31 protein-coding genes and 1 pseudogene are annotated in these 42,605 nt (G+C 67.4%); 18 read left to right on the forward strand and 14 right to left on the reverse strand.

Annotated features, from left to right (window positions below; all coding sequences use genetic code 11):
• Both JLDANKMP_RS22045 and ggt read right to left on the reverse strand, forming a co-directional pair.
• Positions 1-235, reverse strand: a 235-nt coding sequence (locus tag JLDANKMP_RS22045) for a transposase (protein ID WP_206620770.1), incomplete at its 3' end; no start/stop codon positions are given.
• Between the two features lie 196 nt (positions 236-431).
• Positions 432-2,150, reverse strand: coding sequence for a gamma-glutamyltransferase (gene ggt / locus JLDANKMP_RS22050; protein ID WP_212562109.1), 1,719 nt, complete (start codon positions 2,148-2,150; stop codon positions 432-434).
• Between the two features lie 657 nt (positions 2,151-2,807).
• Here ggt and ilvC point away from each other — a divergent pair.
• From ilvC to leuB, 9 genes are all read left to right on the forward strand, one after another.
• Positions 2,808-3,782 carry a ketol-acid reductoisomerase gene (gene ilvC, locus JLDANKMP_RS22055; RefSeq protein WP_005410945.1) on the forward strand — a complete coding sequence of 325 codons (975 nt, stop codon included), beginning with the start codon at positions 2,808-2,810 and terminating at the stop codon, positions 3,780-3,782.
• Positions 3,783-3,821: 39 nt separating this feature from the next.
• Positions 3,822-5,558, forward strand: coding sequence for an acetolactate synthase 2 catalytic subunit (gene ilvG / locus JLDANKMP_RS22060; RefSeq protein ID WP_005414404.1), 1,737 nt, complete (start codon positions 3,822-3,824; stop codon positions 5,556-5,558).
• Entirely contained in the window at positions 5,542-5,793 is a 252-nt protein-coding gene (locus JLDANKMP_RS22065) for an ACT domain-containing protein (RefSeq protein WP_005410947.1), read from the forward strand. Before ilvG ends, JLDANKMP_RS22065 begins: the two co-directional genes overlap by 17 nt.
• 96 nt (positions 5,794-5,889) lie before the next feature.
• Entirely contained in the window at positions 5,890-6,981 is a 1,092-nt protein-coding gene (locus tag JLDANKMP_RS22070; protein ID WP_033835631.1) for a threonine dehydratase, read from the forward strand.
• On the forward strand, positions 6,978-8,564 hold the full coding sequence (locus JLDANKMP_RS22075; RefSeq protein ID WP_212562110.1) for a 2-isopropylmalate synthase: 1,587 nt from the start codon (positions 6,978-6,980) through the stop codon (positions 8,562-8,564). Before JLDANKMP_RS22070 ends, JLDANKMP_RS22075 begins: the two co-directional genes overlap by 4 nt.
• Positions 8,565-8,574: 10 nt before the next feature.
• A complete protein-coding gene (locus JLDANKMP_RS22080) occupies positions 8,575-9,354 on the forward strand; it encodes a class I SAM-dependent methyltransferase (RefSeq protein ID WP_212562111.1) in 780 nt (259 codons plus the stop codon).
• A gap of 60 nt (positions 9,355-9,414) precedes the next feature.
• Entirely contained in the window at positions 9,415-10,833 is a 1,419-nt protein-coding gene (leuC, locus tag JLDANKMP_RS22085) for a 3-isopropylmalate dehydratase large subunit (protein WP_005414408.1), read from the forward strand.
• Positions 10,833-11,411, forward strand: a complete 579-nt coding sequence (gene leuD / locus JLDANKMP_RS22090) for a 3-isopropylmalate dehydratase small subunit (protein WP_005410953.1) — start codon at positions 10,833-10,835, stop codon at positions 11,409-11,411. Before leuC ends, leuD begins: the two co-directional genes overlap by 1 nt.
• On the forward strand, positions 11,401-12,462 hold the full coding sequence (gene leuB, locus JLDANKMP_RS22095) for a 3-isopropylmalate dehydrogenase (protein WP_212562112.1): 1,062 nt from the start codon (positions 11,401-11,403) through the stop codon (positions 12,460-12,462). The genes leuD and leuB overlap by 11 nt, the downstream gene beginning before the upstream one ends.
• A gap of 101 nt (positions 12,463-12,563) precedes the next feature.
• Here leuB and JLDANKMP_RS22100 read toward each other — a convergent pair whose 3' ends face one another.
• Positions 12,564-13,337, reverse strand: a complete 774-nt coding sequence (locus JLDANKMP_RS22100; RefSeq protein ID WP_005414410.1) for an SDR family oxidoreductase — start codon at positions 13,335-13,337, stop codon at positions 12,564-12,566.
• Positions 13,338-13,454: 117 nt separating this feature from the next.
• On the opposite strand from JLDANKMP_RS22100, the gene JLDANKMP_RS22105 reads away from it, so the two are divergent.
• Positions 13,455-14,360: a LysR family transcriptional regulator gene (locus tag JLDANKMP_RS22105; RefSeq protein WP_212562113.1), complete on the forward strand. Its 906-nt coding sequence runs from the start codon at positions 13,455-13,457 to the stop codon at positions 14,358-14,360.
• A gap of 158 nt (positions 14,361-14,518) precedes the next feature.
• On the opposite strand, the gene JLDANKMP_RS22110 is transcribed toward JLDANKMP_RS22105, so the two are convergent.
• Entirely contained in the window at positions 14,519-17,680 is a 3,162-nt protein-coding gene (locus tag JLDANKMP_RS22110) for an efflux RND transporter permease subunit (RefSeq protein ID WP_212562114.1), read from the reverse strand.
• 4 nt (positions 17,681-17,684) lie between these two features.
• Positions 17,685-18,815 carry an efflux RND transporter periplasmic adaptor subunit gene (locus tag JLDANKMP_RS22115; protein WP_005410958.1) on the reverse strand — a complete coding sequence of 377 codons (1,131 nt, stop codon included), beginning with the start codon at positions 18,813-18,815 and terminating at the stop codon, positions 17,685-17,687.
• Between the two features lie 117 nt (positions 18,816-18,932).
• Between JLDANKMP_RS22115 and JLDANKMP_RS22120 the strand changes: the two genes are divergently transcribed.
• From JLDANKMP_RS22120 to JLDANKMP_RS22130, 3 genes are all read left to right on the forward strand, one after another.
• Entirely contained in the window at positions 18,933-19,613 is a 681-nt protein-coding gene (locus JLDANKMP_RS22120; protein WP_005410959.1) for a TetR/AcrR family transcriptional regulator, read from the forward strand.
• Positions 19,614-19,749: 136 nt separating this feature from the next.
• A complete protein-coding gene (locus JLDANKMP_RS22125) occupies positions 19,750-20,397 on the forward strand; it encodes a protein-L-isoaspartate O-methyltransferase (RefSeq protein WP_005414414.1) in 648 nt (215 codons plus the stop codon).
• A gap of 16 nt (positions 20,398-20,413) precedes the next feature.
• Entirely contained in the window at positions 20,414-21,772 is a 1,359-nt protein-coding gene (locus JLDANKMP_RS22130) for a TolC family outer membrane protein (protein ID WP_005410961.1), read from the forward strand.
• 87 nt (positions 21,773-21,859) lie between these two features.
• Here JLDANKMP_RS22130 and JLDANKMP_RS22135 read toward each other — a convergent pair whose 3' ends face one another.
• Complete coding sequence (locus JLDANKMP_RS22135; protein WP_024958464.1) at positions 21,860-23,077, reverse strand: hypothetical protein; 1,218 nt, start codon at positions 23,075-23,077, stop codon at positions 21,860-21,862.
• A 216-nt stretch (positions 23,078-23,293) separates the two neighbouring features.
• Entirely contained in the window at positions 23,294-24,592 is a 1,299-nt protein-coding gene (waaA, locus tag JLDANKMP_RS22140; RefSeq protein ID WP_212562115.1) for a lipid IV(A) 3-deoxy-D-manno-octulosonic acid transferase, read from the reverse strand.
• Positions 24,593-24,652: 60 nt separating this feature from the next.
• On the opposite strand from waaA, the gene JLDANKMP_RS22145 reads away from it, so the two are divergent.
• Positions 24,653-25,570: an LpxL/LpxP family Kdo(2)-lipid IV(A) lauroyl/palmitoleoyl acyltransferase gene (locus JLDANKMP_RS22145; protein ID WP_005410964.1), complete on the forward strand. Its 918-nt coding sequence runs from the start codon at positions 24,653-24,655 to the stop codon at positions 25,568-25,570.
• A gap of 42 nt (positions 25,571-25,612) precedes the next feature.
• Here JLDANKMP_RS22145 and JLDANKMP_RS22385 read toward each other — a convergent pair.
• The 4 genes and pseudogenes from JLDANKMP_RS22385 to JLDANKMP_RS22160 all read right to left on the reverse strand — a co-directional run bounded on the left by JLDANKMP_RS22385 (position 25,613) and on the right by JLDANKMP_RS22160 (position 28,764).
• Positions 25,613-25,974, reverse strand: a pseudogene (locus JLDANKMP_RS22385) (transposase).
• 149 nt (positions 25,975-26,123) lie between these two features.
• On the reverse strand, positions 26,124-27,455 hold the full coding sequence (locus JLDANKMP_RS22150) for an O-antigen ligase (RefSeq protein WP_212562116.1): 1,332 nt from the start codon (positions 27,453-27,455) through the stop codon (positions 26,124-26,126).
• Complete coding sequence (locus JLDANKMP_RS22155) at positions 27,436-28,551, reverse strand: glycosyltransferase (protein ID WP_212562117.1); 1,116 nt, start codon at positions 28,549-28,551, stop codon at positions 27,436-27,438. Before JLDANKMP_RS22155 ends, JLDANKMP_RS22150 begins: the two co-directional genes overlap by 20 nt.
• A 15-nt stretch (positions 28,552-28,566) precedes the next feature.
• A complete protein-coding gene (locus tag JLDANKMP_RS22160) occupies positions 28,567-28,764 on the reverse strand; it encodes a zinc-finger domain-containing protein (protein WP_005410967.1) in 198 nt (65 codons plus the stop codon).
• A gap of 421 nt (positions 28,765-29,185) precedes the next feature.
• Between JLDANKMP_RS22160 and JLDANKMP_RS22165 the strand changes: the two genes are divergently transcribed.
• Both JLDANKMP_RS22165 and JLDANKMP_RS22170 read left to right on the forward strand, forming a co-directional pair.
• Positions 29,186-32,530 (forward strand): GH92 family glycosyl hydrolase, encoded by a 3,345-nt coding sequence (locus JLDANKMP_RS22165; RefSeq protein ID WP_212562118.1) that lies wholly within the window; start codon positions 29,186-29,188, stop codon positions 32,528-32,530.
• Positions 32,527-33,270, forward strand: coding sequence for a basic secretory protein-like protein (locus JLDANKMP_RS22170; RefSeq protein WP_032966989.1), 744 nt, complete (start codon positions 32,527-32,529; stop codon positions 33,268-33,270). The genes JLDANKMP_RS22165 and JLDANKMP_RS22170 overlap by 4 nt, the downstream gene beginning before the upstream one ends.
• Positions 33,271-33,800: 530 nt before the next feature.
• Here JLDANKMP_RS22170 and JLDANKMP_RS22175 read toward each other — a convergent pair.
• Complete coding sequence (locus tag JLDANKMP_RS22175; protein WP_012481213.1) at positions 33,801-36,092, reverse strand: NADP-dependent malic enzyme; 2,292 nt, start codon at positions 36,090-36,092, stop codon at positions 33,801-33,803.
• A 231-nt stretch (positions 36,093-36,323) separates the two neighbouring features.
• On the reverse strand, positions 36,324-37,667 hold the full coding sequence (locus JLDANKMP_RS22180) for a dicarboxylate/amino acid:cation symporter (RefSeq protein ID WP_005410972.1): 1,344 nt from the start codon (positions 37,665-37,667) through the stop codon (positions 36,324-36,326).
• Positions 37,668-37,999: 332 nt separating this feature from the next.
• Between JLDANKMP_RS22180 and JLDANKMP_RS22185 the strand changes: the two genes are divergently transcribed.
• Together JLDANKMP_RS22185 and JLDANKMP_RS22190 are read left to right on the forward strand one after the other, a co-directional pair.
• On the forward strand, positions 38,000-39,169 hold the full coding sequence (locus JLDANKMP_RS22185) for a porin (protein WP_005414426.1): 1,170 nt from the start codon (positions 38,000-38,002) through the stop codon (positions 39,167-39,169).
• A 66-nt stretch (positions 39,170-39,235) separates the two neighbouring features.
• On the forward strand, positions 39,236-41,878 hold the full coding sequence (locus JLDANKMP_RS22190; RefSeq protein WP_212562119.1) for a PAS-domain containing protein: 2,643 nt from the start codon (positions 39,236-39,238) through the stop codon (positions 41,876-41,878).
• A 467-nt stretch (positions 41,879-42,345) separates the two neighbouring features.
• Here JLDANKMP_RS22190 and JLDANKMP_RS22195 read toward each other — a convergent pair.
• Positions 42,346-42,605, reverse strand: a 260-nt coding sequence (locus tag JLDANKMP_RS22195; protein WP_206621901.1) for an integrase core domain-containing protein, incomplete at its 5' end; no start/stop codon positions are given.

A 42,605-nucleotide genomic window follows, 5' to 3' on the forward strand; every position in this document is an offset into this window, starting at 1 on the left:
AAAGATTGGCGTTCTCGGCCCGAAGGCGGCTGATCTCGCTTTCCAGGTCGGTGGCTGGCCTGCGAGCCTCAGAGGTCAACGACCGGCCAGCACGGACCGCGTCAAGCCAGTTTGCCAGCGTCTTGACCGACATCTCCAACTGACGGGCCGCTGCGGCAGGCCCGAGCGACTCGGCCAACTCGACGGCTTGGTGCTTGAACTCATCGGTGTAGCTACGACGGGTGATACGGGACATAAGGGACCTCCAAGTGCGATCAAAGTATCGCTTCTTGGCGTCCGCTGACGGGGGGCCAGATCAGTGAGCCGCATGGATGCGGCGACCGAGCTTACATGGACGTACTTGCAGCGGCCCCCAGACAATCCACCCGCCCGGCCAAGCCCCGTATCACTGCCACCACCGCAGAGGGGGCTCAGCCCGTTGGCCGGGAAACTCAGTACCCCGCCGCCTGCCCATCCTTGCGACTCTCCGAAGCTCCGTAATAAACCCCGCTCTCGGGATCGCGCATGATCGCCTGGTACCCGCCATAAGGCCCATCGGCGAACACGATGCGATGCCCCTTGCGCATCAGCGCACGCACCGTCTCGTAGGGGAAGCCGGTCTCCAGATTCACTTCGCCGCCGTCGGTCATCGCCGTGGCCTGGCCGGTCGGCTCGGTGGAACCTTCATGCTGGATGCGCGGCGCATCGCCGGCTTCCTGCAGGTTCATCCCGAAATCCACCAGGTTCATCACGATCTGCGCATGGCCCTGCGGCTGCATCGCGCCGCCCATCACGCCGAAGCTGGCATACGGCTTGCCGCCCTTGGTGATGAACCCCGGAATGATGGTCTGGAATGGACGCTTGCCCGGCGCGTAGCCGTTGGGATGGTTCTTCTGCAGCACGAACATCTCGCCACGGTCCTGCAGGATGAAACCCAGACCGGGCGGTGCCATGCCGCTGCCCATGCCACGGTAGTTGGACTGGATCAGCGACACCATCATGCCGTCGGCGTCGGCCACGGTCATGTAGATCGTGTCGCCCTCCTCCAGCTGCTTCGGCGTGCCCGGCTGCACTTCCTTCAACGCCTTGTCCATCGAGATCAGCGCACGACGCTGCGCGGCGTACTCCTTGGAGATGAGCTTCTGCACCGGTGCCGGCTGGAACGCCATGTCGGCGTAGAAACGCGCACGGTCGGCAAAGGCCAGCTTCTTCGCTTCGACAAACAGGTGCACGTGTTCCGGTGAACCGAACGGGATCTTCGAGAAGTCGTAGCCTTCCAGCACGTTGAGGATCTGCAGTGCGGCGATGCCCTGGCTGTTCGGCGGCAGTTCCCACACGTCGTAGCCACGGTAGTTGCTGCTGACCGGTTCGACCCACTCGCCATGATGGTCAGCCATGTCCTGGTAGCTCAGGTAGCCACCGTTGGCCTTGAAGTAGTCACCGATGGTGTGGGCGATCTCGCCCTTGTAGAAGGCGTCGCGGCCACCGTCGGCGATCTTCTGCAGGGTGCTGGCCAGGTTCGGGTTCTTCCACATCTCGCCCTTGCGCGGGGCGTGGCCGTTGATCGTGAACTGCTCCTTGAAGCCCGGGTACTGCGACAACTTGGGCACCGAGCGGTCCCAGTAGTAGGCGATCACCTCGGCCACCGGGTGACCCTCGCGGGCGTAGCGGATGGCCGGCGCCAGGTTGTCGGACATCGGCTTGCGACCGAAGCGGTCGTGCAGCGCGAACCAGCCGTCGACGGCACCCGGCACCGACACCGGCAGTGGACCGGTGGCCGGGATGTCCTTCAGGCCACGGCGCTGGAACTCGGCCAGGGTGAGCGCCTTCGGCGAGCGGCCCGAGCCGTTGTAGCCGTAGAGCTTCTGGGTCTTCGGGTCCCACACGATGGCGAACAGGTCGCCGCCGATGCCGTTGCCGGTCGGCTCCATCAGGCCGAGCGCGGCGTTGGCGGCAATCGCCGCGTCCACTGCCGAACCGCCGCCCTTCATCACGTCCAGCGCGATCTGGGTGGCCAGTGGTTGCGAGGTCGCGGCCATCGCATGCGGGGCGATCACCTCCGAACGGGTGGCGAAGGTGTGGCCGGTGATGCGGTCGGCGGCGAAGGACAGCGCGGGTACGGCAGCCAGTACGGCGGCAGCGAGCAGGGAACGGGCAAGGCGTCGGGACACGGTCGGGTTCCGATGGACGGGTGGTTCCCCGATCTTCGCCGCTGCGGCCTTCACGCGGTATCGGACAGACGTCATGGACGTTGATCCTTGGGCGGAAAAATCCACCGGATTCCGCGCAAAAACCGCCCTGAAAGGAGTGAATTCGGGTTCACCGAAACACTTTCAGCAGCAACCATCCTTGTGCAGCAAGCGATTGCGCTGGATGCAGCGGAAACCGATAGAAAATCCGTCGCGAGGGTTGACACCGTCGAAATGGCTGTGTTTCTCTCGATCACATGTTGCATCACAACACGCCACCGCGAACCCACATCGAAGCCGCCGACACCGGCGCCGCCTCGCTGCGTTCGATTCTTGTGCTCGTACTTATTACCCAACCAACAGGTGCGGGACGAGCCAGCGTGTAAGCAACACACACACCGGAACTCTTCAAAAACCCGCACCCGCCCCGGTGCGGGTTTTTTCATTTCAGAACCTGGTTTCAGACGCAACCACCATGACCAACGCTCATCGCACAACCCGGACCTGCACCACCACGCCTCGTGGTGGCTGCGCCTGTGCGATGCACGGCGCCTCCTCCACCGCTTTCCCCTGACCGGCCGGCACGTCACCTCGACGACCGGCCGTTCTTTTTTCTTCCCACCGCAAGGAACCTCCCCCATGAGCACCAACGACCTGCCCCAGACCAAGATCGCCGTCATCGGCTACGGCAGCCAGGGCCGCGCCCACGCACTGAACCTGCGCGAATCCGGCTTCGACGTGGTGGTAGGCCTGCGTCCGGGTGGGCCGACCGAAGCCAAGGCGCAGGCCGATGGCTTCACCGTGATCGCGCCCGCCGAGGCCGTGAAGGACGCCGACCTGGTTGCCGTGCTGACCCCGGACATGGTGCAGAAGAAGCTCTACAACGACGTGCTGGCGCCGAACATGAAACAGGGTGCATGCCTGCTGTTCGCGCATGGTCTGAACGTGCATTACGGGATGATCGAGCCGCGTGCCGACCTGGACGTGGTGCTGGTCGCGCCGAAGGGCCCCGGCGCGCTGGTGCGCCGTGAGTACGAGATCGGCCGTGGCGTGCCGTGCATCTGGGCGGTCTACCAGGACATCAGCGGCAAGGCCGCGCAGCATGCGCAGGCCTATGCGGCCGGCCTCGGCGGTGCGCGCGCCAACCTGATCCAGACCACCTTCAAGGAAGAGACCGAGACCGATCTGTTCGGTGAGCAGGCGGTGCTGTGCGGCGGTGCCTCGGCGCTGGTGCAGGCCGGATTCGAGACCCTGGTCGAAGCCGGCTACCAGCCGGAGATCGCCTATTACGAAGTGCTGCACGAACTGAAGCTGATCGTGGACCTGTTCTATGAAGGCGGTATCTCGCGCATGTTGGAGTTCATCTCCGAGACCGCGCAGTACGGCGACTACGTCAGCGGCCCGCGGGTGATCGATGCCGGCACCAAGGAACGCATGAAGGAGGTGCTGAAGGACATCCAGGACGGCACCTTCACCAAGAACTGGGTGGCCGAGTACGAAGCGGGCCTGCCGAACTACAACAGGTTCAAGCAGGCCGACCTGGAGCACCCGATCGAGAAGGTGGGCAAGGAACTGCGCGCCAAGATGGTCTGGTTGCAAGGACAGGCCGCGTAACCACGCGGCCCTCCCCCACCCGCTTTGCAAGGTTCCCCCATGAACTCTTCGACACATCGCAGCGCGCCGCCCAACGGCGCGCGCTGGCTGACCCAGGCGCTGGAGGCCGAAGGCGTCCGCACGCTGTTCGGCTATCCCGGTGGCACCATCATGCCGTTCTACGACGCGCTGGTGGATTCGTCGCTGAAGCACATCCTGGTACGCCATGAGCAGGGCGCGGCGCTGGCCGCCAACGGCTTCGCCCGCGCCAGCAACCAGGTGGGCGTCTGCGTGGCCACCTCCGGCCCGGGCGCCTCGAACCTGGTGACCGGCATTGCCGATGCGATGCTGGATTCGGTACCGATGGTCTGCATCACCGGCCAGGTCGGCACGCCGCTGCTGGGCACCGACGCCTTCCAGGAACTGGATGTGTTCGGCCTGACGATGCCGATCGTCAAGCACAGCTGGCTGGTGCGCAGCGTCGATGACCTGCCGCGCGTGGTGGCCGATGCGTTCCGCATTGCCCGTGAGGGTCGCCCCGGCCCGGTGCTGATCGACCTGCCCAAGGATGTGCAGCTGGCCGATGCCAGCCATCTGCCGGCGCATGTGCCCAGCAGCGTCGAACCGCCGCCGGCGCCGGCCGAGGCCGCCATCGCCGAGGCCATCGCCGCGCTGGCGGCGGCCGAGAAGCCGGTGGTCTACGCAGGTGGCGGCATCGCCCTGGGTGATGCCGTGCAGGACCTGCGCGACTTCGTCGAGGCCAGTGCCATCCCCACCGTGATGACCCTGCGCGGCCTGGGTGCACTGCCAGCCCACCATCCGCAGTCGCTGGGCATGCTGGGCATGCACGGCACCCGCGCGGCCAACATGGCGGTGCAGGAAAGCGACCTGTTGCTGGTGCTGGGCGCGCGCTTCGACGACCGCGCGACCGGCAAGCTGGCCGAGTTCGCGCCATTCGCCCGCGTCGTCCACATCGATGCGGACGCCTACGAGATCTCCAAGCTGCGCACTGCCGACATCGCCGTGCCTGGCAACGTCGGTCACGCCATCCGTGCCCTGCGTGCGGCCTTCCCCTCCCCCAGGGCCCACCAGGACGCGTGGCGCAAGCGCTGTGCGCAGCACCGCGACCGCTTCGCTGCACGCTACGACGCACCGGGCCAGCACATCTACGCACCGGCGCTGCTGAAGCGCCTGAGCGAGCTGGCACCGACCGATGCGGTGATCGCCTGCGATGTCGGCCAGCACCAGATGTGGGTGGCCCAGCACTGCCGCTTCAACCACCCCCGCAACCACCTGACCAGTGGCGCACTGGGCACGATGGGCTTCGGCCTGCCAGCGGCGATGGGTGCGCAGTTCGCCTGCCCGGAGCGCACCGTGGTACTGGTGTCCGGCGACGGCAGCTTCATGATGAACGTGCAGGAGCTGGCGACCATCGCCCGCTGCCGCCTGCCGGTGAAGATCGTGCTGCTGGACAACAGTTCGCTGGGCATGGTGCGGCAGTGGCAGGAACTGTTCTTCGCCGAGCGTTACAGCGAGATCGACCTGTCCGACAACCCGGACTTCGTAGCCCTGGCGCAGGTGTTCGGCATTGCCGCCACCCGCATCGACAACCGCGACGACGTGGAAGGCGGCCTGGCCGCGCTGCTGGCCGAGCCCGGCCCGGCGCTGCTGCACGTGGCCATCGATGCACGCGCCAACGTGTGGCCGCTGGTGCCGCCGAACACCGCCAACAGCACGATGCTGGAAAGCAATCCCGCCCACGCCCGCCAGGAGACCCCCAATGCAATACCGGCTTGACCTGGTGCTGCACCCGGCCGAAGGCGCGCTGCTGCGCGTGATCGGCATGGCCGAACGCCGCGGCTTTGCGCCGCGTGCGATCAGCGGTGCGCCGGTGGCCGCCGACGATGGCCGCTGGCACCTGCAGCTGGTCGTCGATGGCCAGCGCCCGGCGGAAACGCTGTGCCGGCAGATCGAGAAGATCTACGACTGCGTGTCCGTGCAGGTCACCGCCGTGGAAGGAGTATCGCCATGAACACCCGTACCGTAGCGACCACGGTGCCGGTACGGAGGCGTCTTCTTCGCCGCCCGTGCCCGCATGCGGCGGTCTTCCGCACCGCGCTGGTGGCCCATGCCGGCCGCTGACACCAGCCAGGAAAGCGATGTCGGCGACGTAAGCGTCGCCGACGTCCTGGCAGCGCAGGCCCGCCTGCGCCGCTTCCTGCCGCCCACCCCGCTGCACCACGCCGAACGCTTCGGTACCTGGCTGAAGCTGGAGAACCTGCAGCGCACCGGTTCCTACAAGGTGCGCGGCGCATTGAATGCACTGCTGGCCGGCCGCGAACGCGGCGACACCCGGCCGGTGATCTGCGCCTCGGCCGGCAACCACGCCCAGGGCGTGGCCTGGGCCGCCTATCGCCTGGATGTGCCGGCCATCACTGTGATGCCGCATGGTGCACCCGCCACCAAGATCGCCGGCGTCGCCCACTGGGGCGCGACCGTGCGCCAGCACGGCAACAGCTATGACGAAGCCTACGCCTTCGCGGTCGAACTGGCACAACGCCACGGCTACCGCTTCCTGTCCGCGTTCGACGATGCCGACGTGATCGCCGGCCAGGGCACGGTCGGCATCGAGCTGGCCGCGCACGCGCCGGACGTGGTGATCGTGCCGATCGGTGGCGGTGGCCTGGCTTCCGGCGTGGCCCTGGCGCTGAAATCACAGGGCGTGCGCGTGGTCGGCGCGCAGGTGGAAGGCGTTGATTCGATGGCACGCGCGATCCGCGGCGACGTGCGCGAGATCGCACCCGTCGCCTCGCTGGCCGACGGCGTGCGGGTGAAGATCCCCGGCTTCCTGACCCGTCGCCTGTGCACCTCGCTGCTGGACGATGTGGTGATCGTGCGCGAAGCCGAACTGCGCGAAACCCTGGTCCGGCTGGCACTGGAGGAACACATCATTGCCGAGGGTGCCGGCGCGCTGGCGCTGGCCGCTGGCCGCCGCGTCGCGGGCCGCCGCAAGTGCGCGGTGGTCTCCGGCGGGAACATCGATGCCGGTGTGCTGGCCGGCCTGCTAACCGACATCCGACCGCGCCCGCCGCGCAAGCCACGGCGACGGCGCAGCGAAACACCCCGCTCGCCCGCCAAGGCCAGCGCGCCGCCCTCCCCCATGCCTTCCCCTTCCCACCTGCAAGCCGCAACGCCCGCTGTCGAGGAGATTTCCCTGTGACCACTATCGAACGAATTACCACCCCGCGCATCCGCATCTTCGACACCACCCTGCGTGACGGCGAGCAGTCCCCTGGCTGCAGCATGAGCCCGCCGCAGAAGCTGGTGATGGCGCGTGCGCTGGACGAACTGGGCGTGGACATCATCGAGACCGGCTTCCCGGCCAGCTCGCAGTCCGACCGCGAAGCGATGGCACTGATCGGCCGCGAACTGCGCCGCCCGAGCCTGACCCTGGCGGTGCTGTCCCGCTGCCTGCAGGCCGATATCGAGACCTCGGCACGCGCACTGGAAGCCGCGGCCAGCCCGCGCCTGCATGTGTTCCTGTCGACCAGCCCGCTGCACCGCGAGCATAAGCTGCGCATGACCCGCGAACAGGTACTGGAGTCGGTACGCAAGCACGTATCGCTGGCCCGCTCCTACATCGACGATGTCGAATTCTCGGCCGAGGATGCCACCCGTACCGAGCTGGACTACCTGATCGAAGTCGCGCGCGTGGCGATCGCCGCCGGCGCCACCACCATCAACCTGCCCGACACCGTCGGCTTCACTACGCCCGAAGAGATCCGCGCGATGTTCCAACAGGTCATCGCCGGCGTCGCCGACGTTCCGAACGCCGCCAATGTGATCTTCAGCGCGCACTGCCACAATGATCTGGGCCTGGCCGTGGCCAACTCGCTGGCCGCCATCGAAGGCGGCGCGCGCCAGGTCGAGTGCACCATCAACGGCATCGGCGAACGCGCCGGCAACTGTTCGCTTGAAGAGATCGCGATGGTGCTGAAGGTGCGCCAGGCCTTCTACGAGCAGGACAGTTCGATCAACACCCCGCGCATCGTCGGCACCTCGCAGTTGCTGCAGCGCCTGGTCGGCATGCCGGTACAGCGCAACAAGGCCATCGTCGGCGCCAACGCGTTCGCCCACGAATCGGGCATCCACCAGCACGGCATGCTGCGCCATCGCGGTACCTACGAAATCATGCGCCCGGAGGACGTGGGCTGGGAGGATTCGCAGATGGTGCTGGGCCGCCACAGTGGCCGTGCCGCCGTTGAAGCGCGCCTGCGTGCGCTGGGCTTCTGGCTGGACGAAGACGAACTGAAGCTGGTGTTCGAGCAGTTCAAGGGCCTGTGCGAACAGCAGCGCGTGGTCACCGATGCCGATCTGCAGACGCTGATGCAGGGCGGTTCCAACGCACAGGGCTACCGCCTGGCCTCGATGACCATCAGCGACGTCGGCAGCCGCGCCAACGCACTGGTCGAACTGTCCGACCCGGACGGCAACCGCGTGGCCGAGACCGCGCAGGGCGATGGCCCGGTCGATGCGCTGTTCGGCGCGCTGTCGGCCGCTACCGGCGTGCAGCTGATGCTCGACAGCTACCACGTGCACAGCGTCGGCATCGGCGCCGATGCGCGCGGTGAGGCCAACCTGAGCGTGCGCCACGAAGGCGTGGAGTACGACGGCACCGGCACCAGCAAGGACATCATCGAAGCCTCCGCGCTGGCCTGGCTGGATGTGGCCAACCGCCTGCTGCGCCAGCGCCAGGCTGCCGCCCACAGCAACACCGACGTTGCCACCCCCGCCACCGCCTGAGGACCCCGCCATGAGCGCCTTCGACACCCCCACCCCGGCCAGCGCCGCTGGCCAGCAGTGGAACGCCCAGGACTATGCGATCGACGCCGGCTTCGTGCCGCTGCTCGGCGGTGCGGTATCGCGCCTGCTCGCCCCGCGCGCCGGTGAGCGCATCCTCGACCTGGGCTGTGGCGATGGCGTACTCAGTACCGAGCTGGCGCTGAGCGGCGCACGCATCCACGGCGTGGATGCTTCGCCGGAACTGGTGGTCGCCGCCCGCGCACGCGGTGTCGACGCGCAGGTGATGGACGGCCACGCGCTGTCGTTCGACAGCGAGTTCGATGCAGTGTTCAGCAATGCCGCACTGCATTGGATGACGACTCCGGACCGCGTGCTGGAAGGCGTGCGCCGCGCCCTGCGCCCCGGCGGCCGCTTTGTCGCCGAATTCGGTGGCCACGGCAACGTGGCCACGATCATCGCGGCGGTACAGGCCGCGCGCGTGGCCCACGGCCATGGCGCCAGCACCTTCCAGTGGTATTTCCCGACGGCCGATGCCTACGCCGACCGCCTGCGCCAGCATGGCTTCCAGGTGCAACTGATCGAGTGCACGCCGCGCCCGACCGCACTGCCGACCGGCGTGGCCGGCTGGCTGCGGGTCTTCGCCGCACCACTGCTGGACGACCTGCCGGCCGAGGCCCGCGCTACCGTGCGCGAGGCCGCCACCGCGTTGCTGGCCGAGCTGCCGCGCAATGCCGCCGGCCAGCCGCTGGCCGACTACGTGCGCCTGCGCGTGCTCGCCCGCCGTCGCTGACTTGACCGTTCCGTTTTCTTTACTGATGTTCGCTATTTCGTACTTCTGCCAGGCATACGCATGACTTCCGCACCCCGCACCCTGTACGACAAACTGTGGGACGCCCACGTGGTGGTTCCCGAAACCGACAGCGCCCCCGCCGTGCTGTACATCGACCTGCACCTGATCCACGAGGTGACCTCGCCGCAGGCGTTCACCGAACTGCGCGAGCGCGGCCTGTCGCCGCGCCGCCCGGACCGCACCAAGGCGACGATGGACCACTCCACGCCAACCCTGCCGCCTGCCGCCGACGGCACGCTGCCCTACGCCAGCGCGGCCTCCGAAGCGCAGGTCGCCACCCTGGCACGCAACTGCGCCGAGCACGGCATCGAACTGTTCGACATGGCCTCGGACAATCGCGGCATCGTCCACGTGATCGCGCCGGAACAAGGCTTCACCCAGCCCGGCATGACCATCGTCTGTGGCGACAGCCACACCTCCACCCACGGTGCGTTCGGTTCGCTGGCCTTCGGCATCGGCACCAGCGAAGTCGGCCACGTGCTGGCCACACAGTGCCTGCTGCAGCGCAAGGCGAAGACCTTCGCGATCACCGTCGATGGCCCGCTGGCGCCCGGCGTCGGCGCCAAGGACGTGGTCCTGCACATCATCGGCGTGATCGGCGTCAACGGCGGCACCGGCCACGTCATCGAGTTCCGTGGCAGCACCATCGAAGCGATGGACATGGAACAGCGCATGACCCTGTGCAACATGTCGATCGAGGCGGGTGCGCGTGCCGGCATGGTGGCGCCGGACCAGGTCACCTTCGACTTCGTCGCTGCTACCCCGCGCGGCCCCAAGGGTGCCGACTTCGATGCGGCCGTCGCACGCTGGCAGCAGCTGCGCAGCGATGACGGCGCGCGCTTTGACAGCGAAGTGCACATCGACGCCGCCGACATCCGCCCGACCCTGACCTGGGGCACCCATCCGGGCACCGCCATCGCGGTGGATGCACCGATCCCCGCCGCCAACGATGCCGCCGCACAGAAGGGCCTGGACTACATGCATTTCCAGGCCGGCAAGGCGCTGGCCGGAACGCCGGTGGACGTGGTGTTCGTCGGCTCCTGCACCAATGGCCGCCTGAGCGACATGCGCGAGGTGGCGCAGGTGCTGCGGGGCCGTCGTGTCGCCGATCGGGTGCGCATGCTGGTGGTACCGGGCTCGGAGATCGTCAAGCGCGAGGCCGAGGCCGAAGGCATCCACGAGATCGTGCGCGCGGCCGGTGCCGAGTGGCGCGAGCCGGGCTGCTCGATGTGCATCGCCATGAACGGCGATCTGGTCGCGCCCGGGCAGCTGGCCGTCAGCACCAGCAACCGCAATTTCGAAGGCCGCCAGGGCCCTGGTTCGCGCACGCTGCTGGCCTCGCCGATGAGCGCGGCGTGGGCCGCGGTGAACGGGCACGTCGCCGATACCCGCGAACTGTTCGCACAGGAGGTGGCGTGATGGCCGGTTTCCGTACCCTGACCTCGGCCAGCGTGGTGCTGCGCCAGACCAACATCGACACCGACCAGATCATTCCGGCGCGGTTCCTGTCCACCACCGAACGCGCCGGCCTGGGCCGCAACGCGTTCAATGACTGGCGCTGGCAGGCCGACGGCTCGCCGGTGGCCGACTTCGCCTTCAACCAGCCGCACAACGCCGGCCGCAGCATCCTGCTGGCGGGCCGCAACTTCGGCTGCGGCTCGTCGCGCGAGCATGCACCGTGGGCACTGACCGACCTGGGCCTGCGCGCCATCGTCAGCAGCGAGATCGCCGACATCTTCCGCGGAAACTCGCTGAAGAACGGCCTGCTGCCGATCGTACTGGACGAAGCCGACGTGCAGGCGCTGATGCAGCGCCCGGACGACGAGCTGACCATCGACGTGGCCGCGCGTGAGCTGCGCACGCCCGATGGGCGCGTCTATTCCTTCCCACTGGATGGCTTCTCGCAGACCTGCCTGCTGGAAGGCGTCGACCAGTTGGGGTATCTGTTGGGCCGTGTCCCTGAAATCGAACGCTACGAGAGTGAGCATGCACGCTGAAATTGTTGTCCTGCCCGGTGATGGCATCGGCCCGGAAGTGGCCGCCGCGGCAGTCGCCGTCCTGAAGTCTGTCGCCACGCGCTTCAACCACACCTTCACCTTCAGCGAGCACGACATCGGCGGCATCGCCATCGACCGCCACGGCGAGCCGCTGCCGGCCTCTACGTTGACTGCCTGCCAGGCCGCCAACGCGGTGCTGCTGGGTGCGGTCGGCGGCCCGAAGTGGTCCGATCCCAACGCCAAGGTGCGCCCGGAACAGGGCCTGCTGGCGATCCGCAAGGCGCTGGGCCTGTATGCCAACCTGCGCCCGGTGCGCACCCACGAAGCCGCACTGCACGCCTCGCCGATCAAGGCCGAGCTGCTGCAGGGCGTGGACTTCGTCGTGGTACGCGAACTGACCGGTGGCATCTACTTCGGCGACAAGACCCGCGACGCCGATAGCGCCAGCGACCTGTGCCGCTACACCGTGGCCGAGATCGAACGCGTGCTGCGCAGTGCCTTCCGCCTGGCCCGGCAGCGCCGCGGCAAGGTCACCTCGGTGGACAAGGCCAACGTGCTGGAGACCTCGCGCCTGTGGCGTGACGTGGCCGCGCGCATCGGCCGCGAGGAATTCCCGGACGTTGCGCTGGAGCACCAGCTGGTCGATTCCATGGCCATGCACCTGCTGGCCAAGCCGCGCGAGTACGACGTGATCGTGACCGAGAACATGTTCGGCGACATCCTCACCGATGAGGCATCGATGCTGGCCGGGTCGCTGGGCCTGCTGCCGTCGGCCTCGCTGGGCGAGCCGGGCGCGGTGGGCATCTACGAACCGATCCATGGTTCCGCTCCGGATATCGCTGGCAAGGGCATCGCCAATCCGTACGCGACGATCTTCAGCGCCGCGATGCTGCTGCGCCATTCGCTGGGGTTGGAAACGGAAGCCGCTGCGGTGGAAGCCACCGTGCACGCCGTGCTGGACGATGGCGTGTTCACCGCCGATCTGGCCGCCAAGGGCCAGGCGGTGAGCACGGCAGCCGCCACCGACGCGGTGCTGGCCAAACTCAACTGATCCGATAGCGCCACGCCACGCGTGGCGCCTCTCCCTTCGCACATTGCGGGCAGCCACCCATGGGGTGGCTCTACTGTAGAGCCACGCCATGCGTGGCTGCTTTACTTGGTGGTGTACCCGCCATTGACCAGGATGGTCTGCCCGGTCATCCACCAGCCGTCGGTGACCAGGAAGCGGATCCACGGCACGATGTCGGCGATGTCGGTCAGGCCGGTGCGGGTGAACGCCGAGAGCGCGGCCGCGGTCTTGTGGTACGCCTGCGCATCGGCACTCTCGGCCGGGTAGAAGAACGGCGTGTCCATCGGGCCCGGCCCGATCGCAGTCACCGAGATGCCGCGCTCACCGAACTCCTTCGATGCGGCGCGGGTGAAATGCTCGACCGGCGCCTTGGTGCCGGCATAGCTGGAATAGAACGGCGTGAACGCACCCAGCAGTGAGGTGACCAGGGTGCAGATGCGGCCACCGTCGTTGACGTGGCGTCCAGCCTCCTTGAGGAAGAAGAACGCGGCCTTGGCGTTGACCGCGCTCATCTCGTCGTACTCCGCTTCGCTGATCTCCAGCAGCGGCTTCTTCAGCACCTTGCCGACCGTATTGATGGCGATGTCGGGACGGCCGACTGCGGCCACGGCATCGGCGAACAAGCGCTCCATCGCTGCCGCCGACGTCAGGTCGCCCTGCAGGGCAACCGCCTTGCTGCCAGCGGCCTGCACGGCGGCGACGGTCGCCTCTGCATCGGCCTGGGTGGCGGCGCTGTTGTAGTGGATGACGATGGCTTTGGCGCCCTGGCTGGCGAAGTCGCGGGCGATCAGTCCGCCCAGGTTCTTGGCGCCACCGGCGATCAGCACGGTCTTGCCCTTGAGGGAATGGTCGGTCATGGCCTCGGTCTCGGAAGTGGGCTGCCCGGGGTGGCAACCCTGCCCTGACGACGATATCGTGCAGAAAATGCGGATAAAGCCCGCCGCATTGACTTAACCTTCCAGAGCCAGCGAACAATGGACCGGATCGATCGCTTCCGCATCTTCACCCGGGTGGTGGAGTGCTCCAGCTTCACCCGCGCCGCCGACCAGCTCGGCCTGCCCCGCTCCACCGTCTCGGCAGCCATTGCGGAGCTGGAGCAGCGGCTCGGCACCCGCCTGCTGCAGCGCTCGACCCGACGGGTGGCCACCACCCACGACGGCGACGTGTTCCATGCCCGCTGCCTGCGCCTGATCGCCGAGGTTGAAGACGCCGAATCGCTGTTCCGGCAGGACGATGCGCAGCCGGTGGGTCTGCTGAAGATCGACGTGCCCAGTCGCATCGGCCGCCGCATCATCGCCCCGGCGCTGCCCGACTTCTTCGCGCGCCATCCGCAGGTGGAAGTCGACCTGGGCATGACCGACCGCGCGGTGAACCTGATCGAAGACGGCTGCGATGCGGTGCTGCGGGTCGGCCAGCTGGGCGATTCCAGCCTGGTGGCCCGCACGCTGGGCCAGCTGGACTTCGTCAACGTTGCCGCGCCGGTCTACCTGCGCGAGTACGGTGTGCCGCAGCAACCTGCCGACCTGCAGCAGCACCGGGCGGTGAACTACGCGTCGCCGACCACGGCGCGGGTGGAACCGTGGGAGTGGCAGGAGGGTACGCAGCTACGCACATTGCCGATGCCCGGCTGGGTGCGGGTCAACAGCGCAGAAGCGTCGATCGCGTGCTGTGTGGCGGGGCTGGGGCTGCTGCAGATTCCGCGCTACGACGTGCAGGCCGAACTGCAATCCGGTGCGCTGATGGAAGTGATGCCGCAGCATGTGGCGCAACCATTGCCGGTGACCCTGCTGCAGCCGCACCGGCAGCACCGCGCACAACGCGTGCAGGTGTTCATCGAATGGCTGCTGCCGGTGCTACGGAGCGGCCTGCAGCTACAGTAGATCCACGCCATGCGTGGATGCGTGCCGCAGTGCCAACCAAGGTTGGCACCTACCAGGGCAAAGACCAGCTGCTGTAGATCCACACCATGCGTGGATGCATGCGTCAGTGCCAACCAAGGTTGGCACCTACCAGGGCGGTGGCCGCAGAACCCGGGGCATTACGCCCCGGATTCGTCCGGCTTGACCCGGAACCAGGCTGCGTACAACGCCGGCAGGAACACCAGGGTCAGCACCGTGCCCACGATCAGGCCGCCCATGATCGAGATCGCCATCGAGCCATAGAACGCGCTGCGCGACAGCGGAATCATCGCCAGCACGGCCGCCAGCGCGGTCAGTACGATCGGGCGGAAGCGGCGCACCGTCGCATCGATGATCGAATGCCAGCGGTCATGCCCGGCATCGATGTCCTGCTGGATCTGGTCGATCAGGATCACCGAGTTGCGCATGATCATGCCGGCCAGCGCGATCGTGCCCAGCAGTGCCACGAAGCCGAACGGCGCGCGGAACAGCAGCAGGAACAACGTCGCGCCGATGATGCCCAGCGGCGCGGTCACCAGCACCATCGCCGCACGCGAGAAGCTGCGCAGCTGCAGCATCAGCAGCGTGGCCACCACCACCAGGAACAGCGGCATGCCGGCCTTGATCGAGTTCTGGCCACGTGCCGAATCCTCCACGGTACCGCCGGTTTCCAGCAGGTAACCGTTCGGCAGCTCGGCACGGATGCCATCCAGCGTCGGCAGGATCTGATGCACCACGTCCAGCGGCTGCATGCCATCGCTGATGTCGGCACGCACGGTCACCGTCGGCAGGCGGTTGCGGTGCCAGATGATGCCGTCCTCGAAGCCGTACTCCATCGTCGCCACCTGCGACAGCGTGATGCTGCCGCCGTTGGCGGTCGGCATCGACAGGCTGGACAGCAGCTCCAGCTGGTTGCGCTCATCGGCCGGGCCGCGCAGCAGCATCTCGATCTGGCGGTTGCCTTCGCGGTACACGCTCACCGACTGCCCGGCCAGCGAACTGGACAGGAACTGGCTGACCTGGGCACTGCTCACGCCCAGCGCCCGCGCACGCTCCTGGTCGATCACCAGCCGCACCACCTTGCTCGGCTCGCTCCAGTCCAGGTTGACGTTCATCACGTGCGGGTTTTCGCGCACCTTGGCTTCGACCTGGCGCGCGATCGCCTGCACCTTCTCGATGTGCTCGCCGGAAATGCGCATCTGCACCGGATAGCCGACCGGCGGACCGTTCTCCAGGCGGGTCACGCGCATCTGCACGTCCGGGAACTTCGGAATCACCTCGTGCAGCAGCCAGTCACGTGTGCTTTCGCGCGCCTTGATGTCCTTGGCCAGTACCACGAACTGGGCGAAGTTGGTGGACGGCAGCTGCTGGTCCAGCGGCAGGTAGAAGCGCGGCGAACCGGTGCCCACGTAGGACACGTAGTTCGCGATGCCCTCGCGGCTGGACAGCAGCTTCTCCAGCTTCTCGGCCTGGGCCTGGGTCGAGCGCAGCGATGCGCCCTCGGCCAGCTCGATGTCCACCATCAGTTCCGGCCGGGTCGAATCCGGGAAGAACTGCTGCGGCACGAAGCGGAACATCATCAGCGAGAACACGAACAGGGCGATGGTCGCGGCAATCACCCACCAGCGGTGGCGCAGGCAGCCATCCAGGAAGCGACGGAAGCTGCGGTAGAACGGGCGCTGGTACGGATCGTGGTCGTGCCCGTGCTGCGGCGGCGCGATCAGGTTGGCCAGCGCCGGATAGCGGTCGGCCCACTGCTGGCGCTTGGCATGCCAGCGCGCGGACACGCTGCCCGGCTTCGGCGGCTGCGGATTGAACAGGTCCGGCAGCATCTTGTCGCCCAGGTACGGGATGAACAGCACCGCCGCGATCCACGACACCACCAGCGCGATGGTCACCACCTGGAACAGCGAACGCGTGTACTCACCGGTGCTCGAGGCCGCCGTAGCGATGGGCAGGAAGCCGGCCGCCGTGATCAGCGTGCCGGTCAGCATCGGGAACGCGGTCGACTCCCAGGCGAAACTGGCCGCGCGCAGGCGGTCGTAACCCTGCTCCATCTTGGTGGCCATCATCTCCACCGCGATGATCGCATCGTCCACCAGCAGGCCCAGCGCCAGCACCAGTGCACCCAGCGAAATCTTGTGCAGGCCGATGTCGAAGTAGTGCATGACGAAGAAGGTCATCGCCAGCACCAGTGGAATGGTCACGCCAACTACGAGGCCGGTGCGCAGGCCCAGCGAGAAGAAACTGACCAGCAGCACGATCACCACCGCTTCGGTCAGCACCTGCACGAACTCGCCGACCGACTCTTCCACCGACTGCGGCTGGTCGGACACCTTGCGCAGCTGCATGCCCGCCGGCAGGGTCTTCTGCAGGCGCTCGAACTCGGCATCGAGATTGGCGCCGAGCTTGAGGATGTCACCGCCATCCTTCATCGCCACTGCCAGGCCGATGGCCTCTTCACCCATGAAGCGCATCTTCGGCGACGCCGGATCGGCGAAGCCACGCTTGACCTCGGCGATGTCGCCCAGGTGCACGGTGCGGTCACCGGCGCGGATCGGGAACTGGCGGATCGCTTCGATGTCGTTGAACTGGCCGGTCACGCGCAGCTGCACGCGGTCGGTGGCGGTCTCGAAGAAGCTGGTGCCGGTGACCGCATTCTGGTCGGCCAGCGCCTGCTGTACCTGCTGCATCGACACACCCAGCGTGGCCAGGCGGGTGTTGGACAGCTCGATCCACACCTTCTCGTCCTGCAGGCCGACCAGGTCGATCTTGCCGACATCGGGAACGCGCTGCAGTTCCAGCTGGATGCGGTCGGCGTAGTCGCGCATCACCGCGTAGTCGAAGCCCTTGCCGGTCAACGCATAGATGTTGCCGTAGGTGTCGCCGAACTCGTCGTTGAAGAACGGGCCGACGATCTCGCGCGGCAGGGTCGCCCGGATGTCGCCCACGCGCTTGCGCACCTGGTACCACAGATCCGGAATCTGCCTGGAACGCAGGCTGTCGCGGGCCATGAAGATGACCTGCGATTCGCCGGGGCGCGAGTACGAGCGGATGAACTCGTACTCGCCGGTGTTCATCAGCGCCTTCTCGATCGGCTCGGTCACCTGCCGCGAGACCTGCTCGGCGGTTGCGCCCGGCCACAGCGTGCGCACCACCATCGCCTTGAAGGTGAATGGTGGATCCTCGGACTGGCCCAGATGCTTGTACGACCACGCGCCGATCAGCGCGAAGGCCAGCATCGCGAACAGCACCAGCGGGCGGTTGGCCAGCGCCCACTCGGAAAGATTGAAGCGGCGCACCGGCTTACTCCTTGGCCTTGGCGGCAGCGGCCGGCGCGGCCGGCTTCAGCACCGGGCGGTTCTGCCGGTCCACGGCGATCACCGGCTGGCCCGCCCGCAGCAGGTGGCCACCGGCGGCAACCACCCAGTCACCCGCGTTCACGCCGGACAGCACCGGCACGGTCTCGCTGCCAAACGCACCGGTGGTGACCGAGGCGGCCTTCAGCGTGCTGTTGGCCGGATCGACCACCCACACGCTGGCCGCACCGTTGGCACCGCGCTGCAGCGCGCCCAGCGGCAGCTGCAGGGTACCGTGGCGACCGGCGCTGCTGTAGACGCGTGCACTCTGGCCCAGTTCGACATCGGCCAGCGCATCGGCGGCCAGGCTGACGCGGGTGGCATAGGTGCGTGCCTGCGGATCGGCGGCGGCGGCGATCTCGCGGATCGTACCGGGCAGGCGCTGGCCCGGGCGGTTCCACAGTTCCACCTCGACCGGCTGGCCAACCGCGTAGTCGCGGATGGTCGCCTCGGGCAGGTCGATCAGCACTTCGCGGCCGCCATCGGCGGCCAGGTTGAAGATGGTCTGGCCGGCGGACACCACCTGCCCGGCTTCGGCCTCGCGGCTGGCGATCACGCCATCGGCCGGCGCGCGCAGCTGCGCGTAGTCAGCCTGGTTGCGCAGCACATCGAGGTTGGCGCGGGCCGCATTGGCCTGGCCCTGCGCGGCCTTGAACGCCGCGGACTGCTGGTCCAGCTGCGAGCGGCTGACCAGTTGCTGGTCGGCCAGCACCTGGTAGCGCTTCAGGTCATCGCGGGCACGCACCAGGTCGGCCTCGGCAGCAGCCAGCTGCGCCTGCGAGGCACGGGCCTGCAGCGCGAAGTCAGCCACGTCCAGTTCGGCCAGCACGTCGCCCTTCTTCACCCGCTGGCCGGCATCGACGTGGCGCTTGACCAGGTTGCCCCCGACGCGGAACGACAGCGGGCTTTCCTGACGGGCACGCACCGTGCCCGGGAATGCCGCCGGCGCCTGTCCGGCCTGTTCGCCGGGGTGAACCACCAGTACCGGCACGGCCGCCTGCGGCGCCTGTTCCTGTCCCGAACAGGCTGCCAGCGCAGCCACCCACACCATACCGCCCATCCAGCGCACGATCTTCATCGGTCAACGTCCTGAAAACGCAGGGTTGCAACAAGGGGGAGCCGCGACTGCCGGCCCAATTTAATAAACCGGCCGGTATAGTATAAATATCGAACCGCTTGGTCTAGTATTGTTGCGATGAGTTCTTCCACTTCCCGCAAGCCGTCGGCCAAGCCCGCTGCCAAGGCCGCCGGACCCGGGCGCCCCAAGGATCTGGGCAAGCGCGCGGCGATCCTTGAAGCAGCCAAGGTACTGTTCATCGAACAGGGGTATACCGGCGTGAGCATGGACGCCATTGCCGCCCAGGCCGGCGTCTCGAAGCTGACCGTGTACAGCCACTTCGGCGACAAGGAGACCCTGTTCTCCGAGGCCGTGCAGTCAAAGTGCATTGAAATGCTGCCCGATGCCCTGTTCGTGGCCGACGCGGACGGCCCGCTGCGCGACCAGCTGATCGGCATCGGCCTGGCCTTCTTCGAACTGATCACTTCCGATGCGGCGATCTCGATCCAGCGCATGATGATGGCGCCGGAGACCGACGAACGCCTGCGCGAGCTGTTCTGGAAGGCAGGACCGGAACGTACCTGCGAGGCCCTGGCTGACTTCCTGCGGGCACGCGCCGAGCGCGGCGAGCTGGAAATCACCGACTATTCGCTGGCTGGCGAGCAGTTCCTGACCCTGGTCAAGGGCGAAGTGCACATGCATATGATGTGCGGCATGCCACTGTCACCGGTGGAGTGCGACCCTCTTGCCCACGTGACCGCCAGCATCGACTTCTTCCTGCGCGCCTATGCGCCGCGAGGGGCCGGGACGGCTGAATAACCAAAACTGAACGAACCGGAGGTCGCGATGACTTCCGGCACTGCGACCCCGGCCACCCGGCAGCTGATGCTCTGGGCGCGCCGCCGGCCTCCGGCACCGGTAAAATGGCCGGCCCACTGCGCTGGATTTGAACCTCATGACGATTGATTACGCCCACGCCCGCGAACTGATGGTGGAACAGCAGATCCGTCCCTGGGACGTGCTGGACATCAAGGTGCTCGACGTCCTGGCCCGCCTGCCGCGCGAGGCTTTTGTCGCCGATGCACACCGGGCACTGGCCTACGCCGATGTCGAACTGCCGATCGGCCACGGCCAGAAGATGATGAAGCCGGTCATCGAGGGCCGTACCCTGCAGGCACTGGATCTGCAGCCGGGTGACGAAGTGCTGGAAATCGGCACCGGCAGCGGCTTCCTGTCCGCCTGCATCGGCGCGCTGGCGCGCGACGTGCTGAGCCTGGAGATCGACCCGGAGCTGGCCGCCGCCGCGCGTGCCCGCCTGGACGCCTCCGGCCTGGGCACCAACGTCCGCGTGGAAGTGGCTGACGCCCTGTCCTGGCAGACCGAACGCCGCTTTGACGTGATCTGTGTCACTGGTGCGGTCGACGTGGTGCCGTCACAGTTCGCCTCGTGGCTGCGTCCGGGTGGTCGCCTGTTCGTGATCCACGGCCGCTCGCCGGCGATGGAGGCCCTGCTGGTCAAGGCCGACGGCAGCACCGAGTCCCTGTTCGAGACCGATATCGATTACCTGCGCGGTGCCGCCCCGGCCCCCCAGTTCCACCTCTGAGTCCAAGGAAGCCGCAATGATCCGCCGATCCCTCGCTGTTGCGCTGGCCACTGCCCTGCTGCCGTTGTCTGCCCATGCCGCCGACCTGCTGCAGGTCTACGAAATGGCGCGCAACGGCGATCCGCAGCTGTCCGCCGCCGAATCGACCCGGCTGGTCGACAAGGAAGGCGCCGTGCAGGCGCGCGCCGCCCTGCTGCCGCAGATCAACGGCCAGGCCACGCTGAACCGCACGCGCAGCGAGCCGAACGCCGACATCAACTCCGGCTCGTTCACCAACAAGCGCCGCAATTACACGATCGATGGCAGCCAGACGCTGTTCAACTGGACCCAGATCAACAACCTGCGTTCGCAGCGTGAGCTGAGCAAGGCGGCGGACTTCACCCTCGAATCTGCCAACGACAGCCTGATCGTGCGCACCTCGGCGGCCTACTTCAACGTGCTGGTGGCGATCGAATCGCTGAACGCCGCACAGACCAATGAAGCGGCCGCGAAAAAGCAGTTCGACTTCGCCGACAAGCGCCTGGAAGTGGGCCTGGCGCCGATCACCGACGTGCACGAAGCACGCGCCCAGTACGACCAGGCGCGTGCCAACACCATCGTTGCGCAGAACACCCTGGCCGATAACTACCAGGCCCTGACCGAACTGACCGGCCAGCCGGTGGTCAACCTGCGCGGCCTGCCGGCCGACTTCCGTCCGGAAGTGCCGGCCAACCGTGGCAACATCGATGAGCTGGTGCACCAGGCCACCACCCAGAATCCGGCGCTGAAGGCGCAGGAACTGAAGGTGAGCGCCGCCGAAGCCGGCGTGCAGGCCGCGCGTGGTGGCCACTACCCGACCCTGTCGCTGGGCGGCAGCTGGGGCAAGACCGCGACCTGGGGCGACAGCACCGGCTCCGGCTCGCTGTCCCCCGATGCCCGCACCAACAGCATCGGCCTGACCCTGAACGTGCCGATCTTCGCCGGCGGCGCTACCCAGTCCGGCGTGCGCCAGGCACTGGCCCAGCGTGACATTGCCCAGGACGGCTACGAGCAGCAGAAGCGTGCCCTGGACCGCAACACCCGCAATGCCTACCAGACCCTGGTACAGGGCATCAGCGAAGTGGAAGCCCGCCGCCTGGCGGTGGTCTCGGCACAGAGCGCCTATGACGCCTCGCAGGTCGGCCTGGAAGTCGGTACCCGTACCGTGCTGGACGTGATCCAGAACCAGCGCATCCTGTTCTCGGCGCAGCTGGACTACGCCCAGGCCCGTTACACCTTCCTGCAGAACCGCCTGCTGCTGAGCCAGTCGCTGGGTGCGCTGGACGTGGCCGAGCTGCAGGACGTCAACCGCCTGCTGACCCAGGACGCGGGCAACCCGGCAACCACCACGCACTGAGTCGTCAGCCTGCCGGTCACGAAGAAGCCACCCGCGAGGGTGGCTTTTTTGTTGGTCGCGCGGACGGAAGCATGCACCCACCGACCGTCAGCCGGGCCAGACCCGCATCCGTTCGACTGCGGCCAGCAGACACAGTGCGATGGCGACGGGAGCCAGCACCGGCAGGGCGCGTGACCGCTGTGCCCGTCCGCGCAGCACGGCCACGCACACGGCCCCCATCACCAACAGGGTTGCCGGACCAGGCAGTACCGGCAGGCTGCCCATGGGCGCCCACAACGCCAGCAATGCCGCCGGCAGGACGACGGCAACCGGCACCAGTCTCTCCCGGAACTCCAGGGATCGGTCACCTGCCGTCGGCCACAGCTGCATCGCCACCTGCGCAGCCAACATCAGCAGCACCAGGATGAGCGCCACCAACCCTGCCACTCCCGCCAGCGGCAGCAAGGGCATCACCCAGTACAACTGCGGGTGATGCTGCAGGGCGACCGACAAAGGCCGCGTGCTGGCCAGGGCCGGAAATTCGACCAGGCCCGCCTGCAACGCGGCCAGTACGATCAGCAGCACCATGGCCAGCAGCACGCACGCCGGCAGCAGCGGCGGCCGTGCCCTCGCCTGCCTGCCGATGCCAGGAAATCCCAGCGCCAGGCCAACGGTGGCGAACACACCGTACAGCGGCACGCTCGCCGCCAGTACACCGCCGATCCCGAAGCGATAGGGTGCCGTTGCCGGCGGCAGCCATGGAATCCAGTACGCGTAGTGCACATGGCGGGCTGCCAGCACCAGCAACAGCAGGCCGGCGCCGACCTTCACCGTCAGCAGCACGCAGGCAACCAGCACCACACGGTGTGGCCGCAGCAATCCGACCACTGCAAGCAACAGCAGGCTGGCAGCAGCCATCAGTTGACCCGGCATCCCGTTGCTGGCCTCGATTCCACAACCAGCCAGCAGTACATGCAGATGGTTGGCGACGGACTGCGCAACGCCAGCGGCAGTCACCACCAGTTCCAGCAGCAGCGCGCCACCGAGCAGAACGGCCGGCACGCCTCCCCAGCAGTCCCGCACCACGCCATGCAGGCCATCGGCAGCGGGCCTTTGCTGGTTCAGAACGTGCAGGCAGTACAGCAGCGGCCCTGTGCCCAGCGCGGCCAGCAGCAGGCTCAGGACGATGGCCGGGCCTGCCTGGGCTGCGGTGTGCTGGCCGACCAGCGCGACCACGCCGCCTCCCAGCAGCAAGGTCAGTGCCACCACCACAAGGCGATCGCCGTACCCGGGCTCATCGATGCCGGGGCTGCTGTCGCTGTCCATCGCAAGTTCCCTTGATATCCGCCCAAGCGCGGTCGACAGCAGACTGACAGCCTGTGCCGGGAGGCGGTATCGGAATACGCGCCATGCGCATCACGATGTGACGGCAGGCACGTTGGCAAGGAAGCTCACGGTCCCGCTACGACAGATTCCAGGTCGCTAAGCAGAATTGACGCGGTCTTTCACGACAGTCACGTCGCGTGCGCCGGCCCTTCGGACTCAGCGGCAAGGCGGCGGCAGGTGCGGTCCGACCAGCGCCAGCGTACGCTGCAGGGCACCGCGTCCGTTGCTGATCAGCGTGCAGCCTGCCCGCGCCATGTCCTCGCGTGCATGTGGATCTTCGAGCAGGTGCTGCAGCAGTTCGCCGACCGCCTGCACGTCTTCGCCGATCAACAGCGCGCCCGCTTCGCGCATGCGGCGGGAAATCTCCGAGAAGTTGTGCAGGTGCGGGCCCGTCACCGCAGCGGTGCCCATCGCCGCCGGCTCCAGCAGGTTGTGGCCACCGATCGGCTGCAGGCTTCCACCGACAAACGCCACCTGCGCGCAGGCATAGAACGGCATCAGCTCGCCCAGGGTATCGATGACGAACACATCGGTTCCAACCTCCGGCCACTGCTTCGCGCGCCGGGTTGCCACGTTCCAGCCCTGCTCCCGCGCCAGCGCCTCCACCTTCGGGAAGCGCTCGGGATGCCGGGGCGCCCACAGCAGCAACAGGTCGGGGTGCTGCCGGCGCAGGCGCCGATGCAGATCGATCACCGCCTGTTCTTCACCATCATGGGTACTGGCGGCGATCCACACCGGCCGCCGGGCCGGCACGCGGGCATGGAACTGCTCGACGAAGCCCTGCACGTCCGGCGTAGTGATGTCGAACTTCAGGTTGCCCAGCGCCTGCACCTGCTCCGGCGCGGCACCCAGCTGCACGAAACGCTCGGCATCGTCCTGCGACTGCGCGGCCACGCAGGTGACCGCGCGCAGCGCGCGGCGGATCAACGCCGCCAGCAGCCGGTAGCCCCGCAGCGAACGTGCCGAGAGGCGCGCGTTGAGGATGTAGACCGGAATGCCACGGTCACGGCAGCCGAACAGCATGTTCGGCCACAGTTCGGTTTCCAGGATCAGCGCCAGGCTGGGCTGGAAGTGGCCGAGGAAGCGGTTGACGCTGCCGGGCACGTCATACGGCAGGTAGACGTGGTCCAGGGCGTCGCCCCACAGCGCACGCACGCGCTCGGAGCCGGTCGGGGTGATGGTGGTGATGACCCAGCGGATGTCCGGGCGCTCCTTGCGCAGCGCGTTCACCAGCGGCGCAGCGGCATTGACTTCGCCCACCGAGACCGCGTGCAGCCAGACCCGCGGTTGGCCGGTGGGCTGCGGATAGGAGGCATAGCGCTCATCCCAGCGCCGGAAGTATTCACGGACCCGGAAGCCGCGCCAGACCAGGTGGTACACGGTGATCGGCAGCAGGATGTAGAGCACGACCGAGTACAGGCCGCGCAGGATCCATTCGACAGGGTCTTTACGCATGCGGCAAGGATACGGGAGCCCCCCGGGAAAGACACGCGGCCGCCTTGGTAGAATGGGCCAATGTCCGATGCCACCACCGCCGTCCGCCCGTCGCTGCGCGATCCCCGCAACTGGCCGATGTTCGCCGCCATGCTGGGCGCCTTCGCCATCGCCCGCCTGCCGTGGATGCTGCAGCGTGCGCTGGGCCGGGGCGTCGGCTGGATCACCTGGCGCCTGCTGGGCAGCCGTCGCCGCGCCGCCGAGGTCAACCTGCAGCTGTGCTTCCCCGAGAAGGACGAGGCCTGGCGCCAGCGCCTGGTGCGCGACAGCTTCGATGCCCTGGGGGTGGGCGTGTTCGAGTGCATCCGCGCCTGGTGGGGCAGCATCGACAGCATCCGCCCGCAGGTGCAGATCGAAGGACTGGAACATCTGCGGCAGATGCAGGCGGAAGGTCGTGGCGTGCTGCTGGTGTCCGGCCATTTCATGACCCTGGAAATGTGCGGGCGCCTGCTGTGCGACTACGTTGATCTTTCAGGCATGTACCGCAAGCACAAGAACCCGGTGTACGAGTGGGCGGTGAAGTTCGGCCGCCTGCGCTACGCCAAGGCAATGTTCGCCAATGAGGACATCCGCGCTACCGTGCGCCACCTGAAGAAGGGCGGCTTCCTCTGGTACGCGCCCGACCAGGACATGCGCGGCAAGGACACCGTGTTCGTGCCGTTCTTCGGCCACACCGCTTCGACCATCACCGCCACCCACCAGCTGGCGCGGATGACCGGCTGTGCGGTGATCCCGTATTTCCATCGCCGCGAAGGCGGAAAGTACTTCCTGAAGATCGGCGCGCCACTGGAGAATTTCCCCAGCGACGACGTGGAAGCCGATACCACGCGGGTCAACCAGGCCATCGAAGAGATGGTGCGCGAGGCGCCCGACCAGTACCTGTGGATCCACCGCCGCTTCAAGCGCCAGCCGGGTGGGCGGAGCGATTTCTACAAGTAGATCCACGCCATGCGTGGATGCTCTTCGATTCCGTGCCGGGATTCACAACGGCCAGCGGCACCAGGCGTACGGGTACTCCCCCACCACGCACGCCAAGCCCGCACGGACCGGATTGGCCAGGATGTACATCGCCTTCTCGTGAAGTGATTCTTCGGTCCGCACTGCATGGTCGTGATAGCCGCGCTGCCACCGCGCATTTCCATCAGCCAGTGCAGATGGTCGGGCATCACCACCCAGGCGAGACTGTGGCTGAAGCCCCTACGCTCGACGAAGCGCAGGGTGTCGATCAGGATCGCCATGTTCGCCGCATCGGCGAACAACGGTTCACGGTCAAGGGTTGCCGTGGTCAAGTACACGTTGCCGGATCGGGAATATCGACCGTAGCGGAGTCTTGGGCTGGCCATGCCTCGAGCGTGCGATACCCATGGAAACACCGGTAGGGGTGGGTTACCTGTGTTTGCGTCGGGAAAGCTCCATCCACGCATGGCGTGGATCCACCACAGCAATCTCCGTTCGGTACGCGCAGTAGAGCCACGCCAGGCTGGATGGACGATCACACCGCCGTCGGCGTGTCGTCCGCGTCGCGCGCCAGCAGGCTGCCGGCGAACAGCGCGGCCAGCAATACGGTCAGGCCACCCCAGAAGGCCGAATAGAACGCCAGATGGGTGTTCAGCGGGAACACGGTCACCGCCAGCGCCAGCATCGCCGGACGCGCGCGTTCGCGGGCCATTGCCGGCGCGTAGCGCCATGCGCGCCAGGCCTGGGCCACCGCCGCCAGCCACAGCAACAGACCAATCACTCCAGTCTCTGCGAGGATTTCCAGCACGATCTGATGGGCATGAAGCGCCGGGGCATTGCCCCACACGGCCGGCCCTTCCTCCGCCACGCAAGCGGGATAGGCATCGCGGAAACCACGTGCACCCACGCCATTGATCGGGTGCTCTTCAATCATGCAGGCGGCGGCTTCCCAGATCCGCGCGCGCCCTGACAGGGCCTCGTCGACACCACGCTCGCCCCCATCCAGGGCCATGGCCGTACGCGCGAAGCGCTCGCGCAGCTGCGGCACGCTGGCGGTCAGCGCACCGGCGCCGAGCACCGCCACCAGCGCCAGCGCGGCCAGCCGTTTCCAGCCGAACTGGCGCACGCCGCTGTAGGCCAGCACCAGCGCGAAGGTGATCCACGAGGCGCGCGAACCGGCCAACAGCAGCACGCTGCCCAGCGCTGCCGCAGCCAGCAGCCAGCCCGTATTGCCAAAGCGCCGCGCGGCGGGCAGCAGCAGGAACGGCGACAGGCTGGCCAGCACCTGGCCGAACTTCAGGTTGCACGGTCCCAGTGCGCCACTGAGGCGATCTGCCAGTGCGGCCTCGTCGGCCGGGCACAGTGCGTGGCCACTGACCGCCAGCTTCAGGTGTTCCAGCGACCAGAACCATGGGCTGGTGCCGGCCACCGCCTGCACCAGTGCATCCAGCGTCCATGCGCCGGTGATCAGTGCCAGCCCCGCGAAGGTCAGCCGCCGCCGCTCCGGCGTAGCCACTGCGATCGCCACCAGCCACATGAAAGGCAGATAGCGCAGGCCCGCAGCAGCCTTGGTCCACGAGGCCGCCGGATCGATCGCATCGAATGCGGAGAATGCCTGCGGCAGCCAGTAACCAAGGAACAGGATCGAAGTCAGTGCCCAGGCCGCCGTGCTCAACAGATGCGGGCGGCGCTGCAGGCGGCGCGTCACCATGCGCGCCGCCGCGTACAGCGCGCCCAGGCCCAACACGGTTTCGGCGATGCCTGGCAACGGCCACATCGCCACGTACGCCAGCACCCACCAGGGCGCCCAGCGCCCGGCGCGGTCGTCGCGCACGATGACGGTGGGGTCAGCCGGCGAGGTCGGCATAGAGGCGGAGGGTATCGCGCTGCATGGCCTGCAGGGTAAACGGGATGCGGGTCGGCAAGGACGGGGGCTGGGCCAGCAGGGCCAGCGCACGTTCACCCAATGCCCGCGCATCGCCGAGCGGCACGGCACCTGCGGGTTGCAGCTGCCGAAGCAGCTCACCAACGCCACCATGGTCCCAACCCAGCACCGGCCGGCCCACCGACAACGCCTCGACCACGGTGCGGCCGAACGCTTCAGGCTTGTCCGACAGCTGCAGTACCAGGTCGCTGGCCGCGTAGGCCTGGGCGATGCGTGCGGTCGGCGTGCTGATGTGCACGGCCTCGGCCACGCCGAGCGCGGCCGCCTGCCGGCGCAGGTCGGCCACGTAGGCTTCACGGCCGGGTTCATCGGTGCCCAGCATCCACAACTGTGCCGGCACGCCGGCGGCGCGCACATCCGCCAGCAGCTGCAATGCGTGTGCGTGGCCCTTCAGGCGGGTGCCACGCCCCGGCAACAGCAGCAAGGGGCCGTCAACCTGCGCCAGCCATGGGTACTCTGCCGCAAGCGCCATCCGCGGACGGCGATCGGCACGCGCCACGCGCGGGAACTGGGCCACATCGACGCCACGCGGAATCACCTGCAATGCCTGTTCGGGCACGGTCGGGTAGTGCCGCTGCACGTAATCGCGCACGGTGTTGGACACGCAGATCACGCGTTCGCCGCTGGTCATCACCGCGCTGTAGCGGCTGGGCGAATTCAGCCCATGCACGGTGGTCACCCAGTGCGGGCGTTGCGCGGCAGGCAGGGCACGGATTGCGTACAGGCCCAGCCAGGCCGGCAGCCGCGAGCGGGCATGCACGATGTCCGCACCAACCTCGGCAAACAAGCGGCGCAGGGTCGGCAAGTGGCGCAGGGTCAGCAGCGACTTGCGGCCGATGTCCAGGCTGAGGTGCTCGGCACCGCTGTCGAGCAGCGGCTGCACCAGGCGGCCACCGCCGGAAACCACCAGCGCGCGATGGCCGGCGGCGACCAGGGCCGCAGCGATTTCCAGGGTCGAGCGCTCGACGCCGCCGGAGTGCAGCGCCGGCAGCAACTGCACCACGGTCAATCGGCGCATCGAAGGGGCGGCCGCTTAGTCGGCCAGCACGAACACGGAACCGCAGTACGGGCACTGCGCTTCGCCATTGGGCTCGTCTTCGATCGGCAGGTACACGCGCGGATGCGAGTTCCACAGCGCCATTTCCGGGGTCGGGCAGCTCAGCGGCAGATCGCTGCGGTGCACGGTGTAGCGCTTCTCGGCGTTGGCGGGCGCAGTGGCGGTATGGCTCATGGCGGATGTCGATGAACGGGTTGCGAGGCCTGCGATTCTAGCATCCAGGCCGCCCCGACATTGCGCCGCAACGGGTGTTTGCGCGTACCGGGCCGATTCCCTGCGACCTTGCATGCCACTTCGGGGTGAGGTGCCGGCGGGAATTCCCGACCGATCCTGCAGATTCACCCCGGGAAACCACCGACAACGATATTTACCGCATTTGGATCGAACTAAATGGCACTTGTCAGGTTGCCACGGCTGTTGCAGGATCGGGCCAGGTCGTGAACCGGCCTACCCCAATCCGACCCGATCGCATGGCACGCCCCCACCGGACCGGCATCGCCTCTTCCACTGCCATCCCGGCGGGCGGAGCGATGCTGTCCGTGGTGTCCGCCGATGCGGGTTCTGCCCGCCGCCAGCCCTTCCGGGAGACCCCTGCATGACCCTGTCCGATCCACGCCGCGCCCTGCTTCCGCTCGCCCTGGCCCTGGCCTGTGCGACTACCGCGATGCCGGTGCTGGCACAGGGACTGCAGAGCTCGTTCGAGCCGGGCCAGCCGGCTCCGGAACCGGCCGCAGGCGCATTGCAGGTCACGATCGGCAATGGCCCCGCGGCGCCCTACGCCGCCAAGCGCAATGTCGGCTACAGCGGCCTGCACGCACTGCGCTACAGCAGTGGAGGTGGCAATGCGCGGCGCGAACTGTTCAAGGCGGACGTGACCATCGAGGCCGATACCACCCTGTCGTGGTTGGTGCTGCCGGAGATCGTCGGCAAGGACACCGTGGCTTCGACCTATGTGTCTCTGGACCTGCTGCTGGACGATGGCAGTCGGGTTTCGGCCGGCGCTGCGCGTGACCAGCATGGGGTGGCCCTCGGCGCCCGCGCGCAGGGCGACTCGAAGACGCTGTACCCGCAGCAATGGGCGCGCAAGGCGGTGCGGCTGGGCGATGTGCCCGCGCTGAAGGGCCGCCGCGTGGTGGCGATCGAACTGGAGGTGGCCAGTGCCGACGGCGCACCGGTCTCCGGCTGGATTGATGACGTTCGCCTGGACACCGTGCCACGGCAGCAGCCAGCGCGCGTCTCCGACTGGGTGCTGACCACCCGCGGTACCCAGGCCAACGGCACCTTCTCGCGTGGCAACAATTTCCCGGCCACGGCGGTGCCGCACGGGTTCAACTTCTGGACCCCGGTCACCGATGCCGGTGCGCTGAACTGGCTGTACCGCTGGAACGAGCAGAACGACGCGCAGAACCGTCCGCAACTGCAGGCGCTTGCGCTGAGCCACCAACCCAGCCCGTGGATGGGCGACCGCCAGACCTTCCAGGTGATGCCATCGGCCAGTCGTGGCGTGCCGGAGGCTGACCGCCGCAAGCGTGCCCTGTCGTTCGACCGCAGCCATGAAAGCGCCCGCCCTTACCGCTACGACGTGCGCTTCGACAACGGCGTCGCGGCATCGATCGCGCCGACCGACCATGCCGCGCTGTTCCGCTTTGACTTCCCGGAGGACGGCGACGCCAACCTGCTGTTCGACAACGTCGATGCACGTGGCGGCCTGACTCTGGACGCCGCCACTCAGACGCTGTCCGGCTACACCGACACGCGCAGCGGCCTGTCCAACGGCGCCAGCCGCATGTACGTGGTGGCCCGCTTCGACAAGCCGTGGCGCAGCAGTGGGCGCCTCGACACCGGCCGACCGACCGGCTACATCAAGTTCGATGCCGGCAGCGACCGGCGGGTGACCATGCGCATCGCCACTTCGCTGATCTCGGTGGAGCAGGCACGACACAACCTGGCGCTGGAAATCGCCGCCACCGATACGCTGGAGAGCGTGGCCGGCCGTGCGCAGGATGCATGGGACGCACGCCTGGCCCGCTTCGACATCGGCGATGCCAGCGACGACCAGAAGACCACGCTGTATTCCAGCCTGTACCGGCTGTTCCTGTACCCGAATTCCGGCCATGAAAACGTGGGCAGCGCCGCCGCACCGGAGTGGCGCTACGCCAACCAGGCCAGCGCCAGCGATGACAACACCGAGGGCAGCGCGACCCGCACCTTTGCCGCCGTGCGCGATGGCAAGGTGTTCGTCAACAATGGCTTCTGGGACACCTTCCGCACCACCTGGCCGGCCTACGCGCTGTTCACGCCCGACGATGCCGGGCAGATGGTGCAGGGTTTCATCGAGCAGTACCGCGCTGGCGGCTGGATCGCGCGCTGGTCGTCGCCGGGCTACGCGGACCTGATGGTCGGCACCAGCTCGGACGTGGCCTTCGCCGATGCGTGGCTGAAGGGCGTCGGCGGCTTCGATCCGGGCGAGGCCTACGCCGCCGCGCTGAAGAACGCGACCGTGGTACCACCCGACCGCCATGTCGGCCGCAAGGGCATGGACCGTTCGACCTTCCGGGGCTACGCCAGCGCCGACGTGCATGAGGGCATGTCGTGGACGATGGAAGGCGCACTCAATGACTTCGGCATCGCCAACATGGCCGATGCGCTGGCCAAGCGCGCGACCACGCCGGCCGCACGCGAGCGCTACAGCACCGAAGCCGACTACTTCCGCCACCGCGCTGCCAGCTACGCGACGATGTTCGACCCTGCCGCCGGCTTCTTCCAGGGCCGCAAGGCCGATGGCCGCTGGCGCGTGGACGCCAAGGACTACGACCCGCGCGTGTGGGGCCACGATTACACCGAATCCAACGGCTGGACCTTCGCCTTCACTGCCGCCCATGACGGCGAAGGCCTGGCCGCGCTGTACGGTGGCCGCGACAAGCTGGCGGCGAAGCTGGATACCTTCGTCGCCACGCCGGAAACCGCAGACCCGGCACTGGCCGGCTCCTACGGCGGCACCATCCACGAGATGACCGAAGCGCGCGACGTGCGCATGGGCATGTACGCGCACAGCAACCAGCCGGCGCACCACATCCCGTGGATGTACCTGTATGCCGGGCAGCCGTGGAAGACCCAGCAGCACGTGCGCGAGATCCTGTCGCGGCTGTACGTCGGCAGCGAGATCGGCCAGGGCTATCCGGGCGATGAGGACAACGGCGAAACCTCGGCATGGTACGTGCTGGCCTCGCTGGGCCTGTACCCGCTGCGCATGGGCGCCCCGGAGTACGTGATCGGCTCGCCGGCCTTCGAGCATGCACGCGTGGAGCTGCAGGGTGGCGCGGTGCTGACCGTGAATGCGGCCAACAACTCGCGCGAGAACGTCTACGTGCAGTCGCTGAAGATCAACGGCAAGCCGTGGACGAAGACCTGGGTGCCTCACGACCTGATCGCCAAGGGCGCGACCCTCGACTTCGTGATGGGACCCCGTCCCTCGCGCTGGGGCAGCGGCGTGGACGATGTGCCGCGCTCGTTGACCGCGCGCGGCCAGCGCCCGCAGCTGCTGCACGACCTGCTCGGCAGCGGCGCGAAGGCGACGCTGGCCGATGGCCGCGCCCTGCCCGCACTAGTCGATGACGATGCGAGTACCACCGTGGGCCTGGGCGGCGGCGCAACCATCGCGCTGACCGGACTGAGCGACGGCACGCCGACGATGTACACGCTCACCAGCGGCGACGGCCGCATCCAGGGCGGTGAGTGGACGCTGGAGGCGCGCAACGGCGGCGGCAGCTGGACCGTGCTCGACCAGCGCAGCGGCGAAGACTTCGAATCCGCCCGCCAGACCCGCCCGTTCCGCATTGCCAGACCCGGCCGCTACAGCGAATACCGCCTGCGCCTGGCGGCACCGGCACGGCTGCCACTGGCGGAGATCGAACTGCTGGCGGCCGGCACCGTACAATGAGCCGCATGCGCTACCGTCTTCTGCCTCTGGCCCTTGTTGCCCTGTCCTTCTCAAGTTTCGGCCAGACCCAGGCGTTCGATACGCAGCTGACCCGCGACGGCGTGACGCTGAACTACCAGGACGCCCGTGGCGCCCTGGCCGCGCCGCAGCGCAAGCGGGTGATCGATACGTTCTTCTTCGCCTACCTGCGCGAACGCGCGGACTTCCACCCTGCCGCGCCGGCGATGGTGCGGATCGTGATCGATCCGGCCTACACCGGCATCGCCTTCGTCGGCGACAAGGACCAGGCAGCGACGATCACCATCAACCCAGGCTGGTTGGCGCAGCACCCGAACGACATCGACCTGGTCACCCATGAGGCGATGCACATCGTGCAGGGCTATCCAGGTTACGGCGATGCACGGGTGCCGGGCTGGCTGGTGGAAGGCATCGCAGACTACGCACGCGACCGCTACGGCATGGACAATGCCGCCGCAGGCTGGGTACTGCCGGGCAAGGTCGAGAAGGGGCAGAATTTCGACAGCGGCTACCGGGTGACCGGTGCGTTCCTGAAATGGGCCGAGGCCGAGTATCCCGGCCTGGTGCTGGCGCTGGACAAGGCCCTGCGCGACGGCCGCTATACGCCGGCGCTGTGGCAGAAGCACACCGGCAAGGCACTGCCGGCGCTGTGGACGCAGTACGCCAAGCCGCGTTCGGATGCACCGCCGCCGGCACCAGCGCGCCGCGGCAAGCGGCGCTGACTGGGCGATCAACTGGGTATTGCGGCGGCTGGGTAGAGCCGGCTGGGTAGAGTCGACTGGGTAGAGTCGACTGTTAGTCGACTGCCTTTCGTACAGCCCCCGAAAACCCCGCGCTATCGCGCGATAGTCGACCAACGGTCGACTCTACCTCGCTGCGTCTACGCCTCAGCGCGACTGCACGAAGCCGGCGTACAGCGCGAACAGCTGCTGGAAGTACCGCCGCGTCACTCGATTGCGCATGACACCCTCACCCGTGGAAAGTTGGTCGGGCCCAGGGTGGGAAGGCCGGTCCGGTCCCTTCCCACGGCCGGGCCGCGTGGGCGTATTGGGCCGCAACGGCGTTGCAGGGACATGACCGGGTTGCGTAGCGCGTGTGGCACAGACCGGGGTAGAGCCGGCCGCTGGCCGGCTGACGTCGTGCGCCCGGACATCACTGCCGGCCAGCGGCCGGCACTACCCGTTTCCGCTTTGCGGAAACAGAAACGCGCCCCGTAGGGCGCGTTTCTGCAGATCGAATCGGGAAGAAGGCCTCAGGCCTTCTTTTCCGCTTCGATCTGCTTCCTGATCTGCGCATCCACCGCTGCAATCGCGGTCATGTTCAGGATCCTGCGCGAGGTCGCGCTGGTGGTCAGGATGTGCACCGGCTTGTTCACGCCCATCAGGATCGGGCCGATCGCCACGCCGTCGGTGAACACACGCACCAGGTTGTAGGCGATGTTGGCCGCTTCCAGGTTCGGCAGCACGAACAGGTTGGCGCGACCCTGCAGGGTCGAGCCCGGCAGCAGCTTCTGGCGCAGCGCTTCATCCCATGCGGTGTCGCCCTGCATTTCACCGTCCACGTTCAGACGCGGGTTGCGCTTGAGCAGCAGCTCGCGCACCTGGCGCATCTTCAGCGCGTCCTTGGAATCGTGGCTGCCGAAGTTGGAGTGCGACAGCAGCGCCACCTTCGGCTCGATGCCGAACAGCTTCATGCGGTAGGCCGCCTGCAGGGTCGCTTCGCATAGCTGCTCGGCGGTCGGGTCTTCCTGCACGTGGGTATCGACGAAGAAGAACACGCCCTGCTGGTTGATCACGCCGGTCATCGCAGAGGTCGAGGTGACCTTCGGCTCCAGCGGCAGCACGCTGCGCACGTAGCCCAGCTTCTTGTGGAAGCGCCCGACGATGCCGGTCAGCATCGCATCGGCTTCGCCACGGGCCACCATCACCGCCGCGATCAGGGTCGGGCGCGAACGCATCAGGTTCTTCGCCGCGGCCACGGTCACGCCACGACGGCCGGTCAGGCCGTGGTAATACTGCCAGTATTCGTTGAAGCGCGGGTCGTCGTTGATGTTGGTGACTTCAACGTTCTCGCCGATCTTCAGGCGCAGGCCGAGGCGCTCGATGCGCGATTCGATCACTTCCGGGCGGCCGATCAGGATCGGGTGCGCCAGGCCGTCGTCGACCACGTTCTGCACCGCCTGCAGCACCACTTCCTCTTCGCCTTCGGCGTACACCACGCGCTGCTTGTCGCTGCGCGCGCGGTCGTAGACCGGCTTCATCATCAGGCTGGTGCGGTAGACGAACTGGGCCAGCTTGTCACGGTAGGCGCCCATGTCCTCGATCGGGCGCGAGGCCACGCCCGAGTCCATCGCGGCCTGGGCCACGGCGGCCGACAACTCCACCAGCAGGCGGCGGTCGAACGGGCGCGGGATCAGGTATTCACGGCCGAAGCTCGGCGTCTCGCCACCGTAGGCCGAGCCCATGTCGGTGGCCGCACGACGGGCCAGCGCGGCGATGGCACGCACGCAGGCGATCTTCATTTCCTCGTTGATCGCGGTGGCGCCCACGTCCAGCGCACCGCGGAACAGGTACGGGAAGCACAGCACGTTGTTGACCTGGTTCGGGTAGTCCGAACGGCCGGTGCCGATGATCGCGTCCGGACGCGCGGCGCGCGCCACCTCCGGCATGATTTCCGGGGTCGGGTTGGCCAGCGCGAAGATCACAGGGTCCGGCGCCATGGTCTTGACCATGTCGGCAGTCAGGATGCCCGGTGCCGACAGGCCCAGGAAGATGTCCGCGCCGTCGACGATCTCGGCCAGGGTGCGCTTGTCGGTGTCGCGCGCATAGCGCTGCTTTTCCGGATCCAGGTCGGTACGACCGGTGTGGATCACGCCCTCGCGGTCGAAGGCCAGGATGTTTTCCGGCTTCAGGCCCAGCTGCACCAGCATGTTCACGCAGGAAATGCCGGCCGCGCCCATGCCCGTGGTCGCCAGCTTCACGTCCTCGATCTTCTTGCCGGTGATCGCCATGGCGTTGAGCACGGCCGCACCGACGATGATCGCCGTGCCGTGCTGGTCGTCATGGAACACCGGAATCTTCATGCGCTCGCGCAGCTTGCGCTCGACTACGAAGCACTCCGGCGCCTTGATGTCTTCCAGGTTGATGCCGCCGAAGGTCGGCTCCAGCGAGGCGATGATGTCGACCAGCTTGTCCGGGTCGGTTTCATCCACTTCGATGTCGAACACATCGATGCCGGCGAACTTCTGGAACAGCACGCCCTTGCCTTCCATCACCGGCTTGCCGGCCAGCGCGCCGATGTTGCCCAGGCCCAGCACCGCGGTGCCGTTGGAGATCACCGCCACCAGGTTGCCGCGGGCGGTAAGCTCGCTGGCCTGCTGCGGGTCGGCCTTGATCGCTTCACAGGCGTACGCCACGCCCGGCGAATACGCCAGCGACAGGTCGCGCTGGGTCAGCATGGGCTTGGTAGCGGAAACCTTGATCTTTCCCGGCGGGGACATCCGGTGGTAATCGAGGGCGGCCTGTTTGAAATCTTCGTTGGACATCGATGTGGGTTACATGAATGGGCAGAAGGGACAGGGGATGATACCCCCGTTGGAGCGTCTGGACCTGTCGCTATCCTGTCGCAGGCATGCTGCGACTGCACAATTCCGTGCCGTATGCGACGGTACCGGGATGCCAAGCATCGGCGCCCCCGATGACAGCCATGGGACGCCCTGAAACGCCGCGGGGCCGTACCACTGTCGTGATCGGCCCCGCGGTACCACACACCTGGGTCAGCCCTTGGCCGGCAGCGCCTCGGGCAGTGCGTCCACCGGCGGCGGCAGCTCGCTTTCGCGGCCATCCAGCGCCAGCTGCAGGCGGTTGCGGTCCAGCGCGCCTTCCCAGCGCGAAACCACCACGGTGGCCACCGCATTGCCGATGAAGTTGGTCAGCGAGCGGCATTCGCTCATGAAACGGTCCACGCCCAGGATCAGCGCCATGCCGGCCACCGGTACCTCCGGCACCACGGCAAGGGTGGCGGCCAGGGTGATGAAGCCGGCACCGGTGACGCCGGCCGCACCCTTGGAGCTGAGCATGGCAACCAGCAGCAGGGCGATCTGGTGGCCCAGGGTCAGTTCGGTGTTGGTGGCCTGGGCAATGAACAGTGCCGCCAGGGTCATGTAGATGTTGGTGCCGTCCAGGTTGAACGAGTAGCCGGTCGGGACCACCAGGCCCACCACCGACTTGCTGCAACCGGCGCGTTCCATCTTCTCCATCAGCGACGGCAGCGCCGACTCCGACGAGGAAGTGCCCAGCACCAGCAGCAGCTCGGCCTTCAGGTAGCGCGCCAGCTTGAACACCGAGAAGCCGCACAGTCGGCAGACCACACCGAGGATCACCGCCACGAACAGGAACGCGGTGAGGTAGAACGAGCCCACCAGCCACGCCAGGTTGACCAGCGAACCGACGCCGTATTTGCCGATGGTGAAGGCGATCGCGCCGAAGGCACCGATCGGGGCGGCCTTCATCAGGATGTGCACCAGCTTGAACACCGGGGCGACCAGCGCCTCCAGGAAGTTCAGGATCGGCTTGCCCTTCTCGCCCACCGAGGCCAGCGCGATGCCGAACAGCACCGCGATGAACAGCACCTGCAGGATGTTGCCGTCGACGAAGGCGCTCACCAGCGTCTTCGGAATGATGTCCATCAGGAAACCGACCAGGGTCAGGTCGTGCGACTTCTCGACGTAGCTGTGCACCGCGGTCTGGTCCAGCTCGGCCGGGTTGATGTTCATGCCGGCGCCGGGCTGTACCACGTGCGCCACGATCATGCCCACGATCAGTGCCAGCGTGGAGAAGAACAGGAAGTACGCCATCGCCTTGGCGAACACCCGGCCCACCGTGCGCAGGTGGGTCATGCTGGCGATGCCGGTGACGATGGTGAGGAAGATCACCGGCGCGATGATCATCTTCACCAGGTTGATGAAGGCATCGCCGAGCGGCTTCATCTTCTCGCCGATCAGCGGTTCGTAGTGGCCGAGGATGGCGCCCAGGACGATCGCCACGATCACCTGGAAATACAGCTGGCGATAGATCGGCAACGGCTTTGCAGGCGCCGGGGCTGCGGTCGGGATGTGCATGGCGGACTCCGGAAGGGGCGTTTTCAGGCACGTACGGCCCCGGGACAGCACGGGAACCGTTACCGTGGAAACTGATCGCAGGCCCTGTGCTGCATGCGCAGGAGGTGCGACCAATGGACGCCTTTGTACGCGCCGGGCACGCCGGCGCAGATAACCTATTGGTACTAGCCCCCCGGTTCAGGTGGCGGCGATGCCTACACTGGCGCCGCACCGCCCGATCCTGGGGAGGCCGGTGGCCCGTGCTGAACGGCCGGGCGCGTCATTGCGAAAGTTTCGGCCCCTGCGGCCGTTGTTGTCCTGTCCACACGCAATCTGAGAGAGCCGCACCCAACATGCGCCCGATTCCCACCTTGCTGGCCCTGTCGCTGGCCGCGCTTCCCGCCTTCGCTTCGGCTGCCGATTTCGACAACTGGCCGACCAAGTACGCCTTCGGCGACGGCACCGAGTTGGCCGCTACCGCCAACATCGCCTACGACTACAACGATTTCTCCTCGGGCAGCGGCCTGGAGGACGACGACGCCGTGCGCCGCAAGGAGTTCGGTGCGACGCTGAAGAAGAAGGGCGTCTACGACGCGATGGTCTACTACGACTTCCAGTCCGATACCTGGCTGGACGTGTTCGTGCGCTTCGAGAGCAAGGCCTTCTTCGGTCGCGACATCGGTCGCTTCCGCTTCGGCTATATGAAGACCCCGGTCGGCCTGGATGCGAACACCTCTTCGCGCGCCGGCAGCTTCCTGGAAACCGCACTGCCCGTGCAGGCCTTCTACGAAGGCCGCCGCACCGGCGTGGAATGGGTGCTGGAGCGCCCGCAGTACCTTCTGCAGGCCGGCGCCTATGGCGGCAAGGACCTGCAGGGTGACAACCCCGGCACCACCCAGGCAGTACGTGCGGTGTGGACCCCGGTGAAGGCGCCGGGTGACGTGATCCACCTGGGCCTGGCCTACTCGCAGGAAAATCCGCGCGGTTACAGCGATGGCCGTGACGTGCACCACGAGGCCAGCGCGCGCCTTCGCGCACGCCCGGAAGCCGGCCTGACCGACATCCGCTACGTCGATTCCGGCGCCCTGGTCACCGCCGACCAGATCCGCCGCACCGGCCTGGAAGGCATCTGGATCCGCGGCCCGTTCTCGCTGCAGGCCGAAGCCCTGCGCGCCACGGTCACCCGCCATGACGGCAAGCCCGACTACACCGGCAGCGGCCAGTACGCGATGGCCAGCTGGGTGCTGACCGGCGAGTCGCGCCCGTACAACGCAGGTGCCGTGGCCAACATCAAGCCGGCGCACGACTACGGCGCGGTGGAACTGGTGGCCCGTTACAGCCGCATGGACCTGGACGATGGCAGCATCCTTGGTGGCCGCCAGCACGACCTGACCCTGGGCGCGAACTGGTACCTGACCAGCCACTTCAAGTTCCAGGCCAACTACGTGAAGGTCGACGCCAGCCGTCGCGGTGTGCACAGCACGCCGGAGATCTTCGAGCTGCGCGCGCAGATGCACTTCTGACCCCTTCCACGTCAGATCCCGGCGGGCGTGCACGTCACGCCCGCCGGCCCTGCGTAGACTGCCGCCATGTACTGGCTCAGCCGCCACCGGATGCTGTTGCTGACCATCCTGGTGATGGTCGGAGGCACCGTGCTTTGTGCGGTCGCCGCCGGCCACTACGCCTGGCGGCGCGCCCTCGGCGAGGAAAGCAGCCAGGTGCAACGCCAGCTGCAGCTGTACGGCCAGGGCCTGCAGCAGCGCATCGACCGCTTCGGCACGTTGCCGCAGGTACTGGCGCTGGATCCGGATCTGCTGCACGCCCTGCGTGTGCCGCCCTCGCCCACCGAACAGCAGCGGCTGAACCTCAAGCTGCAACGCGCCAATGAAGTCACCCGTGCCTCGACCCTGACCCTGGTCGGCCACGACGGCGTGGCAGTGGCGGCCAGCAACTGGGACCAGCCGACCACCAATGTCGGTGAGAACTACAGTTACCGCCCCTACTACCGCCAGGCACTGGCGCAGGGCCGCGGTCGCTTCTACGGCATCGGCATGACCACCGGCGTGCCCGGCTACTACCTGTCGCAGGCCATCGAGGAAGACGGCAAGCGGCTCGGCGTGGTGGTGATCAAGGTCGAGCTGTCGGCGCTGGAACAGGAATGGTTGAGCAGCCCGGACGTGGTGCTGGCCAGCGACGACCATGACGTGGTGTTCCTGGCCAGCCGTGACACCTGGCGCTACCGCCTGCTGCGCCCGCTGGGCGCCGATGAGCGCCGTGAAATGCTGGACGCCCGCCAATACGCCGACCGCGCGTTGCAGCCATTGCGCGCGCGTACTGAAGACGTGCTTGCCGATGGTGGCCGCATGGTGCGCCTGCTCGATCCCGCACTGCCGCAGCCGATGCTGTGGCAAAGCCTGCCGCTGCCCGCCGAAGGCTGGAACCTGCATCTGCTGCACGACGCCAGCGCCGCCACCGCCGCCGGTCGCGCAGCCGCCCTCACCGGCGGTGCCGCGTGGCTGGCGCTGGGCTTCCTGCTGCTGTTCGTGCAGCAGCGCCGACGCCTGGCCAAGCATCGCCTGCGCAGCCGCCGCGAACTGGAAACCCTGCTCAAGCAGCACGCACAGGAACTGCGCACCGCACAGGATGGCCTGCTGCAGGCGGCCACCGACGCCGACAGCGGACTCAGCCGCAGCCTCGAACACCTGCCGCAGGGCGTGGTGGTGATCGACCGCGAACTGCGCCTGGTCGCGTGGAACTCGCGCTACCTGGAACTGTTCCGTTTCCCACAGGATCTGGTTCGCGTCGGCCGGCCAATCGAGGAACTGTTCCGCTTCAACGCACGCCGTGGCCTGCTCGGTCCGGGCCCCGTCGATGAAGCAATCGAGCGCCGCCTGAACCACCTGCGCAGCGGCCGCCCGCACATGCGCGAGAGCGAGAAGGACGACGGCACGGTGCTGGAGATCCGTGGCAATCCGCTGCCTGACGGCGGCTTCGTCACCAGCTATGCCGACATCACCAGCTACAAGAACGCCGCGCGCGAACTGCGCTCGTTGGCCGATGCGCTGGAGCACCGCATCGCCGAGCGCACCCATGATCTGGAAGAAGCACGCCGCGAAGCCGAGCAGGCCAACCGCTACAAGACCCGTTTCGTTGCCTCGGCCGTGCACGACCTGCTGCAGCCCCTCAACGCGGCGCGCATGTTCGTCTCGGTGCTGCGCGGCAAGCTGAGTGACCCGGCGCAGCAACAGACCAGCGACCACATCGATGCTGCATTGGCCGCGCAGGATGCGATCCTCAACAGCCTGCTGGATATCGCGCGCCTGGAATCGGGCAGCCTGCCCACGCGCGTACAGGCGTTCCGGCTCGGGCCTTTGCTGCAGACGCTGGCACGCGAGTTCGGCATCGCCGCGCAGTCACGTGGGCTGGTGGTCGACTGGGTCGATACCGCTGCGGTGGTGGTCAGCGATGAAGCGCTGCTGCGCCGCATCCTGCAGAACTTCCTGTCCAACGCATTGCGCTACAGCGAACGTGGCCGCGTGCTGCTCGGCTGCCGTCGCCGCGAAGGCCTGCTGTGGATCGAAGTTCACGACCAGGGCCCCGGCATTCCCGATGCACTGCAGGGCGAGATCTTCGAGGAGTTCCGCCGCCTGCACGACGGCCAGCAGCGCGGCGCCGGTCTTGGCCTGGCAATCGTCGACCGCATCGGTCGGCTGCTCGGCCACCCGATCCGCCTGCGCTCGCAGCTGGGCCAGGGCAGCGTGTTCGCGGTGGGCGTGCCGTTCGGCGAAGCCAGCGCGATTCCCGCTACTGCTCCTGTGCCGGTGCTGGTGCAGGAACCGGCCGCGGACAATCCGCTGCGCGGTCGCCGGGTGTGGGTGATCGACGACGATCCGCACGTCTGCGCCGCCAGCCGCGCGTTGCTGGAGCGCTGGGGCTGCGAGGTGGCGCTGGCCGATGGCCCGCAGGCGGCGCTGCAGCTGGCGACAACAGCCGCGGTGCCGGAGCTGGTGCTGCTGGATGTGCGCATGGGCGATCACCACGGGCCGGTGCTGTACGAGACGCTGGCCGAGTTGTGGCAGGCCCGCCCACCGGTGGTGCTGGTCACCGCCGAGCGCGATGCGGGATTGCGTGAGATGGCCGCCGAGCGCGGTTGGGGAATGATGGCCAAGCCGGTGAAGCCGCCGGCGCTGCGGGCGTTGATGAGCCAGTTGTTGATCCGGCATCGCGGGTAGTTTCCAGCCAACGGCGCAGCCCCTCGTGGGTGGTGTCTGGTTGGTCGTGGAAAGCCGGATTGCTGAGGGCTGGCCAGGTGGGTGGGCAGTACGGGGACGCCGTAAACCCGTCCTTGGGGGCTTGGCCGCGGCATCCATGCCGCGGACACCCCGCACTGCCCACCCACCCGGCCGCTGACAGTTCACAGGTGTTCTCCACCCACGGAGAAGAAAAAGAAGATCAAAAGCGGGTCGCGCGCTGCGCTTGCTCGTGTAGAGCCGAGCCCATGCTCGGCTGCTTTCCGGCCGGTCCGCGAAGCCGAGCGTGGGCTCGGCTCTACAAAAGGCGGCCTGACAGCCTGCTTTTGCTTTTGATCTTTTTTCTTCTCCGTGGGTGGCAGGCCACCGAAATCTGTCAGAGGCCGGTCGGGTTGGGTGCGCGGGGGTGTCTGATCTGGCCCCCTGAAAACGGACGCCATGAAGCCGTTTCAGGCGGCAGCCCGGAGCTGCCGGGCGTAGTTGTTAGGCGAGTGGTAGCCCAGCGCCGAGTGTAGCCGGGCTGGATTGTAGAATCCGTGGATGTAAGCAGCGATGGACTGGCTGGCTTGTTCCCTACTGGCGTAAGGCTCGGCAGCCTCTTCTGTCTTGAGCGTCGCAAAGAAGCTCTCGGCCACCGCGTTGTCCCAGCAATTGCCAGGCCGGCTCATGCTTTGGACCACGCCATGGGACTGCAGCAGCTGGCGAAACT

The sequence above is a fragment of the Stenotrophomonas sp. PE591 genome (genome assembly GCF_018320795.1).
Lineage (GTDB): Bacteria > Pseudomonadota > Gammaproteobacteria > Xanthomonadales > Xanthomonadaceae > Stenotrophomonas > Stenotrophomonas maltophilia.

Excerpts from the sequence above, each read along its gene's own strand:
- leuB (WP_212562112.1), top strand. The coding sequence starts at position 11,401 with ATGCACGCTGAAATTGTTGTCCTGCCCGGTGATGGCATCGGCCCGGAA.
- JLDANKMP_RS22170 (WP_032966989.1), top strand. The coding sequence starts at position 32,527 with ATGAGCCGCATGCGCTACCGTCTTCTGCCTCTGGCCCTTGTTGCCCTG.
- JLDANKMP_RS22130 (WP_005410961.1), top strand. The coding sequence starts at position 20,414 with ATGATCCGCCGATCCCTCGCTGTTGCGCTGGCCACTGCCCTGCTGCCG.
- JLDANKMP_RS22105 (WP_212562113.1), top strand. The coding sequence starts at position 13,455 with ATGGACCGGATCGATCGCTTCCGCATCTTCACCCGGGTGGTGGAGTGC.
- leuC (WP_005414408.1), top strand. The coding sequence starts at position 9,415 with ATGACTTCCGCACCCCGCACCCTGTACGACAAACTGTGGGACGCCCAC.
- JLDANKMP_RS22175 (WP_012481213.1), bottom strand. The coding sequence starts at position 36,092 with ATGTCCAACGAAGATTTCAAACAGGCCGCCCTCGATTACCACCGGATG.
- JLDANKMP_RS22145 (WP_005410964.1), top strand. The coding sequence starts at position 24,653 with ATGTCCGATGCCACCACCGCCGTCCGCCCGTCGCTGCGCGATCCCCGC.
- ilvG (WP_005414404.1), top strand. The coding sequence starts at position 3,822 with ATGAACTCTTCGACACATCGCAGCGCGCCGCCCAACGGCGCGCGCTGG.
- JLDANKMP_RS22180 (WP_005410972.1), bottom strand. The coding sequence starts at position 37,667 with ATGCACATCCCGACCGCAGCCCCGGCGCCTGCAAAGCCGTTGCCGATC.
- JLDANKMP_RS22115 (WP_005410958.1), bottom strand. The coding sequence starts at position 18,815 with ATGAAGATCGTGCGCTGGATGGGCGGTATGGTGTGGGTGGCTGCGCTG.
- ilvC (WP_005410945.1), top strand. The coding sequence starts at position 2,808 with ATGAGCACCAACGACCTGCCCCAGACCAAGATCGCCGTCATCGGCTAC.
- JLDANKMP_RS22135 (WP_024958464.1), bottom strand. The coding sequence starts at position 23,077 with ATGGACAGCGACAGCAGCCCCGGCATCGATGAGCCCGGGTACGGCGAT.
- JLDANKMP_RS22190 (WP_212562119.1), top strand. The coding sequence starts at position 39,236 with ATGTACTGGCTCAGCCGCCACCGGATGCTGTTGCTGACCATCCTGGTG.
- JLDANKMP_RS22070 (WP_033835631.1), top strand. The coding sequence starts at position 5,890 with ATGCCGGCCGCTGACACCAGCCAGGAAAGCGATGTCGGCGACGTAAGC.
- JLDANKMP_RS22150 (WP_212562116.1), bottom strand. The coding sequence starts at position 27,455 with ATGCCGACCTCGCCGGCTGACCCCACCGTCATCGTGCGCGACGACCGC.
- JLDANKMP_RS22160 (WP_005410967.1), bottom strand. The coding sequence starts at position 28,764 with ATGAGCCATACCGCCACTGCGCCCGCCAACGCCGAGAAGCGCTACACC.
- JLDANKMP_RS22155 (WP_212562117.1), bottom strand. The coding sequence starts at position 28,551 with ATGCGCCGATTGACCGTGGTGCAGTTGCTGCCGGCGCTGCACTCCGGC.
- JLDANKMP_RS22100 (WP_005414410.1), bottom strand. The coding sequence starts at position 13,337 with ATGACCGACCATTCCCTCAAGGGCAAGACCGTGCTGATCGCCGGTGGC.
- JLDANKMP_RS22165 (WP_212562118.1), top strand. The coding sequence starts at position 29,186 with ATGACCCTGTCCGATCCACGCCGCGCCCTGCTTCCGCTCGCCCTGGCC.
- waaA (WP_212562115.1), bottom strand. The coding sequence starts at position 24,592 with ATGCGTAAAGACCCTGTCGAATGGATCCTGCGCGGCCTGTACTCGGTC.
- JLDANKMP_RS22065 (WP_005410947.1), top strand. The coding sequence starts at position 5,542 with ATGCAATACCGGCTTGACCTGGTGCTGCACCCGGCCGAAGGCGCGCTG.
- JLDANKMP_RS22120 (WP_005410959.1), top strand. The coding sequence starts at position 18,933 with ATGAGTTCTTCCACTTCCCGCAAGCCGTCGGCCAAGCCCGCTGCCAAG.
- JLDANKMP_RS22185 (WP_005414426.1), top strand. The coding sequence starts at position 38,000 with ATGCGCCCGATTCCCACCTTGCTGGCCCTGTCGCTGGCCGCGCTTCCC.
- JLDANKMP_RS22125 (WP_005414414.1), top strand. The coding sequence starts at position 19,750 with ATGACGATTGATTACGCCCACGCCCGCGAACTGATGGTGGAACAGCAG.
- leuD (WP_005410953.1), top strand. The coding sequence starts at position 10,833 with ATGGCCGGTTTCCGTACCCTGACCTCGGCCAGCGTGGTGCTGCGCCAG.
- JLDANKMP_RS22080 (WP_212562111.1), top strand. The coding sequence starts at position 8,575 with ATGAGCGCCTTCGACACCCCCACCCCGGCCAGCGCCGCTGGCCAGCAG.